A 52,613-nucleotide genomic window follows, 5' to 3' on the forward strand; every position below is an offset into this window, starting at 1 on the left:
TCCATCGCAGTGCTCCCAACCGAATCACAGCACCCAGCGAATCACACCCGAACGTCAATGCAAAATGCCCGAAAATCTCCGTTAACCTGAATTCCCAACCGTGGAGGACCGGCCTTGGCGCATTGGCATAACTGATCCCTCCAATTCCGATTCGGTTCTGAAAGTCCTGCCGCTGACGGACAGCGCCGTCGCCACCTCGAGCCCGGCCGGCTTTCAGTTCGATGAAGACGGCCGGTTCACCCATATTATCGATCCGCGAACCGGATCCACTCCGCAACGCTATGCGAGCCTGAGCGTCGTCGCGCCGACTGCCACGATTGCGGATGCACTGTCGACCGGCTTCAGCTTGATGGACGTGGAGAGAATTGCCGGTGCGGTCCGACGCCTCGATGGCGTAGACGCATATGTCCTGTCGCAAGACGCTCTATGGACGCACGTCAAGTCTTGAATTGGGGAGCGCGGATAGGCGGCAAAGGAACCAGTCTAATTGCCCGTTTTGTCAGGCGGCTCTGCCGTGATCGGTTACCAAGTGAATCTCCTCCCGCAAGATGGCGAGATAATCGAGAATAGGTTCGTCCGTTTTCGTGATCGTGGTGCGGCACATCTCCTATTTTCTCAGGATGGACGAGCAAGGGAACTTTCCTACTCAGATGGAACGTCAGTCATGCTGTCGGTTCGCCGCACGGCTCTTTGCGAAATGCCAACGAGCGGCAATTTCCCGGTCCTCCAGGATTCTCGGAATTGTTTGCGTTTCGACAAATAGGCCGGCTGACCACGGGGTAGATTTTCGCGCCGGGATCGACCATCGCCGCCGTCTCCTGGCTCCAACGTTTCTGGCGGCCGGGAATTCAATCGACATGGCAGACCCAGAACTTGCATCGACACTCTTGATCGACGTGCGGACCATCCCCCCGATAGATCGTCACCCGCGAATCTTCGGGGTAGCGACCGCATTGGCCGAGGGGTCTTCTTTCATCATAGTCAACGACCACGACCCACGACCTCTGCACTATCAGATCGAGGCCAGATATCCCGGCGTATTCGCTTGGGAATACCTTGAGCGAGGGCCCGAGGTCTGGCGCGTCGAAATCAGCAGACCGCAATCGTCTGGCTGCGATTGTTGTTGCGGCAGCTGATGACCAGCCCAACGTCCGGCGGCACTTTGCAGGCCTTCCTTTTCGTCGCCACCGACTGGTCTGGCGGCCGCCTAGGTCAAATCTTCGAAATCAAAGGCGAGGAGGGTTCCTCGCCAGCGGCTGGAGCGCTGTCGGCGCGAGATCATCCGAACATCGCTGGATCTGGTATGATTGGCGCTGCTCCGATCAGTTCGAGACAGTACGGCACGGCAGGAAAGACGGCGTTGAGGCACACGTCGATCGAAGCCGGCTTGCCGGGCAGGTTTATGATCAGCGAACGGCCGCGCACTCCAGCAGTCTGACGTGAAAGAATGGCCGTGCGGACTTGCCGCAAGCTCGCCTGCCGCATGAGTTCGCCAAAACCGGGAAGTTCCTTGGTGATGACCTGCTGCATGGCCTCTGGGGTAAGGTCTCTCGGAGAGGGACCGGTTCCTCCAGTCGTCAGGATAAGATCAACGTCGCATTGGTCGCAAAGCTCGATGAGCACATCCTGGACACTTTCCACGCCGTCAGGGACTATGCGACGGATGAAGACGCACGGCGATGCCACGACACGGCGAAGCCAGCGCTCGATGGCGGGCCCGCCAAGGTCTTCATACTCGCCTCGGCTTGCACGGTCCGATACCGTGACGATCGCAATCTGGGCCATGTTTTCCGTTCGAAACCGGGCTTCAGATCGAAGTGGCTGCTTGCCAGCCGGGTTTGGCAAGGGCGTATCCGTCGACCAGTGTGCCGGGCAGATCAAGGCACGAGAGGATAAAGCGGGCGGCCTCGGGATCCTCTCTCCCGTCGGCAAGCGCTCTATGGGTCTTTGCCACCTCGACCATGTCGCACGTGTGTGGAGACAGGCGTATACGCCGGACGCCTCTGGAGATGAGATCCGCAGGTGCGGGGCAGAAGGCCTGCACCTGGTTGGAGAGCGTCTGCACGCCATTGATCGCGAGGAACTGCTGGTCGTCGAGTGTATCGACCGCCAAGCCATCCGGATCCTTCTCGCACGTAAATTGGCAGGAATCCTTGTGAAGGCCGTGGATGCGCGCGTGGTAGCATCGGCCGGAGAGCGCCAGCGGCAACCGACCGAAGACGAACACCTCGAATTCCGACTCGGGACACGCGCCGGCCATGGCGCCGACAGCCGCGAGCGACAATTCCACTGGCGGGCATATCGTTCGGGCGCCGCGTTGGATCAGGAATCGCGCGGAAGCCTCGTTGTAGACATTCAGGAACGGACCAGTCACGAAGGGCTTGCCAGCGCGTGATGGCAGGGCGGTGGCATCGTTGATCTCGACCAGCCGATCGTCGCCGCAGAGGTCTTCGATGCTTCTGCGTTCCCGAACGGTTGCCGGCGCCGCCAGCGTGGACAGCACCACTTCCTTTCCGGCGCGCTCGAGGCGTTCGATGATCTCAGGCCACACAGGGTCGGAAAACGGCATCCGCTTGCCACAGACAACTTCGCCGACATGGACCCGGTCGATCGGAGCCTCGTCTGCTATCCTGCGATAGAAATCCGAGAGGAGGCCGGGCGACCAATGGAAGAAGACCGGCCCAAGCGTCAACGCAATTCCGGACAAGGTCCTATCTCCACTTCTTGCTGTACGCTCCTGCCGTCTGCCGGGAACCTTCCGACTGGCTAGCAAGAATCCGATCGATCTCGGTCGCGTCGCCACCTTGCTCGACGGCGTCGACGGCCTTCCGGAAGGCGCGGACCACTTCCGTGACGTAACCTTTGCCACGCTGGCGTCCTTCGATCTTCAAGGCGGTTACGCCGGCGGCTTTCAACCCGGCAATCATCCCGCCGGCGTTCAGGCTGACGGGGTCCTCGAACAAATAGGAGGTCTTGCCGCCGGCCTTGAATTTGCCCTTGCACAAAGTGGGGTAGCCTACTGGCTCGCCGGGCTCATAGCGGTCGATCGTGAACCCTGAAAGCCGTGCTGCCGTGCTGTTCGGCTCGTCGTCGTAACTCACCATTTCGGGTGGCGAACAGACGCCATTCAGATTTGGCGATTTTCCCGTCGCGTATGAAGAGAGATAGCATCGGCCTTCGATCATCACGCAAAGGCCGCCGAACACGAATGCTTCCGTTTCCACTTCGATCGCACGATTGAGCGCCGCGATCTCCTGGACCGAAAGCACCCGCGGCAGGACGACGCGACGGACGCCGAAGCTATCCGCATAGAATCCAATCGCTTCCGGCGTTGCCGCCGCAGCCTGCACCGAAAGATGAAGCCGGATTTGCTTGTGGTTCTTCGCGACGTGGTCGAGGACGGCTATATCCGCCGCGATGATGGCGTTTGCGCCGCATTCGGCCGCTGTGTCCGCTGCCTTTTTCCACAGGTCCACATCGTTGACGCGCGCGAAGGTATTGATGGCCACCAGGACCTTGCTGCCATGGTCATGCGCGAAGCGTACAGCCTCGGCCAGTTCTTCGCCGGAGAAGTTGAGACCTGGGAAATTCCGGGCATTCGTTTCGTCGCGAAATCCGCAATAGACTGCGTCCGCGCCCGCCTGGACGGCTGCCCTCAATGTAGCGGGGGTTCCGGCCGGGCAGACAAGTTCCATGCGTCCGCTTGTCATGCCCCCGGTGCCTCGCGTCTGGAATTTCGATTGGCCATTTGGCGTGCGACGCTCAATGCGCCGAGAATGCCCGTATCGGCGAGACGAGCCAGGAAGCCACTCAGGCCGAGTAAGTCCGCGGGGCTAAGCTCGGCGTCCTCGATTGTGTTCCTCAGCGCGAGCACCGCCTCCGTCCGGCCGCTGATCGAGATGATCCGGCTGAAGAAAAGCGCATCGCCATCCAGCGTGCCGTCGAGCAGGCTCAACAGTGTCAGAATAGGTCCCCTGATCTGGACGCTTGATGTCGCGGCCTCGCTTTTCCTGACGACACGAACGATCGAACGCTCTGCGTCCGGTACGACAGTAAATGCGAAGGCGAGGTCGACCGGGTCGATGAAATAGCAAGCTGTTCGATGTTCGCCCAGGCGGTCGAACAATCGGGGCTGTCGCCTGGCCATCGAGCGCAAGGATAGCGTCAGCAATGGCCCGAGGGGAAGTCCGGCAAAAGGCGGGAAAAGATGACGAATGACCGCCGGCAATGTCGGTTCCGTGCTAATCGTCATCATTCAGTACATCCTATCCACATGGGATCGTTCAACAGGCTTTCCCGGCCATCGACTGGCTGCGTCCGTCTGCTAGCAAGTCCGCGAAATTCACACTGTTGGGACAGAAATCCTGATAGCGACTTTCGAAATCGAAGGCGGCCAAGTGACCATGACACTGGCGGCGATGCAGGCAGGTGATGCAGGTGCGTGACATGAAACAATGCGCGGCTTGCAGTGATTGAAAACTGTCCGGATCGATGCCGACTGAACGCATCGCCGAAGAAAGCAGGTCTTCCGAGGCGTATGGTAACCGCATGGCGTCGTCGAATTCACTTCGCGACAGACCGATGTCATTCAGAATGCCCGTGCATTCATCCCGACCCATTGCCCAAAATTCTCTCGTCGCTGCCCTGCTCCGCCGACGGTCCGCAAGAAAGGAAAGTACGGACCGCCAAGCTCCGACAGTTTCGCTGATGAGATTGCCTGCCATGTGAAATCCCCTGCCTCGATCGCCTTCCTCGGAGATGATGTGAGAAGGGAAAATAGCGGGGACGGATCGTTCGCTCTTTGCGCTAGCGCAAAGTTCTTCGTCAGTCCTGATGGCAAAATTGATCGCCGACGAACCGGTCGGGCCGGATTTCGCCATGCATCACCGCTGCCTTCCCTCGTTTTCAGATCTCGGCTCATTCCTTTCGTTCCTCGATCGGAACGGGCAGCTTCGTGAGGTCGGCGTGCCTGTTTCGACAAGCCTCGAACTGACCGAGATACACAGGCGGGTGATTGCCTCGAAAGGCCCGGCGCTCCGCCTTACGGCGCCTGTCGATGATCGCGGCGTCAGGTCAGCCTTTTCCGTCGTCGCAAATCTTTTCGGCACCCGGGAACGTGTAGCCTGGGGCCTTGGCACCGACCTTCATGGTCTGGAAACCCTCGGCGCGCTCCTTGCGTGGATGAGATCGCCTCAGGCCCCGCAGAACCTTCGTCAGGCCCGACGGATGTTGCCTGCGGCGCGCGGTGCACTCGTGGCGCGGCCGAAGATCGTCTCCCCGCCTGGAGAATGGCGAGACGCCGATCCGGATTTTTCGCTTCTTCCCGTCCAGACTTGTTGGCCGGGAGACGCCGGCCCCCTCATAACATGGCCAGTGGTCATTACTCGCCCGCCTGGCGAGGACGACCCGAGCACATACAATCTGGGCATATACCGGATGCAGGTACTAGCCCGTGATCGTGCGATCATAAGATGGCTTCCCATGCGAGGCGGAGCAACCCACCATCGTATATGGCAGGCGAGGGGTCTTGAGATGCCGGTGGCGGTCGTCATCGGGGCAGACCCCGCGACGTTGATCGCCTCGGTGATGCCGGCGCCTGAAGGCGTGTCGGAACTGGCCCTGTCCGGGATGATCAACAACCGCCGAGTCGGATTGGCGACCTGCAAGAGCATCATGCTTCACGTGCCAACCAGTGCGGAAATCGTGCTTGAAGGTGCCGTCTCTTCAACAGAAACTGCGCTGGAGGGCCCTTTCGGCGATCACACCGGATATTACAACGCGCCGGAACGATACCCCGTATTCAACCTCAAGCGCGTTCGCGTCCGTGACGGGGCAAATTACCTGACCACGTTCACCGGGCGCGCGCCCGACGAGCCCTCGGTCCTCGGCGAGGCCCTGCTCGACGTCTACAAGCCGCTCCTGCGCCAACAAATACCGGAAATCGTCGACGTGTGGCTTCCGCCCGAAGCCTGCTCCTACAGGATTGCCGTTATCTCGATCGCCAAGAAATATGCCGGACAGGCCAGGCGCGTGATGATGGGGTTCTGGTCCCTGCTGCCGCAGTTCTCAATGACCAAGATGGTCGTCGTGGTGGATGACGACATCGACATTCGATCATGGCCGGACGTGATGTGGGCGGTCGCCACCCGCATGGATCCCTCGCGCGATCTGATGCAGGTGGATCGGACCCCCATCGACCAGCTCGATTTCGCCTCACCGCTCGAGGGACTTGGAGGAAAGATCGGGCTCGATGCGACGCGCAAGATTGGATCCGAGACATCTCGCGAGTGGGGAAAGGAGCTGAGGATGTCAGCTCCTATCGAGGAGCAGGTGTCCCAAAGATGGAACGAGTTTTTTTCGCAGACAACCGCTCAGGGGCAACAATGACCAAACGGCTGATAATCGGTGTCACAGGTGCATCCGGCTCCGTGCTCGCGCTGGAGACCATACGTCAGTTGGTCAGGGCAGGGGTGGAGACGCATCTCGTCGTCTCCAAGGGCGCGCGATTGGCCATCCCTCATGAACTCGGCACCGACGGCCTTGCCCAACTGACCTCCCTCGCCAACCATGCGTATTCCTATCAGGACTTGGCCGCACCCATCGCCAGCGGCTCGTTCAGAACGGATGGCATGATCGTCGTTCCCTGTTCGATGCGGACCTTGGCGGCTATGGCACACGGTTTAGGCGACAACCTTCTCACCAGGGCCGCCGATGTCAGCTTGAAGGAAAAGCGCCGGCTGGTCATCGTGCCGCGCGAGGCGCCGCTCCATGAAGGACACCTCGACGCGATGCTGAGACTGGCACGGATGGGCGCAGTCATCGCACCGCCAGTACCGCCGTTCTATGTCAAGCTCGCCTCGATTGAGGAAATGGTGGTCGAGATGGCTGCCCGGCTGGTCGCCTGGGCGGGCGTCGACCCGGGCGACAAGCTCACGCGTTGGGGCGAAAAGAAAGTCGCCGCCGCGTGATCGTCCTGATGGATTGGCTCAACGGGCAAGGATTGCGATGAATTTCCCGCAGCCGAAAGGCGCGACATATGACGTACGGAAACTTCCACCTGAAAGGAAGCAGTCCGCCGTATTGTCAATGTTCGACGGACTCGAACCCGGTCAGACATTCGTGGTCGTTCTCGATTTTGATCCTGATGGACTCAGGCGTCAGTTCGAAGCGTTCTTTGCTGGCGAACACATCTGGGTTTGCCTTAGACCGGGGCCGCCAGAATGGCTGGTCGAGATAGGAAGACCTCGACCTGCGCAGTGATGTCGAGCTCTGCGAAAAGAGGTCGCACACGCCGATCGACCTGATCTGGTCACCCCAGGATTCAGTTGGCAGTGACCGTGAGGGCCCCCTTCATTCCAAGCTCAAAATGACCCGGTATCAGGCAGGCGAACTCGAACTTGCCGACGCTGGTGAAGGCCCAGACGATCTCGCCTTTTCCTTTGGGACTGATGCGGATCGCATTGAGGTCGGCGTGTTCCATGTGAGGAAGCCTCTCCATCCCGGCCTTGTGCTCCATCACCTGCTCATGCGTATCCATGACGAATTCGTGGTCGTATTCGCCTTCATTGGTGAAGGCCAGGCGCACCGTCTCGCCCTTTTTCACAGTGACTGAAACCGGATCGAACGCCATCGATCCGTCTTCGTTCTCGACCATGCTGATCGCGATGGTGCGGTCTACTTTGGCCGCCATGCCCGGCTGACCGATAGTCATCATTTCATGGCCGTCATGAGTGCCGGAATGCATTCCCGTCGCAAGCGCCGGGGCGGCGAAGAGGACCATGGCGACTGTTGGCATCATGCATTTCTTCATGCGATTTCTCCTTTGCGAAATGTGTTTGGTTTCACTCATGCCGCAGGTGGCAGCGGGCTCTGTTCGGACCGCGATGACGATCGCCGGAACAGGTTCGGTAGGGACGCCTGCGGCCCCTCGCCAGCTCTTGCGGCTGATCAGCTATGGCCCCGTCCGCACCGGAGATAAACTGAGTTGCCGCATCGAAAATGCACCTTCCTTTGCAGTGCTCGCGATATCGTCAAACAGGAGTGCGAGATCCATGTAGACGCTGCGATCCCGCTCGGCAGCTCCCATTTCATCAAGGTCCTGCAGGAAGAAGAGAATGGCTTCGATGCGTTCGCGTTGACTGCGGGCGTTGGCAAGATGTTCGCGTGCCACGCGCCGGACTTCCAGAGCCGTAAATCGCGCCAGCGTCTCGTCGAGCCTGGAACGGCACTCACAGTCGAGCCGGGCATCCTTGATCAAATTTGCCAGCCTGCCGACAACGGCCATGTCAGCAAAGCGCCGGGAGCCGTCAATACTACTCGATGGAATGTTTTGTTTCATATCTTCTTGGCTCCTAGGGCAGACGTTTCGCGGCCGGTCGCAACGCGAACAGACGCCGCGAGCCTTGCCAATCGGCAGACCCGGTCTCGAGAATTGTTTTGATTATAATCGACCATTTTGCAGCCTGTTTGCGCTGGAACAAACACGGAGATCGATCACCGACAGTATTGCCTTCGGATTGAGTTTTTTCCGACCGCCGGTCTTGCGAGTTGAGAAGCGGCACGAGGCGTCGTGTCGGTCACCCCCCGTAGAGGAATTGTTGCATGGTTGCCGACGGGAGTGTGCTTGCTTTCGACGCGAAGCAGAGGCAGATGTCGGCGCCGTTTCGGCCATTTTTTCTAATCGCGGGATTGGACGCGATTGTAGGCGCGGCGGTCTGGCTGCCGTCAGCGTTCGGAATACAGGCCATCGGCCCGACCGGGATATCTCCCGGCGATTGGCATCGCGACGTGCTTCTGTTCGGGATGGTTCCAGCCATTTTGACCGGGTTCCTGTTGACGGCGCTGCCTCGATGGACGGACCGACGTGCGGTGTCGCCACTCACCACGCGTTTGCTCGTTGCTCTATGGCTGTGCAGCCGGGGGATTTTCCTGTTCCTGTCGCATTCGACCGGGCTTGCCCTCTCGGCGCTTTTGGTTTCGACGGTCCTCTTGATGGCGGCGGGAAGGGTGATCGCCAGCCGCGACCGCCGCAACCTGAAGATATTGTTTCTGCTGCTCGCCTTTTGTGGTGGCAACATACTTGCCGCGGCGTCCTACCAAGTAGAATTTGCACTGCGGCTAGCCCTGGCTTCGGTCGTCGGACTTGTCATGATCATCGGAGGACGCGTCGTCCCGGCGTTGACGGTGGCCTATGTCGAGAGCGCGGGCGGTCGAATCTCCGTCAACCGTTCTGCCGTTTTGGAATACGTGGCAGCGGCTATCGCGGCATGCGCCCTTGGTTTGTGGGTTGTTGCGCCGCAGGCACAACTCACCGGCCTTGCCTGCGCGCTTGCCGCGTGCGGCCAGGCGATGCGAGCAACCCAATGGAATGGCTGGCGAAGCGCGGCCTCGTCGACGGTTCTTGCCCTTCACATAGGATATGGCTGGATCATCGTGGGTTTCGGACTTCTGGCGATCCACATTCTAGCACCGGAATGGCTGGGACAGGCGGCCGCGGTTCATGCATGGACGATCGGTGCCATCGGCACGATGGCCCTCGCCATCATGGCGAGCATGATCCGCAAGCACAGCCGCCGCGCCTTCGCGTCTTCGGTTCCGGCGACCGGCGCGTTCGTGGCGATGACGATTTGCTGCCTGTCGCGCTTTCTGGTCGACTTGCTGCCCAGCTACGGCGCCGCTTTAACAAGCCTTTCAAGCACCTTGTGGGTTATCGCCTTCGGTCTGTTTCTGGTGGCCTTTCGTAGAATGCTCATACCGCACATGTGAGATGATGCCGGCTCACCAAACCCAGAAAAGCAGAAGCCAGCCGACGTCGGTGACGATCATGGCCAACCCGACGAAGAATATCGCGAGCACTCGTCGGCCAGGGTCCCGGTTGTAGAGACCCGTCACCTGCCAACAAAGCACTCCGGACCAGATAGTCGCCAGCGCTAGCATCGTGGCGCGCAGGGGGCCGACGAATGAAAGTTCGATGCCGTCCGAACGAAGCTGGCTGACCGTTAGCGCGGACAGGCCGAGAAAGACCCCAGCGCCGGCCAAGGGTATCAGTGCTTGGGCAAGGTGATGAAATCGGGCCGGCTGCCAGGGACCAAGGCTACGCGTGGCAAACGCCAGCATCGATGCCGTCAACGTGCCGCAGGCGATAGCCGTCGCAAGCACGTAGCCGACGAGCAGCGCCCCGTCGAGGAGCGTCATCACATCGCTCCTCTGAGGATAGTCGGTGAGCATCCACCAAGGCGCCGTGGCTTCGAGCGGCCAGATCACCCCGCTATCGACCAGCCGCTCCGCTAGCCACTGCTTTGCGGCAACGAACCAAGGACTGACAGACCATTGGAATGCGCCAACGGCCAGACCCATGAGGCCGAAGACGATCAGTACCGTCTCCCAGGGTTTGGCCGCGTTCCCGGCAACATGAACAATCTCATGGTTCGGCGAACGGCGAGCCAGACGGATTGCCCCACGAAAACCGCTGCACCGTCCGCACATGTGACAGTCGGCGGCACCGCGCATGGTCCGGAACGGCACCAGCGGCGCGCATTTGACGGCCCCAGGCTTGATCCCGGAGAGCTGGGACTGTTGCCAGAGCGGCGGATCTACCCGGAAATGCAGCGGAGCCAGCTTGGCCAGTAGGCCAAAGACACCGCTGACCGGACAGAGATAGCGGCACCACACGCGCTTGTTGCGCCCGTAGAGATAGCCGATCACGGCGGCCACCAACGTCGAGCCGCCGAGAATCAGGAGCGTTGGACCGGGGTACTGGTAGACGCTCGTCATCTGGCCGTACAACGTTGTGCAGGCGAAGGCGATCGTGGGCCAGCCGGGCCACATCATCCAGCGCGGGATCGCTCTCCCAAGCCCACGTCCGCTGACGAATTCGGTTATCGCTCCTTCCGGACAGAGAATGCCGCACCACATCCGCCCGACCAGCGCGGTGCCCAAGAGCACGAGCGGCCACCAGACACCCCAGAAGGCAAACTGCGCAAAGCGGGTGAAATTGCTCCACAAATAGGCCATGTCGTCCGGAAGAGGCAGGAAGACGGGAACGACGAGCAGGATGGCGTAGATCAGCACGACGGACCATTGCGCGATCCGGATCGACCGTTGATTGCGCTGCAGATAATCCCCGAGCCTCTGCCAGACGTCGCTCGGCGGAACGGGCTGAACGTGTCGTTGCGGTGCGACCCGTATCGTCATGGCGCGCATTTTGCGGGATGCGGCCGCGCTGATCGCAGCAGTGCGACGGTGGTGATCCAGTAAAGCGCGTAAACCAGGACCGTCATCAGTTCGGGCCGGGCGCGATAGCCTGTCATGGTGGCGACAATGCCGCCAAGCTTGCCCGAATCGTCCAGAAGCCAGGACGTATCCCACAGAGATCCGGATAGCGGCGGGATGAGTTCCAGCCCCATGGCGCGGTCAAGAGCAGCTATCAATAGTGATGCGGCCAGCGCCAACAGAAGGATTTCCGTGGCGCGGAAGAATATAGACCAGGGGAAGCGTCTGGCTGCCACTTGAATCAGCCCGTAGAACGCGGCAGCAAAAGCAAACCCCGCCACGACGGCCGCAAGTGTTCCGGGCAGTGTCGTTTCGCTCGCCGATGCCAAAAGGCCGTAGAGGAAAACAACCGTTTCACTGCCTTCCCGCATCACGGCGATAGCAGCCAGGAAGAAAAGGCCCAACCAGTTGCGGCCAGTCAGAGCGCGCTCTGCGTTGCGTTCAAGGTCCTGCTTCAACCCCCTGCCTTGCCTGTGCATCCAGACGACCATCTGCAAAATGAGCAAGGCGGCCAGTCCGGCCATGGTGATCTGAAAATAATCTTCTCGGTCTCCATCGAGCAGGCTCGCCAAGGACAGGATGACTAAAGCCAGGAATGCGGCCCCGGTGATACCTGCGGCGACGCCGGCTCAAAGGAAATATCGTCCGGTTGTAGCTCTCGCGCAGGCGTGATGCGTCAGCCATCCCTGCAGAATGCCGACGACGAGAAGTGCCTCCATGCTCTCGCGCCAAACCACGAAGGCAACCTGTCCGAAGAGAGCGGTCATTGGATCGCGGGCTCCTTGGCGATGAGCATGGCGGGCGGCATGCCGGGATGAAAATCGTCGAAGAATTGATACTCGCCGGGACTGAGACGCCGGATGACGACGAAGGATGTCACGCCGGGTCCAAGCACCTTCTCCTTGCGCAACTCAACGCTTTCGAACTCGACGGGACTGGAGCCGGTATTGCGAAGCTCCAGTTTGAAGCGCGCGTTGGCCGGCACCTCGATTGATCGCGGCGTGATCGCGCCATCGCTGAGTTCGACGACGAAGCTCGGATATTCGTCGGCGGCTGCAGGCTGCGCGGTTGCCAGAAGGCAGATGGCAATGGCGACCAGCGTCGAATGGAGCAAGGCGGTCATTTTCGGGCGTCTGTCCTGTTTTGTCGCTCTGCGTTGCGCTCAAGGAGCCGGAAAGGTGGCAATGCAGAATGAGCTACAAATTCGAAGCGGGCAGCTGACCCAGGTCTAGTACCCGCCCTTCTTGCCGACGCCGGCGTAGGTGAACTCGTATTCGACGTGAAAGGTCTCGGGCCACACTCCGACACCCGTTTCCTTGTCTACATGTCTTCCGAAATGCGAGGACGCGTCGGACCCTTCAGAGGTAACGCTAAGCTGAAGGCTGTATTTGCCTGGCCCCATCAGCTTCACGTTGTCGCCATAGTGCGGACCGTCGCTGGCCACCATGGGCATGAAAACGCCGCCCACCTTCTGATTGCCGTCGAGCTTGATCAGCACATATTCGATTCTAAGGTTGGGGATCCAATCGCCCTCGGCAAAGCCATTGGCATTGTCACGCGTGGCATGGATATCGGCCTCCAGATGCATATCGGAATCGGCCGCGGGTCTCATGATGTGAGCTGGCTCCATCTCGATCGGCTGCAGATAGACGGCGGCAACCTCCATGCCGCTCATCAGTTTGGGTTCGCCAATGGGATATTCCAGCGCGCATGCTCTTGAAGCGGCGACCAGCAGAGCTGCGATGGATGAAAATAGGATCAACTGGCGAGACATTGGCTGTTCCTTGCTACCGACGGCGACGCTCTTTGCCTTCGGGTGATATTTTCCGCATCGGCAACGAAACGGGTTCCGACATATCCCGGAACCCAGTCAGGCGAGCCAACAAACATGATCACGATTGTCTACTTATCTAGGAGATCAGCCGCTTCTTTGCGCCAGCGCAAAGAACACGACGTTTGTAGAAACTAGGGGCCGCGTCTGATGTCCGCGGATCGCCGGTTGCGGAGTGGTCGCATGTTCATCCACAACTCGATTGGTATCCCGCTGACCGCTGCTTCAAGAAGGTGCTGCGCAACCCAGCTGTCGCCGAACCAGAACAAGCGCCGGATCATCGGGATATGCCGTCACAGTGAAGCCCATATCGCGCTCGAGTTCGATCGCGGCGCGGTTTTCGCGGCTCTCGATCGACTCGATGGTGTCGAGGCCTAGCCCCTCAGCATATTTCGCGATGTATGAGAGCAACTCCCAGCTGACGCCCAGGTGCTTGTGATCTTCGCGAGTGCAGATCGCGACTTCTCCATGCCGACGAGGCTGATCGCATGCCAACATCGCAACGGCGATCAGCAACCCGTTCGTCGAAAAGGCAAGGAAGTTGTGTATAGCTGCATCGTCCGAACGCGTCATCGCGACGAGCCGCTCATGCGAGACCACCTTCAACCCGCCGAGAAAGCGAAACCGCAAATCATCCGGCGTCACATGGGTAAAGAACTCTGCCAAAGTAGGCTCGTCTTCGGGCCGCGCGCGGCGCATCTCGAAGCGAAATCCAGTGCGTGTGGAAAGAGTGCCGTTGCTGTCGGGGGTCATGTATCGCCTGCAATCTCGAGTTTTCGATAGGATGGAGCTCCGCTTCATCGCCGACACAATGGCAGCCGATGGCAGTCGCGTCCTTGATGCGCATCAAAGACGCCAGTGAAGTTAGGCCGCTCGGGCGAGAAAGTCGGCCCATTTGATCGAGATCAATGCGGATGGCCGAGATCAAAGTGTCTTCGAAGATTCAGCAGTTTATCGAGAGGTCGCCACCCAATGGCCGATGTCGTTTCAAAGCTTGTCAGGGAGTGCAACTCTACGCGCAGCAAAGGTGCGGACTTTCCCACCATCTGGCAGACCACGCTGAAGATGCATCCGTACGTTGCTGGGCCGCCGGTGCAGGACTGGGATGAGCAAGGACCTATCCTCAAGGTTCCCCTGATAACAGGTCGCCATCTCATGTTTGGCGCTTCAGGCTTTCGGCTTGATTGAATTCTGGCGAGGTTTCTCGAATTCGTTTTAATCAGCGTACGGCGCTGTTTGCGTGACTTATGACGCGATTCGAAAGAGGCGCGCTTAGGACTGGCGTGTTGCAGCTACCTTTTGTGCGCTCGCGTGATTTTTGTTGGGAAGAGTTTTCCCGCCCTCAGCTCGTTTTTCCTGATGGCCAGCATGGCTGGCAGTGGCCGGAATTGAGCCGAGAGGTTTCAGCGCCCAGCAAGACCTCGATCTCGTCGAGGTAAACACTCGGCGAGGAGCTTCTCGCCGGAATGGACGCGTAGGGGACTCCTGCTAGCGGATTCGTCTCGCGACGGCAGGGCCTTTTTAAAGTGGGCTTGGCGTTCGTTGCAACTGAGATGGCGCATTTGTCAGGCGATCCGTTGCTTCGCGCCTCTCGGTTTTCTCAGGAGCGGCCCTTTGGCCGCTCCAAGCACACAACATTGGCTTTCAGGTACCCAACTTTGGGTGTGGTGGCACCAGGCGGCATCGGCCCTCAGCTGCACCCGCTCGTCGAGCCGCACGTATCGCACTTCTCGCAGGTGCCGTTTCGCACCATGGTGAAGTTGTGGCATTCCGAGCATTCGTTGCCGGTGTAGCCCTGCATCAGCGATTGCTGACGACGGGTGGCGGCAAGCGCCTTCGCTTCGGCGGCTTCGTTTGCCGCCGCGTCGGTGAACAGCGCCGAAGCGCCCGAAGCCTGGTCGGCGGCTTCCTCGTAGACGATGTCCTCGACCAGTTCTTTTGCCCGCTCCTCATAGTCGCGCTTGTAGGCGATGGCCTCGTCGCTGGCAGGCTTCAGCGCCAGCACGTTGGAACCGGAGAACGCCGTCGTAACGGCCCGGGCAGGGGGGGGCGCGGGAGCGGGATTTGAACCCCCGCCAAACCCCTTGGGCTCCGGGCTGGCGCCCGACACCAGCTTGACCGGCGAAACGCCGCGGGTCAGGCCCTTCGAGAACGGCGTCGCCTTGCCTTCGGTGATGCCGCGGCCAAGTGCGGTCTTGTCGAAATCCGACTGGTCGACATGGGCGAGGTCGTGGCGGCTGAGATAGGACACGGCAAGCTCGCGGAACACATAGTCGAGGATCGACGTGGCGTTCTTGATCGCGTCGTTGCCCTGCACCATGCCGGCCGGCTCGAACTTGGTGAAGGTGAAGGCTTCGACAAATTCCTCGAGCGGCACGCCATATTGCAGGCCGAGCGAGATGGCGATGGCAAAATTGTTCATCATCGCGCGGAAGGCGGCGCCTTCCTTGTGCATATCGATGAAGATCTCACCGAGGCGCCCGTCGTCGAACTCACCCGTGCGCAGATAGACCTTGTGGCCACCGACGACCGCCTTCTGCGTATACCCCTTGCGGCGGTTCGGCAGTTTTTCGCGGTCGCGGTAGAGACGCTCCACGACGCGCTCGACGATCTTTTCGGTGATCTGTACCGCACGTTGCGCGGCAGGGGCGGCGATCAGCTGCTCGATGGCTTCATCCTCATCGTCCTCGCCATCGGCAAGCAGCGAGGAGTTCAGCGGCTGCGACAGCTTCGAGCCGTCGCGATAGAGGGCGTTGGCCTTCAGCGCCAGCTTCCACGACAGCATGTAGGCGCCCTTGGCGTCCTCCACCGTCGCATCGTTCGGCATGTTGATGGTCTTGGAGATGGCGCCGGAGATGAAGGGCTGTGCCGCCGCCATCATCTGGATGTGGCTGTTGATCGACAGCGAGCGCTTGCCGATCTTGCCGCACGGGCTGGCGCAATCGAACACGGCGAGGTGTTCGGCCTTGAGGAAAGGCGCGCCTTCCAGCGTCATCGCACCGCAGACATGGATGTTGGCGGCCTCGATGTCCTTCCGGGAGAAGCCGAGCGCCGGCAGCATCTCGAACGAGAAGTCGTTGAGCTGCTCGTCGGTGAAGCCGAACGTCTCCTTCACCCAGTCGGCGCCGAGCGTCCACTGGTTGAACACGAACTTGATGTCGAAGGCCGACTTCAGCGCCGCATTGAGGGCGGCGATCTTGTCGTCGGTGAAGCCTTTTGCCTTGAGCGTGCCGGGGTTGATTGCCGGGGCCTGGTTGAGATTGCCGTGGCCGACCGCATAGGCCTCCATCTCGGCGATCTGGCTCTCGGAATAGCCGAGCGTGCGCAACGCTTCCGGCACGGCACGGTTGATGATCTTGAAATAGCCGCCGCCGGCGAGCTTCTTGAACTTTACCAGCGCGAAGTCGGGCTCGATGCCGGTGGTGTCGCAATCCATGACCAGACCGATCGTGCCGGTCGGCGCGATCACGGTTGCCTGCGCATTGCGGTAGCCATGCTCCTCGCCAAGCTCGATGGCGCGGTCCCAGGCCGCCTTGGCGTGCTCGGCAAGCTCGGGCTGCTTGAGGTCGGAAGCGACCAGCGGCACCGGGTTGACGGCGAGCTTCTCGTAGCCGTCCTTGTCGCCATAGGCGGCACGGCGATGGTTGCGCATGACGCGCAGCATGTTTTGCGCGTTGCGGTCGTAGTCTGGGAAGGCGCCCAGCTCGGAGGCCATTTCGGCCGAGGTGGCATAGGCGGTACCGGTCATAACAGCGGTGAGCGCGGCGCAGATGGCGCGGCCCTCGTCGGAATCATAGGGAATGCCCGACGTCATCAGCAAGCCGCCGATATTGGCGTAGCCGAGGCCGAGCGTCCGGTAGTCGTAGGAGAGCTTGGCGATTTCCTTCGACGGGAACTGCGCCATCATGACCGAGATTTCCAGCACGATGGTCCACAGCCGCACGGTATGCTCGTAGGCAGCGATGTCGATCGTGCCGTCGGCATTGCGGTAGGGCAAAAAGTTGATCGAGGCGAGATTGCAGGCCGTGTCGTCGAGGAACATGTATTCCGAGCACGGATTGGAGGCCCGGATCGCACCGGCTGAGGCGCAGGTGTGCCAGTCGTTCATCGTCGTGTTGAAATGCAGGCCCGGATCGGCCGACGCCCAGGCGGCGTAGCCGATCTTCTCCCAGAGATCCCTGGCCTTCAGCGTCTTCATTACCTTGCCGTCCTTGCGGGCGGTGAGGTGCCAGTCGGCGTCATCCTCGACGGCGCGCAGGAAATCGTCGTTCAGCGACACCGAATTGTTGGAGTTCTGGCCCGAAACCGTCAGGTAGGCGTCTGAATCCCAGTCGGTGTCGTAGGTCTTGAACGACATCGAGGTGTAGCCCTGCTTGGCGAACTGGATGACGCGGTAGATGTAGTTTTCCGGCACGGCGGACTTCTTGGCCGCCTTGATCTCGCGCTTCAGCGCGGTGTTGACGGCGGGATCGAAACAGTCGTCGTCATGGCCTTCGCAGTTGACGCAGGCCTTCATGATCGCTTCGAGGTGCTTCTTGACGATCTTGGAGCCGGTGACCAGCGAGGCGACCTTCTGCTCTTCATTGACCTTCCAGTCGATGAATTCCTCGATATCGGGATGGTCGGCATCGACAATGACCATTTTCGCGGCGCGGCGCGTCGTGCCGCCCGACTTGATGGCGCCCGCCGCGCGATCGCCGATCTTGAGAAAGCTCATCAGGCCGGACGAGCGGCCGCCGCCGGACAGCTTTTCGCCCTCGCCACGCAGCAGCGAGAAGTTGGAGCCCGTGCCGGAGCCATATTTGAACAGGCGCGCCTCACGCACCCAGAGATCCATGATGCCGCCCTCGTTGACGAGGTCGTCCTGCACGCCCTGGATGAAGCAGGCATGCGGCTGCGGGTGCTCATAGGAGGATTTCGACTTGGTCAGCTTTCCGGTGAACGGGTCGACATAGAAATGGCCCTGGCTTGGGCCGTCGATGCCATAGGCCCAGTGCAGGCCGGTGTTGAACCATTGCGGCGAGTTCGGCGCCACGCGCTGCGTGGCCAGCATGTAGGCAAGCTCGTCGCGGAAGGCGCGCGCGTCGTCTTCCGACTTCTTGAAGTAGCCGCCCTTCCAGCCCCAGTAGGTCCACGTGCCGGCCAGCCGGTCGAAAACCTGGCGGGCGTCGATCTCGGAACCGTAGCGCTCGGCTTCCGGCAGCTTGGCAAGCTCGGCCTCATCGGCGACGGAGCGCCACAGGAAGGAGGGGACGTCGTTCTCCTCGACCTTCTTCAGGCGCGCGGGAACACCGGCCTTGCGGAAATATTTCTGCGCCAGGATGTCGGCCGCGACCTGGGAGAACTGCGCCGGCACATCGATATTGTCGAGACGGAACACCACCGAGCCGTCCGGATTCTTGATCTCCGAAAGCGCCTTGCGGAATTCGATCTCCGCATAGGCAGATTGGCCTGGCTTGGTGAAGCGACGCTCGATGCGCATTGGTCCGGTCCCTTTTGTCTATATATAGCGCTTTCGTCAGGGGATTTCTGCCCCCAATGCGAAACGCGCATGTCCGCCGTTCGCCGGGCGTCCGAAAACGGCCGGCTCTCCATTTCGCGGTCTCCGTCCGCCCTGCTGGTCAAAACTCCTTGCGAAGCGCCTGTCCAACTCGCCGACGAACCCCACGGGTCCCTCAAAACTGATTTTTTTCGATTCCCTCACTTGAGGGACCTTCACACTATCTAGCGCAGAACCTGCCTGCAAACACTAAATATAGTGTTAACAGACAATTTATTCCAGCCCGACAATTCTCCCTTTCGCCGCCCAGCGCCCACAATCCCAACGCTCTCGCCGGCCTCGTAAACAGGCGGAAATGCGGGCAAAAACACACATAATCCGGGAAAAAGACCGGGCTCGAAACTTTCCGGTCGCGCTCTCAACAGGAGCGCATGGCCTATAAAAGGCGACTCGTTTTGCGCCGTCAAGGATTCGTTTGCGTAGCTTTTATGACCCCAACATCTTGTGTGTCACATATGTGGATAACGGGGACAGAATTGAGCCATGACGATTGCCACTTGCCGGAGCCAAGGCATTGCGTCGACCAGCTGCCGGGAATGTCCATCAGGAGTGAACTTGGGTGCAGGCTCGTCAGGCCGCAGCCGGCCGGGATCAGCCGTAGTGCAGCTTCGGCTTCGGCTCGGTGCCGGTGAACTGCACCCCGAGCCGGTCGTTGCGACGCCAGCGGACCTCGCATCGATAGCCGATGCCGTCGACCGGTACATAGAGAAGGAAACGATCGGGTACCCTGGCCTCGAGCGGAATCTTCAACTCGGCGCCGCCCTCATGCTGGTTGCGAAGCGTGCAGCCGACTTCCGAATTCGAAATGCCCGTAATGATCGTGCCGCCCTTGAGCACACGCTGGCGATGCTCGCGCCGGGGCTCGTCGGATTGCTCGGGAATTGGATTTGCAGGGTTCGCCATCGCCAGACCGATCGAATCGTAGTCCTCAATCATTAGCAAAGCATTCACGTTTGTGCGCGGGCAACCGTGCCCCTCCCGACGTTTTGCTGCGAAAGCTCGGGTCCGCTCAGGAGAACCTGTGCGGATCGGCGCAGAAATAGGCGACGATCTGGCAAAGATCGGGTTCGTTGATCATGCGCACCGCTTCGCTGGAACTGACCCATTTGCGGGTGCGCGAGCGTTTTTCCTTCCAACGGTCGGCGATCTTGTCGACGTGCAGCGGAAATACCAGGACCTCGCACGGCACCTCCTCGCCGGAAGCCAGCACCTTGCCATAGAAATAACGGCCGGCTTCGAGAGGCGAAATCGTTCCGCTAAGTCCGCCCTCTTCCACAGCCTCGCGCGCGGCGGCCTCGCAGAGCGGCTCCTTGGCTTCGGGCCAGCCCTTGGGGAGTACCCAACGGCCCGTGTCACGGCTGGTGATAAGCATGATCTCGACACCGTTCCCAGCCTCGCGCCAGGGCAGGGCGGCAACCTGCAGGCGACACGGCGCGGTGCCGAAGAGTCGCCGGACCCTTTCGGCCAGATGGTTGTGTGTCGTTGGCCTCGTCAACATCGCAGAAGCTAGCCCCAGCCTCCAGAATCGTTTGCCGTCACATGAATTTTACGCCAATTATCAGCAATAAAAGTAAAAAATTTGGCCAGGCCGGCTGGTTTCCACCATCAAAGGCCGATTTCACAGGATACCCCATCCCGCGGATCGGTCCGTGGAAGCAAATATTGCCGTCAGGGGCGGATTACCTGGAAATGGCGGGCCGTCGCGAATTAGCCCGCGTGATCGTCGGCGATCGGCTTCTGATAGGTGAAGCCCATGTCCCAGGGGAAATAGATCCAGGTGTCCTGGCTGACCTCGGTGACGAAAGTATCGACCAGCGGCCGGCCCTTTGGCTTGGCGTAGACGGTGGCGAAGTGAGCCTTGGGCATCATTGCCCGCACGATGCCCGCCGTCTTGCCGGTGTCGGTCAGGTCGTCGATGATCAGCACGCCGGCTCCGTCGTCTGCAAGCAGCGCCGGCGTGACCTCCTTCAGCACCTGCAACTGCCCCTGGCTCGTGTAGTCATGATAGGAGGCGACACAGACCGTCTCGATGACGCGGATGCCGAGTTCGCGCGAGATGATGGCAGCCGGGACCAGCCCGCCGCGCGTGATGCACACGATCGCCTTCCATTGCCCCTTGTTGGCGCCGGCCAGACGCCAGGCTAGCGCGCGGGCGTCGCGATGGAACTGGTCCCAGGAGACCGGAAAAGCTTTTTCGGGAAGGGACATTTCTCGCGCACTCCGCAGCACGCGGGGATCGCGTGCAAGAAAACAGGGGAATGCGCGCGGAATTAGCCGGAAAGCCTTGGCCTTGGCAAGAGCGGCCGATAGCGATCGCTGTGGACTTACCGCGACAGGAAGGCCGCCACCGGCGCCGTGCGCAGCACCGTGCGCGTCACGCCGCCGAACAGAAGCTGGCGCAGCCAGGAGTGGCTGTAGGCGCCGAGCACCAGAAGGTCGGCGCCGGTTTCGGCGATCCGCGTCTGGATCAGGTCGTCGATCGAACGGCCGCCCGACCTTTGCACCGAGACGCTGACGGTGGCGCCGTGACGTGACAGGGCCGAAGCAATTTCCGCCCCCGCGGCCTCCGGGCTTTCGTCGAGTGTTTCGGGAGGGTCGATGACCAGTATGTCGGTCTTCTCGGCCTCGATGATGAAGGGCAGCGCGTCGAAAGCGGCGCGGGCGGCTTCCTTGCTGCCGTTCCAGGCGAGCAGCACGTGTTTGAAAGTGGTGACCAGCGGACCCGCGTGCGGCACCACCAGCACCGGCCGGCCGGCATCGTAGACCAGCGTGTCGACATCGGCGCCCGAGTCGCCGCCGGTCTCGCGCTGGGCGGCGACGATCAGATCGGCGGCACGCACGCTCGAAATGCCGGTCAACGCGCTGTCGCCCGAAAAGCTTTCCAGGCTGTGCCACTCGAAGGACAAGCCGGAATTCTCGGCATGCTTGAGAAAAACGGCCTGGAGTTTCTCGGCCCTTTCCCGGTTCATGTCGGCCGAAACCTGCAGGAATTCCGTGTCCGGAAAGCCGGTAGCCGATGTGTACGGCACCGGAAGCGCCTCGGCATGGATGCCGATCAGATGGCTTTCGAAACGGTTGGCAAGCGGAATGGTCCAGTCGAGTACGCGCTCAGCATCTTGCTCGTTCTGCAAAATGGCAACGATGGTTTTGAATCGCATGGTAAATCCCTCGGTTTACGAGCGACGAACTCGCGCGATGGAAACGTCGCGATGCCATGCTTGGTTCCGGCCTGCCAGATCAACCAGCCTTGCTGCCGAAACCGGCCACCATTGCCTCGACGTCGGCGCGCGCGGCGTCCAGCGCACCCTGGCTGCGGGCACGAACGACCAGTTCGGTCCAGAATTTGCCGTCGCCATATTTCGGGTACGAGCCGATGATCGTATCCGGATGCGCCGTCTGGATTTCACCCAATGGCCCGCCGACAAGCCCTTCACCAAACGGACAGTGCACCGTGGCGGACAGCATTTTCGTGCCTGCCTTCAGCGTCGGCACGACATTGTCGAGCATGGCTTGGAAAATCGAGGGCACGCCGGCCATGACATGGACGTTGCCGATCCGGAAGCCGGGCGCCACGGACACCGGATTGTCGATGTGGTCGGCGCCGCGTGGCATCCGCGCCATGCGCTTGCGCGCCTCGGTGTATTCTATGCCGCGCGCGGCATAGCTTGCCTCCAGCAAGGCATATGCCTTGGCGTCATGTTCGCAAGGCACGCCGAACGCCTTGGAAATCGAATCGGCGGTGATGTCGTCATGGGTCGGCCCGATGCCGCCGGTCGTGAACACATAGGTGTAGCGGGCGCGTACCGCATTCACCGCCGCGACGATCTCGTCTTCCTCGTCGGGAACGATGCGCACTTCCTTCAGATCGATGCCGATCGCCGTCATGATATCGGCGAGGTGGCCGATATTCTTGTCCTTGGTGCGGCCGGACAGGATTTCATCGCCAATGACGAGCATTGCGGCGGTAACGATTTCGGGCATGGCAGGCTCCGGCAAGACAGGTCGCTTGGGATAGCGCGGCGCGCGGCCAGCGGCAATGCCACCCGCTCACTGCCAAGTTGCACGGCTGACTTTTCTCGCCGTCGCGTCAAACAGGCCGGCGCATCGGAAATCTCCATTCTCCAACCGCCGTTTCGATGCGAACTTGCAGCCGGATCGAAGACAGTTAAGCTCACCTGGTTTCGATCAAGGTGAACAATGCTCCTGTCGATTTTGTCCTGGCTGCTGGCCGCACTGTTCCTGCTGGCCGTCGTTGCAATTGCCTGTCTGGTGCTGGCGACGCTGTGGATCGCCGCCAAGGCTGAAAGACTGGTGCCGCGGGTCGGAAAATTCATCGAGATCGACGGCAACCGCATCCATTATGTCGATACGGGCGAGGGGCATCCAATCGTCTTCCTGCATGGACTCGGTGCTCAACTCCACCATTTCCGCCACACTCTGTTCGGGCGGCTCGGTCCGGGTTACCGGCTGATCGCGCTCGATCGGCCAGGATCGGGTTATTCGGTGCGGGCGCATGGCGCTACCGGCCGGTTGCCCGAACAGGCCGAGCTTGTGCGACGCTTCATCGAAAGGCTGGGGCTGGAAAGGCCGCTGGTGGTGGGCCACTCGCTGGGCGGTGCCATCACGTTGACCTTGGCTGTGGAGCATCCCGAAGCGATTTCGGGCATCGCTCTGCTGGCGCCGTTGACGCATATGGAAGCCGGTGCGCGCGAAAAGTCCGGCCTGCTCTATATTCCATCACGCCTGCGGCGCTGGATCATGGCTTACACCATGGCGATCCCGGCAAGCCGCCGATATGCGCGGCCGACGATGGAATTCATCTTTGCGCCCCAGCCTTGTCCGGCCGACTACATGATCGAAGGAGGTGGATGGCTCGGGCTGAGGCCAGGTCATTTCCATGCGACGTCGACCGATGTCGTGGCAGTCGAACAGGACCTCGGCCGCGTCGAGCAGCGTTACGGCGAGATCTCCATGCCGGCAGGCATCCTTTTCGGAACCGCCGACCGGGTCATCGACATCCGCACTCATGGCTTGCCGATGCGGGACAAGGTCGAAGAACTCGATTTCGAACCCGTCGACGACCTCGGCCATATGCCGCAATTCGCCATGCCGGAACGGACCGCCGCCTTCATCGAGCGCATCGCCAGCCGGGCTTTTTTCAGCCCGACATCACCGCGGCCTCACGACAATTTCACGGAACCATTCGGTTGATTGCCGGGTTTTATCCGTGCCGCACAGAAGACGGCCAAGATTACGGAGTAAACCAATGTACAGAAGGCTTCTAGCAGCATCCTTCCTGACGATCGGTCTCGCCACATCGGCGGTGGCGCAGTCGTCGGACAGAACATATTCCAACCGTAACTGGTGGATATTCGGCAATCAGGACGAAACAACCGTCGATCCCAACGCCACCGGCAGCATCAATCCCAGCGGCTCCGGGTTGAGTCCCCAAGGCTATACCGGTGCGATAGGTCCATGTGCCCACAACACTCCAGGTCCGGACGCCAATGCTCAAGGCAACGTCAACGACCAGTACTGCGGCAAATAATCAGCCGTAAGCGCTGCTGACCGTAGGACGTTTTCTCTCCGACGCCCGCGGTCGGCGCTCCGGGCGGCCGGCCTTTGGGGCGATCGGGCTTTGGGGCTGCAAGATCAGTCCGAGACCTCGGTCTGCGGCCGGTCCCGTCCATCGGCCAGTTCCTCGTGCCATTTCCCTTCAGCGTCCTCGTATTGGATGCCGTCCGTCGACCCCGCGATCTGCTGCTCGGCAGACGCGATCTCGGCGGCACGCAACGCGTCCTGATGCGTTGGGAACGTTTCCGAGAAGGTCGCGCCGACCTTGTAGGCCCAGCCGCCGTCATGCTCGACGATCTTGTAAGTCAGCTTCGCCATGAAAACCTCCGGTTTAAAGGTCCGCCCGCTCAGTGCAGGCGGTCGTCGGACAGTTTGTCGTCTGGCACCAGCACTTCCGATTCCCTGGCGGCTTCGATAAGTGCCCGGCGCGCATCCGCTGTCGAACGATAACCTTCCAGCACTTTGAGGCAAGTGTCGAGAGCATCACGATGCCGGGGACCGCGATTGAGCGGCCATACCGTCATCAGGCACTCCGCCGCCTCCTGGGTGCTGCGGATGTGGCGATATTTGCCGACATGGCCGAGTTCGACCACGACCGGCGTTTCAAAAGGTTTGTTATCCATCATGGCCGCAACGCAAAGCAGCCAATTTGGTTGCAACCATGTCCTTCGGCCTGCGCCCAAACGTCTCAGAGCTGTCTGGAACCTCATCTGCGGCGCTGGTGCGACTTTCGAAACGGCCTCTCAGTAGCCGCAGTCGTTGCGCAACCAGCGGGCGTTCGCCCAGCCGGTCGTGCCGCCGATTTCGACCTGGTACCAGTTGCCGCGCCGGTCGAAGATCTCGGTGTGGTCGCCGTTGAACAGCTGTCCGATCATGCGCGACGACGAATTCGGCCGCGTCCGCACCGCCAGGAAACCGCTGCCGGTGCCCAGATTGTAGCGCCCCGACAGGCCGTGCACCGTGCCCTCGCAATATTGAGCGCCGGCCGGTGTCGGCGCGCCAATCCAAAGTCCGGCCACAGCGGTCAGCACTGCGGCCGGCAAGAATGCCCTGAACGACATGATTATCTCCCAAGCCCGGCCGCGCCCGCCGCAGCCTTGACCCAGCGTAACAGTTTGCGACCGGAATTGAAGCCGGGCAAACCGTCCGGAGCCGCGGAAGGTACGAAGGTGCCGGTCTGGGACGAATGGACCGTTCAGCCCGCCGCCTTCATCCAGTGCTGCATCGTCGTCACCGAACGGGCAAGCTGTGGCGCCGGGTGGATTGTCTCGCTGAACGTGGCGGCGGCACGCCACCCCCAGCGCGGGTCGGCGAGGAAGGCGCGCGCCAGCGCCACGATGTCGGCGCGGCCCTCGGCGATGATCGCCTCGGCCTGTTTCGGGTCGTCGATCAGGCCGACCGCGCGGGTCGCGATGCCGGCGCCCTTGCGCACCGCTTCCGCCAGATGCACCTGGTAGCCGGGACCGGTCGGCAGTTTCTGCAACGGCGAATTGCCGCCGCTGGAGCAGCAGAGATAGGCGACACCCTCGGCCTTCAGCGCTTTCGCCACCTCGATTGCGTCCTCGACGTCGAAGCCGCCCTCGACCCAGTCCTTCACCGACAGCCGCGTGCCAAGCATCATGTTTGGAACCGCTTTTTTCACCGCCTTGGCGATTTCGACGACAAGACGCATGCGGTTTTCCAGCGAGCCGCCCCAGCGGTCGGTGCGCTGGTTGGAAAGCGGCGAGAGGAACTGGAAGATCAGGTAGCCATGCGCGGCATGCAGTTCAATGAAGTCGAAGCCGGCGCGTTCGGCCCGCCTGGCCGCTTCGGCGAACCTTTCGATCAACTGCTGAATCTCCTCGTCCTCCAGCGCGCGCGGCACGTTCCAGCCCGTGTCGTAGGCAATGGCCGAAGCCGATACGGTCTGCCAGGGATCCTCGTTTGGCTGCAACGGCCCGCCGCCCTCCCAGGGCTTGCGGTTCGAGGCCTTGCGACCGGCATGGGCAAGCTGCGTGCCGAACCTGGTGCCGGGTGCGGCCACGCGCCTGGCCGCATCCAGCGCGCGCCGGGCGGCCGCTTCGTTGTCTTCGGAATACAGGCCGAGGCAGCCATGGCTAATGCGGCCGCGCCGCTCGACATCGGTCATCTCGACCGTGACCATGCCTGCGCCGGACATGGCCAGGTTCATCCAGTGGTGGAGATGCCAATCGCTGGCACAGCCGTCCTCGGCTGAATACTGGCACATCGGCGCGACGGCGATGCGGTTGGGAAAGCTGAGCCCATCGAGCGTGATCGGCTGGAAAAGCGATGTCGTCATGAAGCAAACTCCGGGGAGGGGAACGCGCTATTTAGGCAACGGATCTCTTCCATACCACACACGAGCGAGTGAACGTCCCTGCTGGACCAAACCGTTGCCCCCGATTGCGCGGGAATCGGTTCGCGGCTAGGCCTGCGTGCGACAACAGGCATCGAGGCACTCCATGGAAGATCGCGTTCGCATCCGCTCGGAAGAGGTTCTCTCCGACGACTGGGCGGTTCTGAAAAAGACCGTCCTCGACTATCGCAGGCGCGACGGCCAGTGGGAGACGCAGGTCCGCCAGACCTATGATCGCGGCGACGGTGCGGTGATCCTGCCATACGACCCGCAACGCTCGACCGTGCTTCTGGTGCGCCAGTTTCGCTATCCCGCCTACGTTACCGGCCATCGCGAGCCTCTGATCGAGGCCTGTGCCGGCCTGTTGGACGAAAACGATCCGGAAACCTGCATCCGCAAGGAGGCGGAGGAAGAGCTCGGCTATCGGCTGAAGGACGTTCAGCGCCTGTTTTCGCCCTATATGAGCCCCGGCAGCGTCACCGAGCGGCTCTGGTTCTTCATCGCCCGCTATTCACCCGCCGACCGTATCTCGGCCGGGGGCGGCGCGCCGGGGGAGGGCGAGGACATCGAGGTTCTCGAAATGCCCCTCGACGAGGCACTGGCCGGCATAGCCGACGGCCGCATCATCGATGCCAAGACGATCATCCTCATTCAGCACCTGAAGCTGAACCCGATACCGGCGTGAGCCGCGCCGGGTAGCAGACGGTCCGGGAATTGGCGCTGCTGTAGAACGCTTGCGGATCAGAAATCCAGCGTTCGCAGTTATGCGGAGACAAGGACCAGTTGCGCTAGACCAATTCTTTGAGTGCGCCTATATTAGGCTTCACTAATGGAAAAGTCGACGGTCACCTATGTCGTCAGCGTCTTCGAGAAGCCGCATTGGCGCACGGTGCTGACGACGAAAGACAAAGCCGCGGCGCTGGCGAAGGCAAAGGAGATCGGCGACAAGGTCCGGGTCCAGACGATCATCGCGAAAAAGCCCGGCAGCTAGCGCCAGACCTCGCAAAGGCACTCGGCCTCACCAGTTCAGAGAGGATAGAAGTGGGCTTGTGGGGTCAACCACCGGCCGTGCGTCCGACGCTTCCGATGGTCGCCTGAACACCAGGTGAATGACCACGCCGACATAGCCGACCTGCAGAATGATCAACGTCAGGACTGACCAGACAATGGACGCCCAGATTGATCCGCCCTCCAAGTAGGTCCAGATCGCAACGCCGATTGTCGTTGCAGACATTCCAATCAGAAATTGCGGAAAGTACATCTTTCTTGCCCAACCTGTCCCCAAACCCCTGGGTTCGGTGCCAATTCCCCACTTGCCCTATTAATTAAGTTGTCACTAAATTAATAATTATGCAATTGGCATGGCCAGGGCAACGAATCCCGGGTTAACAGGTTCCTTCGAGCGTTCGCCGGCGCTCCTCCGGCGCGTGGTTGAGAAGCATCACACGAAAAACCCGCCTGTGCGGCGGGTCCTTAGCGCAAATCTGCACCATAGATAAATATCTACCATAGCTGCACTCACCCTGTCAAGAAAAAATTCCTATCATGAAAAGCTGCCGGCACAAAAAGCTGCCGGCACCGCCGGATTTAGGCTGTCGTCAGGCCTCTGCCACCTGCGTTCGGAGCCCTGTTGGCATTGGGTGCTCTGTGGTGCGGACGACGGGAATCGAACCCGTACGATCAGAGATCGAGGGATTTTAAGTCCCTTGCGTCTACCAATTCCGCCACGTCCGCAGGCCAGCCCTTTTCAGACGCCAGACACAGGCCGTCAAGTCATGTTGTTCTCCATCTCTGGATGCGAAAAAAGATGAAGTGGCGTAGCGATACTGGTGCGATCGCGGAATTATCCGCCCCGGCAGGCACTGCTATGATGTTTGCGCGGCGGACCTGATCCGCCAAGGCCGGCGCCTCTCAGGCCCAACCCAATCCCCCCGCCCACTGGGGGCGTCGGCCGCCCCCTCAAGCGAGATTGGTCCAGGAACTGGGCCCTGGAGCGTCATGCCATCGGCAACGCTCAGAACTTGTAACTCAGATTGATGCCGACCGTGTTCAGTTTCACGCTCTGATCGCGATCGTTAAAGGGTTCCGGCGCCGCATAGTGCTCGGAGCCGAAATCATAGTAGCGGTACTGCGCGCCGACGATGAACTTATCGGTCAGCGCATAGTCGACGCCGGCGCCTACGGTCCAGCCGACATTCGTTTTCGTTTCCGTGAACGCGGCCCCCGAGATTTGCGACGTTTCGATGCCGGCAAAGGCAACGCCGCCGACGCCGTAGACCAGCAGGCGATCCATTGCGAAGCCCGCCTTGGCGTTGACCGACCCGAACCACTTGATGTCGGTCCGGAATGTGCTTCCCAGGCCCGATTCCGTCGTGCCTTCCATCGAGGAATAGTTGAGGTCGGCTTCGCCGCCGATCACCGCCTGGTCGAACTGCCACAGGCCGGCGACATGGCCGCCGACGAACCCGCCGTCGACGTCGGGCGTGATGGAAAACGGCGCGCCTTCCGTGGTCGTGATCTCGGACTGACCCCAGCCATAGCCTGCTTGCAGGCCGGCATAGTAGCCGGTCCAGTCGAAGCCGGGCGCGGTCATCGGCAAGTCGGCTGTCGCGTCGGCCGCAAAAGCCGGCCCGCACATGAGGGCGAGAGAGCTGGCACTGGCAAGCATCAAAGGACGCATCGAGTTCTCCGAAATGGCGGTCCAGAAGATCCCTTGTCAGGAGGATAACCGTATTTGCCGCAAACCGGAATTCCATTGTTCAACAATTGAAATCCGCCTGCGCCCGCACAGGATGCTCTATTTGGCGTCGATAAAGTCCAGCACCGCCTGGCTATATTCATCCGGCGCTTGCAGCATGGCGAAATGACTGGCGTTGGGCAGGATGATGAGCTTTGCGCCCGGGATAGCGGAGGCGATGTATTCGGTGTGTTCGCGCTTGATCGCCTCATCATGGTCGCCGGCAACGATCGCCGTCGGCGTGGTGATCTTGGCGAGCTGTTCCTTGGTCCAAGCCGGCTCGCTCTCCCACATATGGCTGATTTGCGTCACGAAGGCCTCATACTGGTCCGGCGTCTTTGACATCTTCTTGTAGTCGCGGCCGGAGCGGTCGATGTAGGCGGCAAAGGTCTTGTTGGTCATCACGCCCGGATCGACGCCATCGGTGGTTACGTTAGCGGCTTGCGCAAACAGCCTTGTCAGTCGCTCGGGATGATGCAGCGCGATGTCGATGCCGATAATGCCGCCATCGCTCCAGCCGACAAGTGCGATCTTGTCGATCTTCAAATAGTCGAGCAGCGCCAGATAGTCCGACGCCATCAAGTCGTAGCCATAAGGCTGTTCTGTGCGGGTGGAGCGACCGTGGCCGCGGCTGTCGGCGATTATCACCTTGTGGGTTTTGGAAAGCGTCGCCACCTGGCTGGCCCAGATATCGGCGTGGCCGAGGCCGCCATGGATGAGCAGCACCGGGTCGCCCGCGCCGAAAACCGCGTAGTACATCTGGATGCCGTTGACCGGCGCATATCCGCTCTGATCAGGTTTTGGCATGGCCGCTGGTTCCGGCAAGGTCTGCCACCGTTCCTCGGCGGAGGCAAAAGCGGTTGACGCTACGAACAAGATGACGACGGCGAACGCTTTCCAAAAACGGGTCATGTCTCCCCCCTTGCGGTTCGATCCGCTCAGCATCGCCTGTTAGCTGGATTAGTCAACAAGCGCGGCCTGTCTCGCCGGATGTCGGACCGACGGCTCTGGCGGCGCCCGCCAACATTTGCGAGACTGGCCGCAACCGAGGAATCGCCGATGACGAAAGCCAAGCCCACGAGACCCGCAAGACCCAAACCGTGGACCGAGATCGCAACGCATCTGGTCGACGTCGCCATGGGACGCAGGCCCGCCGATCTCGTCATCCGCAATGGGCGCTGGGTGAACGTGCATTCGGGCGAGATCATCGCCGGCACCGACATCGCCGTCGCAGGCGGGCGCTTCGCATATTGCGGGCCGAACGCCAGCCATGCCATCGGGCAGGGCACCAAGGTGGTCGACGCCGGGGGTCGCTACCTGGTGCCTGGCTTGTGCGACGCGCATATGCATGTCGAGAGCGGCATGGTGACGGTGACCGAGTTCTGCCGCGCCGTCATTCCGCACGGTACCACCTCGATGTTCATCGATCCCCACGAGATTGCCAATGTACTGGGTCTGCCAGGTGTGCGGCTGATGCATGACGAGGCGGTGGCCATGCCCGTCAACGTATACGTGCAGATGCCGTCCTGCGTGCCCTCGGCACCGGGGCTGGAACATGCCGGCGCCGAGCTTACGGTCGCCGACGTTGCCGAGGCGATGACGTGGGAAAACATAATCGGCCTCGGCGAAGTGATGAATTTCCCAGGCGTTGCCGCCAACGATCCGGTCATGTCGGGCGGGATCGCCGCCACGGTCAGGGCGGGCAAGACGGTCGGCGGCCATTATGCTTCGCGCGATCTCGGCCTGCCGTTCCATGGCTATGTCGCCGGCGGGCCGGAGGACGATCACGAAGGCACGCGCGCCGAGGACGCCATCGCCCGTGTGCGCCAGGGCATGAAGGCGATGCTGCGGCTGGGCTCGGCCTGGTATGACGTTGCCGCGCAGATCAAGGCGGTGACCGAAAGCGGCATAGATCCGCGCAACTTCATCCTGTGCACCGACGACAGTCATTCCGGCACGCTGGTCCATGAAGGTCATATGGACCGGGTGGTGCGCCACGCCATCCAACAGGGGCTAAAGCCCGTAACGGCGATCCAGATGGCGACGCTCAACACCGCCCAGCATTTCAGGCTGGAGCGCGAGATCGGTTCGATCGCACCGGGGCGGTTGGCCGATCTGCTGATCGTTTCCGATCTCGCCGCAATGGTCATCGACGAGGTCTATGCGCGGGGCGTCAGATTGGCCAAGGGCGGCAGGCTCGACATCGACATTCCGGCCTACGACTACCCCAAGACGGCAAAAGACACGGTCAGATTGGGGAGGAAGCTCAAGGCGGCGGATTTCGACATCGCGGCCCCCAAGGGCGCAAACGAAGTGCGGGTGCGGGTCATCGGCGTCATCGAGAACCAGGCGCCGACACGGGCGCTGGAGGCGGACCTCGCCGTCGAAAACGGGCTGGTCGCGATGGATCGCCGCAACGACGTCTGCCAGATCGCACTGGTCGAGCGTCACAGAGGCACGGGCGGCGTCACCAATGCCTTCGTCTCCGGTTTCGGCTACATCGGCGATTGCGCCATGGCCTCCAGCGTGGCGCACGACGCCCATCACATCATCTGCGTCGGCACCAACAAGCAGGACATGGCGCTGGCGGTGAACAGGCTGGGCGAGGTCGGCGGCGGTGTCGTGCTGTTCGCGGGAGGCAAGGAACTGGCGCTGGTCGAAATGCCGATCGCCGGGCTGATGTCGGACGAGCGGGCCGAGATCGTCGCCGCCAAGGCCGACAAACTGACCGGGGCGATGCGTAAATTGGGCTGTTCGCTGAACAACGCCTACATGCAGCACTCGCTGCTGGCGCTGGTCGTCATTCCGGAGCTGAGGATTTCCGACGTCGGGCTGATCGACGTGACGACATTCCAGAAGGTCGATCTGTTCGTTTGAGATCAACTGCCAGCACTTCGTTCTCATCCACCGGTGGCGATGGTCAGTACCTTGAACGGCGTGGTGATGACGATCTCTGCGACCGAGCCGACGGCCTTGCCGAGCCCTTGACCGAGAGCGTTGAGCTGTGTCGGATCGGGTTCTTCCGAGGCGAGGCCGGCCGGTGCGCGCAGCCGGTCGCCGAGCAATTGCACCATGATCGGGTTATCGGCGAACTTGGCGTGGTTCAAGCGGTCGCCGCCCTTTGCCTGAGTCAGGTCGACCACCGATACGCCATAGCTGGCAAGGTCGGCGGCGTCGCCGTAATCGCCGACGCGTGGCTTGTCGCCGGAAATGATCGATGAAAGCTTCAACGCGCGGTCGTCGCCCGAAAGCAGGATGGCGAATGGCTTGTCGGGTTTCCCATAGCGGATCATCTGCTTCTTGAACACGTCGACGTCGATGTCTGGCGAAGCCAGGATAACGTAGCCCAGCTTGCCGTCGAGATCGCGGTCGCCGGTGATGGCGAGCTGACGGAGCGCCTCCATCGTCACCCAGGTGCCCATCGAATGGGCGATGATGTCGATGCTCTTGGCCCGCGTCTTGGCGAGCATCCTGAGGGTCGCCTCGAGATCGTCGCGCGCGGCGTTGGCGCTTTCCTTGTCGTAGATATAACCGGTCGTCTTGCCGCTCGAAGCCCACGAAAAAAGCACCGGCGTGCCGGGATATTTCGTATCATGAGCGATCTGCGTCAGCCGGTAGATGCCGTCGTCGAAGCCGTTGTTGAAGCCGTGCACGAAAACCAGCGCCCGGTCGCCGCGCATGGCGATATCGGCGCCGACCGCCTTGGCGAACTGCTGCGCACCATCGTAGAAGGTGACATCCCTGGCGGTGAAGTCCTTGGCCGGATTGCTGTTGGCGGATCCCCGGGCTCGCTCGATGGCGCCGACCTGGTGGCTTTTCGGAACAGTCATGTCGACACGGGCATAGCTCGTGGTCAGCGAGCGGTCGCCGTCGAAGACCTGTCGCGGATCCTTCGTCGCCTTTTGGCGGGTGGTGGCGACGAAGATCTCATGCGTCGCCGCGATTTCCGCATTAGGGGCGGCGACACTCGTCTGGCTGAGAAGATCGTGCGTATTCCGGCCAGCGCAGCCGGCAACGGCGAGCGCCAACGCGACGACGACGAAACTCTTCGAGCGCAAGGTCACACGCCGGCTCCCGCGAGGGGACGTCAAACGGATGACGTCGCTGCATGTTTCGATAAAGCCAGACGCCGGCGCGGTCCAGTTTAAATTCGGCGATGTATCGGCCACGGTGAACGGGCAATAGCGAAACCCGCGGCACCGCATCTATTGGGCGAGCAGGCCGATGCGGTCGGTCACGTCGCGGTCGCTGGCGAAGCCGTCATCCTCGCGCAGCCGCTGGCCGATCATCTTCACCAGAGCCGGATTGTCGGCGAATTTCGTATGGTTGAAGCGGTCCGTTCCCTTGATCTTCGAGAGGTCGACGACCGTCACGCCGTAGGAAGCGAGATCGGCGGCGTCCTTGTAGTCGCCGACGCGCGGCTGCGACCCGGCGATCAGGCCGGAGAGCCGCAGCGCCCGGTCGTCGTCCGACAACAGCAGGATAAACGGCTTGTCGGGCTTGCCGTAGCGGCGCATCTGGCTCTTGAACACGTCGACATCAATGTCGGGCGAGGCCAGCACCACGTCGCCGAGCTTGCCGCCGAGATCGCGGTCGCCGGTGATGGCGAGCTGGCGCAGCGTCTCCATGGTTACCCAGGTGCCCATCGAATGGGCGACGATGTCGATTCGCCGCGCGCCCGTTTGCGCGAGCATCCGCAGCGTCACTTCGAGCTGGTCGCGCGCGGCACTGGCGCTTTCCTTGTCGTAGACATAGTCGGTGGTCTTGGCGCCCGAAGCCCAGGAGAACAGCACCGGCGTTCCAGGATAGCCGGAATCATGGACGATCTGGGTCAAGCGGTAGACGGCGTCGTCGAAGCCGGTGTTGTAACCATGGACGAAGACCATGACACGGCCGCCGCGCGCCGCGATGTCGGCGCTGAGCGCGCTCGAGAATTTTGGCGCGGTATCGTAGCCGACGACCTCCGAAGCCATGAAATATTTGGCCGGATCGTCCGATTTGCCGCGCGAGCGCCGTTCGATCTGGCCGGTCTCGTGGATTCCAGGCACGGTGACGTTGACGCGGGCGTAGTTGAGCGTTGCCGAGCGCTCGCCATCGAAGACCTTGTTGGGATCGTCGGATTTCTTGCGCGTGGTGGCGATGAAGATAGAGTGGTTGCCGGCAATCTCCGTCACCGGCGTGGGGACGATGGTGCTGCCGAGCAATTCCTGAGTTTGTGTGCCGGCACAGCCGGCAAGAAACAAGGCAAGGACAGCCGTAAATATCTTGTTCAAAGGCACGCTTGCAATTCCACTCCGGCCAAAAGGCCCGCCTACTCCGCGACACCTCCCCGACAGTTTAAGTACGGCGGAAGTAAGTCATGTCGGGTCGAAATCCGGTCGGCGCCTTGCGGCTGCGATCGCACTGTGGCCCGAAAGCCAGAAGAAAGGCGCAAAACGCCGGGACGTGAAGAGAGGCGGCAGTTTCGGCCTGAGCCGGAATGCCACATGCGGTCGCTTCTTCGCTGACGGTGCACGCCAAAGCAGCATCGCCTTTTCGCCGAATTCCGGCAGCGTCGCGGATTTATTCCAGCTGATATATGAACGAAAGTTCTCAAGTGCTTGCAAAGACTGCATGAATGCCAATCGAGCAGAAGCGCGAGCCGACGGACAATGGCGTCGCGACGCCGGATATGCAATAGGCGGGATCCGGCAGTGCGCGACAAACAAACTGTACGCGGCCCTTTCAATGCTAGAGTCGGCAAATATGCGGCGCAAGGTGGGTTTCCGATGAACAGCTTCTCTTCCCGCGTCGCGACGGCCGCCACCGCGATCCGCCAGATCTTTCCAGAAACGCCGCTGCAGGAAAACGACTACCTGTCGAAAAAGACCGGCGCGCGAGTGCTGCTCAAGCGCGAGGACCTGTCGCCGGTGCGCTCCTACAAGATCCGTGGCGCCTTCAACTTCTTCCGCAAGGCGCTTGCGGCGGGTAACGACGCGGAACTGTTCGTCTGCGCGTCCGCCGGCAACCATGCGCAAGGCTTCGCGTTCGTCTGTCGCCATTTCGGCAGGCGAGGCGTGGTATTCATGCCGGTGACGACGCCGCAGCAGAAGATCGACAAGACCAGGCTGTTCGGTGGCGATTTCGTCGAGATCAGGCTGGTCGGCGACTTTTTCGACGATTGCTACCGTGCCGCTTTCGAATTCACCGAAAGCTCCGGCGCCCACATGGTGCCGCCTTTCGACCACAGGGACATCATCGAGGGCCAGGCGACGGTCGCGTATGAGATTGCCGGTCAGATGCCGGGTGCGCGCATGCCGGATGTGGTCATGCTGCCGGTCGGCGGTGGCGGGTTAGCCGCCGGCGTGACCCATTTTTTTGCCGATCAGGGCCGGGAAATGCGCTTCGTCTTCTGCGAGCCGGCCGGCGCGCCCAGCCTGCGCGAGAGTCTCGCGGCGGGAAAACGGCTCAAACTCGCCAAGGTCGATAACTTCGTCGACGGCGCGGCGGTGGCCGAGATCGGCCGCGAGCCTTTGCGGCATCTCAAGGAGTTCGCCGCCGACACGGTGCGGCTGATCCCGGAGAACCGGCTCTGCGCGACGATGATCGAGATGCTCAATATCGAAGGCGTGGTGCTGGAGCCGGCCGGCGCATTGGCGATCGACGCATTGAAGGACTTTTCGAAAAAGGAGATCAGGGGCAAGACCATCGTTGTGGTCGTTTCGGGCGGCAATTTCGATTTCGAGCGGCTGCCGGACGTCAAGGAACGGGCGTTGCGTTTCGAGGGCCTGAAAAAATACTTCATCATCCGGTTCCCGCAGCGGCCGGGAGCGCTGCGCGATTTCCTGGAACTGCTGGGTCCGGACGACGATATCGCCCGCTTCGAATATCTGAAGAAATCGGCGCGCAATTTCGGCTCGGTGCTGATCGGCATCGAAACCAAGGACCGCCGAAATTTCGACCTGCTCAAGGCGAATTTCGAGGCCGAGGGCGTCCAGTATCAGGACATCACCGACAACGAGACATTGGCGGGCTTCATCATATGAGCGGCACGGTCTTCGTCGCCCTGTTCTCCGGCATCAATGTCGGCGGCAACCGCATCGTCAAGATGGCGGAGTTGCGCTCCTTTTTCGAGGATCTCGGCTTTTCCGATGTCGCTACCTATGTCCAGAGCGGCAATGCCGTGTTCCGCGCAAAGAAAGGCGACGCCGCGGCGCTGGCCAAGCAGATCGAAGCGGCCTTCGAGAAGAAATGGGGATTCCATTCGCGCATCATGGTGCGCGATCTCGGCTGGTTGGAGAGGCTGGTGGCCGAAAACCCGTATCCGGAAGTCGCGGCGGACCACACGAAACTCCACGCTTATGCGCTGGAGCGCGAGCCGGCCTCCGATGAGATCGCGCGGCTGACCGAAAAATGCTCCGGGCCTGAAAGTTTCGAGATCAAGCGCGACGTGCTCTACCTGCACGCGCCGGACGGGCTCGGCAAATCGGTTTTTGCCGGGCTGCTCCCGCGGACGCTGAAAGTTCCTGGCACCGCGCGCAACTGGCGCACGGTGCTGGCGCTCCTGGAAATGGCCGGTCAAGCCGGCGGCAAATAGGCTGGTTATGCCGAAGCAGGCTTCCAGTCGAAGGTCAGTTCTTCGCGGAAGGCAAAGCGCTTGATGTGATCGGCGACGACGCTTTCCAGGCGATCGATCGATCCGGCTTCGTCGGTCGACACCGTGATATGCAGCGCGGCCGCATCGGCATCCATGACGGTGCGGCCGAGCGAGAGATCGATCGTGCCATGGTGCGGATCGAACTCGACGGGAAATTTGTGCGCCCAGTGCTTGCACAGTTGCTGCAGATAGCGGCTGGCATGTTCGGTGGCGACATCGGCACGGCTGGTCGGCATGACTGGATTCTCCGCGGGGCAGGCGCCCTGTTTTCATGGCAAGGCGACGGCGCCGAAACGCCGGCGTAACAGTCCGACAGATAGGCGTCGTCTTGCCAAACGCCAACGGCTGCCGGGCGATTTGCGGCCGGCGTCAGATCAAAAGCCTACCAGCTTCCGGTGTTCGCCATCGAAGCCCACGGTTCGGCCTTGGCCTTGGCCGGGCCTTTCTGCAAAAGCTCGATCGAGATGCCATCCGGCGACTTGATGAAGGCCATGTTGCCGTCGCGTGGCGGGCGATTGATGGTGACGCCTCCGTCCATCAGCCGCTGGCATGTTTCGTAGATATCGTCGACCTCATAGGCGAGGTGCCCGAAATTGCGCCCGCCCTTATAGTCTTCCGGATCCCAATTGTAGGTGAGTTCGACCAGCGGCGCCCTGTCGGCGATGCCGCTCTGCTCGTCTTCGGGGGCAGCCAGGAAGATCAGCGTGAAGCGGCCCTGCTCGTTTTCATAGCGGCGCACTTCCTTGAGGCCGAGCTTGTTGCAGTAGAAATCGAGCGAGGCATCGACATCGGCGACGCGGACCATGGTGTGCAGATAGCGCATGTGTTTTCCTCGATTTGTGGGTTGCGCGCAACATAGGGTCGGCCCCGTCAAAGGGCAATCGCCAGGCGGCAGGCAATGCCGGGAAAGAACAAATCCGGTATATCCGCGATGAACCGTGAAAAAAGGCGCCGCAGGTCTTGCACTCACCGGAAGCCGCAGTGTTAATCTGGTGTCAAGAATCAATTGCGGTGTTCTTGAAAAAAGGGGGCATTCTTATGGGGGAAAAGGCCTCTCTGAAGGTGCGGGCCGAAACCCTTGGCGACGCCTTGGCACGCGACGAAGGCGGCGACGCTGCCGACCTGGTCGAGATTGCCGGTGCTATCAAATGGTTCGATGTGGCCAAGGGCTATGGTTTCATCCTCCCCGACGACGGCGTTTCGGGCGATATCCTCCTCCATGTGACGTGCCTTAGACGGGACGGTTTCCAGACTGCCCTGGAAGGCGCGCGCGTGGTCTGCCTCGTCAAGCAGGGCGAGCGCGGGTTGCAGGCGTTCCGTGTCCTCTCCATGGATGTCACCACCGCGGTCCATCCCGCCGAGATGCAGGAGCAGCGCACCCACGTCTCGGTGGCGCCCGAGAGTGGCCTCGAACGCGCCTTGGTCAAGTGGTTCAACCGCACCAAGGGGTTCGGTTTCTTGACGCGCGGCGAGGGCACCGAGGACATTTTCGTTCACATGGAGACCTTGCGCCGCTACGGCATCACCGAGCTTCGGCCTGGCCAGGTGGTGCTCGTCCGTTTCGGGCGCGGCGACAAAGGCCTCATGGCCGCCGAAATTCATCCCGATGTGGGCACCTTGCCGGTCTCGCACTAAGGTTCGTCGATATTTCAGCCGACCGCAAACGCCGGCTCTTGGCGCTTCCGGTGCTGGCGGAGCCGAATGTCCGCTCCGGTTCTCGATCCGCATCCGGTTTGGCCGTTTCGCGCTCGTCTTCGCCTCCGGCTCGATCGGATCTGAATCTCGACACTCCCAGAAGCCTCATCCATCCCGTTGGGATCGGGTCTTTGTGCCTGTTCGTTTGACCATGATCTTGCCCGAAATCGGGTTCCACTTTCCGGGATCATGGTCTAGGACGATTCCGGCCGAGGATTTTGCATGACTCACAGGAACTGGCTGACGGCGGGCGTGATGTGCGCCATGATCGTCGTCGCCGCAGGCGCTTACTTCTATTCCGAGCGGCCGACCTCGGCCGACAGCCGGGCGATGGTTCTTCCAGTCGATCCCACGCCGCTGGTCGTGGCGACGAAGAACGGCGATCGGTCTTTTTCCATCGAGATCGCCGATACCGATCCAGAGCGTGAGGCCGGCTTGATGTTCCGCCAGGATATGGCGGACGATCACGGCATGCTGTTCGTCTTCGAGATGCAGCAGCAGGTGAATTTCTGGATGCAGAACACGCCGATGCCGCTCGACCTGATTTTCATTGGCCAGGACGGCAAGGTCCGTGCGGTCAAGCACGGCGAGCCGCAATCCCAGGCCATCATTTCGCCCGGCGTGCCCGTGCGTTTCGTGCTCGAGCTCAAGTCTGGCACCGCAGCCAGGAACGGCATCGAATATGGCGATCTGGTGCGCCACCCGGCCGTCGGCACCATGTCCGGCCCAGGCGTGCGGCCGGCTGACAATGGCGATGCGCCCAATAGCGGCGGCGGTTGAACGCAAGGGCAGGATAGCCGATGCAGTTTTTTTCCCATGACGGGTTCGATCTTGCCTTCCTCGATCGCCAGCCGGCTGCGGGCAAGGGCGACCCGGTGCTCATGATCCACGGCTTCGCTTCCAGTCATCATGTGAATTGGGTGTCGCCCGGCTGGTTCAAGACGCTGAACGATGCCGGTTATCGCGCCATTGCCTTCGACAATCGCGGCCACGGCGCTTCGTCCAAGAGCTATGACGAGGCTGACTACACGCCGGCCAAAATGGCCTCGGATGCGGCCGCCTTGCTCGACCATCTCGGCATCGGGCGCGCCCATGTCATGGGCTATTCGATGGGCGCGCGCATAGCGGCGTTCCTGGCGCTGTCCGATCCCGACAAAGTGGCGACGCTGGTCTTCGGCGGTCTCGGCATCGGCATGATCGACGGCGTCGGCGATTGGGATCCGATCGCCGCGGCGCTTCTTGCCGACGATCCAGCCGCAACCGCGCATCCGCGAGGCCGCTCGTTTCGCGCTTTCGCCGACCAGACCCGCAGCGATCGCCGGGCGCTTGCCGCCTGCATCGCCACTTCACGCGAATTGCTGAGCGAGGAAGATCTCGCCCGCATCGCCCAGCCGACGCTGGTCGCCGTCGGCACGACCGACGACATCGGCGGCTCGCCCGACGAACTTGCGGCACTGATGCCCAACGCCAGGGCTTTTCATATCGAGGGCCGCGACCACATGCTGGCGGTCGGCGACAAAACCTTCAAGCAGCGCGTGCTGGAATTCTACGCCGAAAATCCGCTTTGACCCGGCATCGTTCAGCGTTGGAGTTCGAACCGAGCGGCGTTTCCTATCCGGATTCGAGCGCCGCCAGCGATCTCGCCAGATTTCGCTTGGCCTGCGGCTCGAAGCGCCGACGAAATTCCTCCGTGTGGAAGATGTGGGGGCGGGCGAGGAAGGTCTTCAGCACCGCGCTGCGACCAGCACGCCACAGCGGCTCCTCCACCCAGTCATATTCGCGCCGAACCGCGCTCTCATAGGCATCGAAGGCATCTGGCGCGGCACCCAGGATCGACAGGTCCATGTCGAGAAAAAGACTGGCGTCGCGGGCCGCCGCCGCGTCGTCGATCCGCGGCAGTTGGTGCGTGGCGGTGGCGAGGATCATCGCGGTGATGCGGCTGAGGCGCTCGGGATCGGCGCGGCCTGCGAGCCTTTCCTCGGCAAGGGCGGCACTTTGCGCCTCGTTGTCCTTGGCCTTGCTGTCATAGATGGCGTCGTGAAACCAGATCGCCGCTTCGACGGCTTCGGGATCGGCAAGCAGCCCCCGATAGTCGTGAGCCAGCGCCAGCATCGCCTCGATATGGGCCAGGTCGTGATAGTGGCGGCCATCGGCCCGGTAGAGAGCCGAAAGCTCGCTCTTCAGCGCGTTGTCGATCAAGATTTCGTTTTCCATCGCAGCTTGAATTCCCGAGAACCAAATCCATTTGACAGATCACTAAGGAAAATTGAGTTCAATCGTGCTATGATCTGGCTTATACGTGCGGCCGGACAACAGGCAAGCCGGCAGGACGCAGGACGAGACGTCGATGAACAGCATCAGTATTTCCCGCCACAACGCGTTGCAGCCGGTCGATCCGATCTGGCGTTCGATCCGTGACGAAGCGATGGAAGCGGTCAATCGCGACCCGCTGCTGGCCGCATTCCTCTATTCGACGATCCTCAACCAGGACAGTCTGGAAGAGGCGGTCATCCACCGGCTGGCCGAGCGGCTTGCCCATCAGGACATCGGCTCCGATCTCATCCGCCAGACCTTCAAATCGATGCTGGCCGACGACAAGGAATGGCCGACGACGGTGCGCGTCGACATCCAGGCTTATTACGATCGCGACCCGGCCTGCGATCGTTTCATCATGCCGGTGCTCTATTTCAAGGGTTTCCATGCCATCCAGACCCATCGGCTGGCGCATTGGCTGTGGAACCAGGGCCGCAAGGATTTCGCGCTCTATCTGCAGAGCCGGTCGTCTTCTGTCTTCCAGACCGACATCAATCCGGCCGCGCGCATCGGCAAGGGCATCTTCATCGACCATGCCACCGGCCTCGTCGTCGGCGAGACGGCGGTGATCGAGGACGACGTGTCGATCTTGCACGGCGTGACGCTGGGCGGCACCGGCAAGGCCGGCGGCGACCGCCATCCCAAGATCCGCTATGGCGTGCTGATTGGCGCCGGCGCCAAGATTCTCGGCAATATCGAAATCGGTCACTGCTCCAAGATCGCCGCCGGATCGGTGGTGCTGTCGCCTGTGCCGCACAACAAGACGGTTGCGGGCGTGCCGGCCCGTGTCGTTGGCGAGACCGGCTGCGATCAGCCCTCGCGTCAGATGGACCAGCTCCTGCCATCCCAGAGGATGGACCAGGTGGTCAGCTTCGATATCTGACACCGCCCGGCGCATTGCCTGGCATCATTGCGATTTGCCCGGCGGCGGTGCCGCTTCCGGTGCAATAAGGCCGGCTTGCCTTTACATCGCCATTGTCGACGTGCCAGAAGCGCCGTTCAAACGAGCAAGCCCGATGATCGGAGAAGACTTTGAAGCCGGACGAAATCAGAAAGCTGGACGCCTATTTCAAGCGCGTCTTCCAGAATCCCCAACTTGTGGTCAAGGCGCGGCCGCGTAAGGAAGATTCGGCCGAAGTCTATGTTGGCGACGAATTCCTCGGCATCGTCTTCAAGGACGAGGACGACGGCGACTACAATTTCTCGATGGCGATCCTCGACATCGATCTGGCCTGAGCCAGAGTGCCTCGGCTGGCCGGGTCCGCGTCGAACGCGGCCGGCCCTTTCTCTCAGTGTCCTGTCCTCAGGATGCGCTTGGCCTCGGTGGCGATCGCGGCGTCGAGCGCCTGCCAGTTGCCAAGAAACTCTTTCGGGAAACGATAGGTGAGGCTGAGATCCTCGCCAACGTGGATGTCTCGCTCGCAAGGCGCCAGCGAGTCCCCGGCACTCGGGCCGCTCAGGCAGCGGGCCACGAAGGGATCCTCGCCAGGGCGCTTGCCGACGACCAGCACCTCGTTCACGTAACCTGATTTCTCATTGAAATCGTAGACCGTCGTGCCGCCAGGCCCCGGAATGCCGGGCTGGACGATCAGCGCGCTGTAGATCGGCGCGAAACGGCCGCTCATGTCGCGCGACATCATCTGCTGTTCGAAGGACAGAAAGATGATGTTCCTGTTCGTCCCCATGTGATTGAAATCATCGCGGGCAGCTTCGCTGTAGCCGTCCATCTGGGGATAACGCAGGTAAAGGTCGAGTCGCGAGGCGATGCCGTCGCGCCGCGCCTGGTCGAAACGGATGACGTTTGCCGGCACGGCGATGACGTTGTTGCCGATCACCACTTCCCGTATCGTGGCGTCGTCGGTGTAGCCGGCCATTGCGATCGAATGGCCGAACCATTTGCCGCCAAGGCTGATCGCGACCGACAGCAAGGCCAGCGCCGCGAAGGCGTAGAACACCCGCTTCATCAGCATCGAATCGACCACGGTGAGTTCGGGGCCGTCGGCGATCGCTGCCTGCTTCATCTCGGTCCTCGGATACCGGCCGCCCGCCTTCGGATGTCCCGTGACGGCACGCATCGCACGGCACGGCTCTTGCAGCCTTTGTGAAACGACTGTGCGATTTCATGGTAAATGGAGGGTTAAGATGGGCTCGCTCGAAATCACTCTGTTTGCTTTTGTCGTCGGGCTTACGGTTTGCGGGCTGGCTGGCTCGACGATGGAACTGGTGGCGGGCCGAAGGGTCGCCTTCGCCGAGCCCTATGTGTCGCCGTCGCATGTCCTGCGCTCGCTGCTCGCCACGGCTTGCGCCGGGCCTTTCATGTTGATCAACGATGCCCTCGACGCCCGCCGCGCCGGCCGCATTTCGGCTGTGATGCTGATGTCATGCGGCTGCACGGCGATCGTCTGGGCCTTGGCGCTGGGCACCGTCATGCTTGCCATTGCTTCATGGACGGTCGCTCTCCTAGGCTCCGGCATTCCAGCCTGAGACGAATCGGAGACCGACAATGCCGCTCTATGCGATCGATGGAACAGAGCCGAGCTTCACGGATGCGGACTCGAACTGGATCGCGCCCGACGCGACGCTGATCGGCAACGTCAGGGTCGGCCGCAATGCCGGTTTCTGGTTCGGCGTCGTCATCCGCGGCGACAACGAGCCCGTTGTCATCGGCGCCGATACCAATGTCCAGGAACATACGGTGATGCACACCGACCCCGGTTTTCCGCTGACCATCGGGCAGGGCTGCACCATCGGCCACCGGGCCCTGCTGCATGGCTGCACGATCGGCGACAACAGCCTGGTCGGCATGGGCGCCATCGTGCTGAACGGCGCGAAAATCGGCAGGAACTCGCTGGTCGGCGCCGGCGCCCTGGTCACCGAAGGCAAGGAATTTCCAGACAATTCACTGATCGTCGGCTCGCCGGCCAAGGTGATAAGAACACTGGACGAAGCGGCGGTCAAAAAACTGCGCGGTTCGGCGGCCCATTATGTCGCGAACGCCAAGCGCTTCAAGGCGGGGTTGAGGAAATTTTAGCGTATCCTATGTCGATTTCATGCTGGGCCGCCCCTTATTAGGATCAAATCATGATCACCATCACCGCTATTGACAGCTTATCGGCAGCGCTTGGTTACTGGATATGAATAAGCAGAGAACGAGATGACCGAACGTGATCCTGAAGCAGTCTTCGCGGGGCATCGCGACCGGTATTTCAAAGTGCTCGAGCCTCTGTTTCTCCCGGCTGACCCTGTGAGCAACGACATCGTTCGCTATTTCGCCTGTCTACTGCGGGTACTCGGCATGGAAGATAAAGGGTGGGATCCCTATGCCGAAAGCCGAAACATATTGAACGATCTCAACAGATTAATGAAGATCAATCTCCCTAAGAAGGGATTTCCGGATGGCGAAAGGACGATGTGGCGGCTCGGCCTGCTTCTTTATAGTCACATCGTGGAGATGGATGCACCCTACGAGGTAGTTCTAAATCTGCTTCGATTTCAGTTAGGTAAGGGATATAGCCCTAGTCCGCACTTCGACTTTTTGACTGACAAGGAGAAGAAAAGCTTCCGAAAGAATGGCGTCCGCACTGGCAGAAAGATCGAAATCATCAAGTCATTGTCTGCCCAGGCAGGGATTGGTGTTGGCGATCTATATGATGAGTTCTACAATAGCCAGCTGCGTAACGCCGTACAACATTCAGATTTTATATTAAATGATGATGACTTTCGGAGCCGCAGCGGCCTCAGCGGAGGTAAGGCATTCAAGATTGCCTATGATGATCTTGACGTTCTGATTACTAAAGCGAAAGCATTCATTGCTGCATATTTGCAGGTTGAGTACACGGCGCGACAGGTGTGGGGATTACGGAAAGGTCAGGCAATCCCCTACGATCGCCATTACAAAGGAATGATGGAAGCGTTAGTTGATAACCAAGGCCTACTTTGCGGCTTCGCGGTCCATTGGCCAAACAATTCCCAATCCCTGTACCGTCGTACAGAACAGGGTGTTGAAATGACAAACTGCATGGTTGACTTGAATAACTCGACCATTGCTCTTTGGGTCGACCGCTATGCGCAAAATCCGGGTAGCTTCAGTCCGCTAGTGGAGAAGGACGCGCAACCCATCTATACGCCGCTTGATAATTCCGACGTGAGACCATCCTGGCCATGTTCTCTATAGCGGTATTGGCCTCCACCAGAAATGGTGGAGCCGGCCCGGGGACGGGGCCGGCTCCTTTGACCCGGTCGTTGGGGACGGGGAGGGTGGGGACTCGACCGGGTTTCTCCTTAAGCGCCGCCTTCCTGGCGCGCTTGACCTGTCTCAAATTAGCGGACGCTGGCGACCGCGTCGGAGCGGCCGTCATTGATCGTCACCCAGACACCGGAATTCTGGTCCGACTGGCGCTTGAGATAGGTGTATTCGGTGTCCGTCCAGGCCAACACCCTGGTTTCCAGATTGTCGAGGATGAACTCGCCGAGGCTGGTGCGAACGGTCAGCACCGCATGACCGTCGCCGTTCGGCTGGCGCGCAACGGTCATCAGCAAATTGCCGGCCGGCACGCCGGCATCCATCAGTTCGCGGCGCTTTTCCAGCGCGTAGTCCTCGCAATCGCCGAATCCATTGTCGGGATAAGCCCAGTACTCCTCGACGCCGAAGCTTTCCATGTCGGTGCGCGGCTGGATGCGGGTGTTGACCGAATTGTTGATGCTGACGATCGTCGCCCAAAGCTTGCGGGTCAGTTCGACCGGCGCCCCCTTTGGGGTCTTCTCGCTGCATTCGCCAGCTGTGCGCTGGCAGAATTCATAATGGCCGACAGGCTGGGTGGTCCGTCCGCCGGTGTGCATATAGACCGGTCCCGCGGCATATGCTGATCCCCACGCGGAAAGCTGCATCGCCATTGCAATCAGCAACAGCTTGCCTTTCGTTCTTTTCATTGTTCAGTCTCCCCGTTCGAAGGAGACATTGCCATAGGTGGATTTATTCGACGCAAAAGCGCGAAGTAGATTTTAAGTAAAACGCAGATAGAATAAACATAAAATTTGAATGATTTAAGTGTAGAATTGTTTGGATCGCCCGACGCGCCAGCCTAAAGGCTCGGCCCCGTGCTACCCCGCGTAAGGCGGTCCTGATCCGGCCGAACGGCCCCGAAAAAAAACCGGCCGCGAAGGCCGGCTTGATGGGGCGTATTTTCCGAGCCGGTCAGGCGCGCGGCGTGTTGAATTCGGAATCGAGCGATTCGGGCCGCTGGATGACGGCGAATTCGATGGCGACGCCATCCTCGAAATGGCGGACGATCTGCCCGCGCATGGTGCCGAGCGTGACCTGGACACCAATCGCCGGCTTGACGTCGATCTCGACAGCGGCGCCGGAAAGCGACAGGTCGATGATCCGGCACTGATACTGGCGGCCGTCGGTGAGCTGCAAGACGCTGGTCGGGTTGCGTGGCGCGACACGTTCGTGGCGGCGGTCTTCCGGCAGATCGAGCTCGTGCTTGTTGGCGAGCCATGTCAATTGCGCGGCAAGCTTGTCCTTCTTGCGGTCGGACGCGATCACGGTCATGGCGAAACCGTCCTGGAGCGTGCGTGTCACGACCCCTTCGATGCGGCCGATATGATCGATGTAGGCGATGACCTTTTCGCCAGGCATACCGATGCGGTCGGTGCGAAACGCCACGTTGCCGGGCGACATGTCGACGACCTGGCAAGGATGTTCGGTGCGGTCTTCCAGCATGAAGCGCCCGTATATCTTGACCCGGACGCGCTGAAAGTTACGCCTTTCAGCTTGGGACGGCGCGTAGTCGACCGCCGCTGACCTCATGACTGCCTGCACCCCGTTTGGCATTCCCTCGCGTCGATGCGAAGGAACTTCATCGCAGAACTACAACGAAGCGGGTTAACAAAGGGAAAAAACGAGGTGCCGATCGCGCGAGATCGCTAACTATTCCTCACGTCCGCCGTCGAAGACGACGAGATGGCGGATGCGGCGCGCGCGGCCGAGCGCCGAGATCGTTTCGGGCGCCTCGATCTCGTCGGGAACGAGGGAGGGAACCTCGATCGCGGGACGATTGTTCAGGAGTTCCTTTTCCGGATCGATGACGCGGATGGAATCGATCAATGCATCGGTGATGGGGTCGGCACCCAGCCAGAATGGTTTCTCCGCGGCGCTGATCACGCCCAGGCACCGCGGATTTTCAACACCGCCGTCGAGCGGCAAGGCAAGCAGTTCGAACCTGTTGGAACGGCCGTTGCGACTGAAGCCCTCGAAGATCATGAGCACCACGGATTTCTGGTCGAAAACGCCTTGAATCAGCCGCGAAACCAGCCGCTGATCCTTCTCGCGCCACAGCGAGGGGAATGAGAATCCCTTCAGTTCGCGGCCGTAACAGGCGCAGAGCCTGGTGCCGGCGAGGCGGAACACGGGCTGTCCGCGCGTGTCCTTCTCCAGGATGAACGTATCCGCCAGCAGCGACTTGATGTCGGCCGGCTCGACTTCCGATCGCTTCGGAGCAGGGCGTCCGTCACGCAGGCGGTTCCAATAGTGGAACAGCGTGATCGATCCGTTTTGGTTCATGCTATGCAACTCCGCGCATTCTGCCGTCTGATGTCCCATCGGTGAACAGAAGGGCGCCCTCCGATGACTTACATGCGTTGCGGAGCAGGAAGCGTGCCAGCGTCGTTAACACTTGTTCACGGGTCGGGGCCGTTAAGGTTAACAACTGGTTTACGTTGCGCCAAAACGAGCCTTGTGGCACATAAAAGCCACTCCAGAAGCGGTCGTTTCGCGACGATCGGCAGCACTTCAGTCAAGAGTTTGGGGAGCAGGGGGCTCGACCAGCCGTTCAAGGGAAACCTTGGACGGCTTCTTTTTTGATTCGCACCAGGGCGATTCGCCGTTTGCGGTTCCGGTGGCGGTGATCTACATGCTCGCGGGCCGAACCAGCACCGAGTGCGATTGCAGATGAGCGAACCGGTAAACCCTTCCGAGAGCGAACAGTCCGAAGCAGAGCAGGCTGAGAACTCGCCGCCGGCGCGGGAGCCGGTGTTCAACCTGCCGCCGATCGTGCTGGCGGTGATGGGCATCTGCGTCGTCGTCTATCTGCTGCAGCAATATGTGCTGAATGAAACGCAGCAGATGACGCTGCTGTATGACGGGGCTTTCATCCCCGTCCTTTACACCGGAGAATACGGCTTCGATTGGTTCCTGCTTTCCCGGCCTTTCACCTATGCCTTCCTGCATGGCGGCTTCGCTCACATCGCCATCAACATGGTCTGGCTTGCGGCTTTTGGTTCGCCGTTAGCAAATCGTTTGGGCACGCTCTGGTTCGCGCTGTTTTTCGCCCTGACCGGGCTGGCTTCCGTCGCGCTCTTCTGGGCGTTGCATCCGCTCGGAGAGGCGCCGCTGGTCGGTGCCTCCGGTGCGATCTCAGGCATGATGGGTGCCGCGGCGCGTTTTGGTTTCCGCACCGACCGCTCGGCCGGCAAAGCTGCCTTCGCCGGACCGGTGCTGCCGATCGCAATCGTGCTGCGCTCGCGTGGCGTCATGACGTTCCTTGCCATGTGGATGATCATCAACCTCGCCACAGGCCTGCTCGGCTTTGCGCCGGGAATAGAGGGCCAGATCGCCTGGGAGGCCCATATTGGCGGCTTTGTCGCCGGCTTCTTCGGCCTGCGATGGTTCGACCGGCGATGGCAGGCGTCCGAATGGGAGACCTTCGACCACCGCACTTGAAATGCAACCGAACGCGGCGCACGATGTTCATTCTTAGGTGAAAGCCGGTCAGGCAGGAACCGGCAGGCGAAGCAGAGGAGGACGCCATGACGGTTAAGGCCATTCTTGAGCAAAAAGGCCATGACGTGTTGACGCTCGGGCCGAACGAAAAGCTTAGCGAAGCCATTCGCATCCTGTCCGAGCACAGGATCGGGGCGCTTGTCATCACCAATGGCGATCGCAAGATCGTCGGCATCCTGTCCGAGCGCGACATCGTGCGGGTTGTCGCGCGGGAAGGTGCCGCCGCGCTCGATATCGCCGTGCGCTCGGCAATGACGCCGAAGGTGAAGATCTGCAACGAGAACCACACCGTCAACGAAGTGATGGAGATCATGACCCGAGGCCGCTTCCGCCATCTGCCGGTGGAAAAGGACGGCCTCCTCGACGGCATCGTCTCGATCGGCGACGTGGTTAAGCGTCGCATCGAGGACGTCGAGCGCGAGGCCGCTGAGATCAGGGCCTATATCGCCACCGCTTGAGCGGTGAAAGGAACCGCCGGCCGGAGAACCGACCGGCGGAACCCACATTCTATCTGTTGTCCAGTTCGGAACGGACGAGTTCGAGCCCGCGCCGGGTGATGCGGTAGGGACCGCCACGCGACGAGGAGACCGCCTTCTTCCGTTTCAGCTTTCGAAACAGGTCGAGATCGACGCCCGGGTAGTGCCAGCCATCGCGGGTCAGGCATTTGACGGAGGCGATCCGCTTTTTGTCGTTCTTTTCGATTTCTATGCGCCCGCCCTGCGCAAGCAGGTGCAGAATGCGCTGTTCTATGCGCGAAATATCCATGTGAGAGTTTCCGGGAAAACAAAAAAGCCGCCGCCGCGACGTTTCGCGGCACGGGGTTTTCAGGTTTTTCTGCCCTGCCTCGCTACGAGGTCAGGGCCTTACCGGGACTGAGCGTAAGTGGACATCCACTCTCCATTGGGATGGATGTCCTGTAAGCGAAAGCGGTTGAAAAGGCCAGCGCGCGGCTTTGCGCTTGTCTCGCCGTGCGGTTTGCACTAGCGAAGGCCAACATCCAAATTCGCGAAAATCCCAATTCTCGCGAGCTAGAACCGCAGGCCGCCATGAGCATCATCGACACCCGCACGCCCGACGCAAAACGCCTGATCCCCGGCGCCACCGGCGACTGGGAGATCATCATCGGGCTTGAGGTTCACGCGCAGGTGACGTCGGAGGCAAAGCTGTTTTCCGGCGCCTCCACCGCTTTCGGTGCCGCTCCCAACGCCAATGTCAGCCTGGTGGACGCGGCGATGCCCGGCATGCTGCCGGTCATCAACGAGGAATGCGTCAAGCAGGCGATCCGCACCGGCCTTGGCCTGAAGGCGCAGATCAATCACAAATCGGTTTTCGATCGAAAGAACTACTTTTATCCGGATCTACCGCAGGGCTACCAGATATCGCAGTTCAAGCAGCCGATCGTCGGCGAAGGCACGGTGATCGTCTCGGTCGGCCCAGACCGCCAGGGCGAATTCGAGGACATCGAGGTCGGCATCGAGCGGCTTCATCTGGAGCAGGATGCCGGCAAGTCGATGCACGACCAGCATCCCACCATGTCCTATGTCGACCTCAACCGCTCGGGCGTGGCACTGATGGAGATCGTCTCCAAGCCCGACATGCGCTCGGCCGACGAAGCCAAGGCCTACGTCACCAAGTTGCGCACCATCGTGCGCTATCTCGGCACCTGCGACGGCAATATGGACGAAGGTTCGATGCGCGCCGACGTCAACGTCTCGGTGCGCAAGCCGGGCGGCGAATTCGGCACGCGTTGCGAGATCAAGAACGTCAATTCGATCCGCTTCATCGGCCAGGCCATCGATTATGAGGCGCGCCGGCAGATCGCCATTCTCGAGGACGGCGGCAAGATCGACCAGGAAACGCGGCTGTTCGATGCCGTCAAGGGCGAGACGCGTTCGATGCGCACCAAGGAAGAGGCGCACGATTACCGCTATTTCCCCGATCCAGATCTGTTGCCGCTGGAATTCGATGAGGCCTATGTCGATGCGCTGGCAAGGGAGTTGCCGGAACTGCCCGACGCCAAGAAGACCCGGCTGATCTCGTCGCTCGGCCTGTCCACCTACGATGCCTCGATCCTGGTTTCGGAGAAGCCGATCGCCGACTATTTCGAGAAGGTGGCCGCCGGCCGCGATGGCAAGCTCGCCGCCAACTGGGTCATCAACGATCTGCTCGGCCAGTTGAACAGGGCTGGCAAGGGTATTGAAAATGCTCCGGTTTCACCGGATCAGCTCGGTGCCGTCATCGACCTGATCAAGGACGGCACCATCTCCGGCAAGATCGCCAAGGACCTGTTCGAGATCGTCTGGAACGAGGGTGGCGACCCGCGTCAGCTGGTCGAGAGCCGTGGCATGAAGCAGGTCACCGACACCGGCGCCATCGAGAAGGCTGTCGACGAGGTCATCGCCGCCAACCCGGACAAGGTCGAGCAGGCGCGCGCCAAGCCGAGCATGGCAGGCTGGTTCGTCGGCCAGGTGATGAAGGCGACCGGCGGCAAGGCCAACCCGCAATCGGTCAACGACCTCGTCAAGGCCAAGCTGGGCATCGAGTAGCGGTGTTCGTCCGCACCGCCGGAGAACGCGACCTCGCTGCCATTCGTGCGCTGCTGGTCGAAACTTGGCACGCGACCTATGACGCCATCTACGGTGCCGAACGGGTCACCGCGATCACCGACGAATGGCACTCGATCGCCTCGCTGAAGATCCGGCTGACCAGACCGAACAGCGAATTCCTCGTTGCCGATGACGGCAAGCGCATTGGCGGTCTGGCCTTCGCCGAAAGCATCGATGGCGGCAAATTGGTCGTCCTGAAGCAGCTTTATGTGCTGCCGGACCTGCAAGGGCGGGGCATCGGCGGCATGCTCCTCGATGAGATCATCGAAAGCTTCCCCGAGGCCCGCGCCATGCGTCTGGAGGTGGAGGAGCAGAACACGCGCGCCGTCGCCTTCTACGAGGCGAACGGCTTCCTGCGATCCGGCGATGGCGGCGAGCACATCGGCGCCTTGGGAGAACCGACGCTCGTCTACCTCAAGCCCCTTGTCGGCTGACGGCCGGATCCCGGCCCATGTCTGGATTACCTTCGCGCTAACGGCGATTCGTATGCGTCATCGCTGCATTTGCTGTGCCGGCTTGCGAAGGGTATGCAGGGGACATGATCAAACTGTCCCGCATTACTGCCTCGGCGCTGCTAGCCATCATCATTTTCGCGACTTTGTCGCCAATCCAGCTGCGGCCACACATCGCCGAGGCGAATGTCGAGCGCGCTCTGGCTTATGTGCTGTTGGGCTTCGCCCTGGCGATCGGCTTCCCCAACCGGCTCTATCAAGCCGTGATCTTCGTGGTTGCGACCGCCGGCATATTGGAACTGCTTCAGATTATCGACCCCGGTCGCCACGCGCAGTTTGTCGATGGACTCGTGAAAGCGTTGGCCGGGATTATTGGAATCGCCCTTGGGCAATTATTCGTCAGGACCAGCGTGCGAAAAGAAGAGAGCTAGGCACGGCAGCGAACCGCCGCGCCGGTGGGATGTCCACGTCTAGGCGGAGGGAATTTCCACATTATCGATTAGCCTGGTGTTGCCGAGCCACGCCGCAGCGAGCAGGCGCCCCGGCCTGTCCTGGCGCCACGGCGCGAGCGTCTGGGTTTCGCGGGCCTCGACATAGTCGACTTTCTGAAACCCCGCCGTGATCAGGGAGCGGTTGGCCTCGTTGATCGCGTCGATCCGGTCGCTGCCGGCCGCCAGCGCCAGCGCCGCCTTGCGCAGGATCACGTTGAGCTGGCGGGCGACTCCGAGCTCGGCCGCGCCGAGATAGGCGTTTCGCGACGACATGGCGAGGCCATATGCGTCGCGAATCGTCGGTGCGC

General features: G+C 61.1%; 62 protein-coding genes, 1 tRNA gene and 1 pseudogene (1 of these 64 running past the window's edge). 27 read left to right on the forward strand and 37 right to left on the reverse strand.

Annotated features, from left to right (window positions below; translation table 11 throughout):
• The first annotated feature begins 100 nt into the window (after positions 1–100).
• Positions 101–448 (forward strand): FAD:protein FMN transferase, encoded by a 348-nt coding sequence (locus NKI49_RS19660; RefSeq protein WP_352695731.1) that lies wholly within the window; start codon positions 101–103, stop codon positions 446–448.
• Positions 449–857: 409 nt separating this feature from the next.
• Positions 858–1,136, forward strand: coding sequence for a DUF2249 domain-containing protein (locus NKI49_RS19665; protein WP_352602021.1), 279 nt, complete (start codon positions 858–860; stop codon positions 1,134–1,136).
• A gap of 142 nt (positions 1,137–1,278) precedes the next feature.
• Here the strand turns inward: NKI49_RS19665 and mog are convergent, their stop codons facing one another.
• Genes mog through NKI49_RS19690 form a run of 5 tightly spaced genes read right to left on the reverse strand, consistent with a single transcriptional unit; the run spans position 1,279 to position 4,724 of the window.
• Positions 1,279–1,785 carry a molybdopterin adenylyltransferase gene (mog, locus tag NKI49_RS19670; protein WP_352602019.1) on the reverse strand — a complete coding sequence of 169 codons (507 nt, stop codon included), beginning with the start codon at positions 1,783–1,785 and terminating at the stop codon, positions 1,279–1,281.
• Between the two features lie 22 nt (positions 1,786–1,807).
• Positions 1,808–2,707: a ubiquinone anaerobic biosynthesis protein UbiV gene (gene ubiV, locus NKI49_RS19675; protein WP_352602017.1), complete on the reverse strand. Its 900-nt coding sequence runs from the start codon at positions 2,705–2,707 to the stop codon at positions 1,808–1,810.
• 4 nt (positions 2,708–2,711) lie between these two features.
• A complete protein-coding gene (gene ubiU / locus NKI49_RS19680) occupies positions 2,712–3,710 on the reverse strand; it encodes a ubiquinone anaerobic biosynthesis protein UbiU (protein ID WP_352602015.1) in 999 nt (332 codons plus the stop codon).
• Complete coding sequence (gene ubiT / locus NKI49_RS19685; protein WP_352602012.1) at positions 3,707–4,255, reverse strand: ubiquinone anaerobic biosynthesis accessory factor UbiT; 549 nt, start codon at positions 4,253–4,255, stop codon at positions 3,707–3,709. Before ubiT ends, ubiU begins: the two co-directional genes overlap by 4 nt.
• A gap of 28 nt (positions 4,256–4,283) precedes the next feature.
• Positions 4,284–4,724 (reverse strand): hypothetical protein, encoded by a 441-nt coding sequence (locus NKI49_RS19690; protein ID WP_352602010.1) that lies wholly within the window; start codon positions 4,722–4,724, stop codon positions 4,284–4,286.
• 109 nt (positions 4,725–4,833) lie between these two features.
• On the opposite strand from NKI49_RS19690, the gene NKI49_RS19695 reads away from it, so the two are divergent.
• The 3 genes from NKI49_RS19695 to NKI49_RS19705 are packed head-to-tail and all read left to right on the forward strand — an operon-like array spanning position 4,834 to position 7,260.
• A complete protein-coding gene (locus NKI49_RS19695; protein ID WP_502899516.1) occupies positions 4,834–6,387 on the forward strand; it encodes a UbiD family decarboxylase in 1,554 nt (517 codons plus the stop codon).
• The gene (locus tag NKI49_RS19700; protein ID WP_352602008.1) at positions 6,384–6,968 is read left to right on the forward strand and encodes a UbiX family flavin prenyltransferase; all 585 of its coding nucleotides are present in this window, start codon (positions 6,384–6,386) and stop codon (positions 6,966–6,968) included. Before NKI49_RS19695 ends, NKI49_RS19700 begins: the two co-directional genes overlap by 4 nt.
• 37 nt (positions 6,969–7,005) lie before the next feature.
• Positions 7,006–7,260 carry a DUF2249 domain-containing protein gene (locus tag NKI49_RS19705; RefSeq protein WP_352602005.1) on the forward strand — a complete coding sequence of 85 codons (255 nt, stop codon included), beginning with the start codon at positions 7,006–7,008 and terminating at the stop codon, positions 7,258–7,260.
• A gap of 61 nt (positions 7,261–7,321) precedes the next feature.
• Here NKI49_RS19705 and NKI49_RS19710 read toward each other — a convergent pair whose 3' ends face one another.
• Positions 7,322–7,810, reverse strand: coding sequence for a cupredoxin domain-containing protein (locus NKI49_RS19710; RefSeq protein ID WP_352602003.1), 489 nt, complete (start codon positions 7,808–7,810; stop codon positions 7,322–7,324).
• Positions 7,811–7,951: 141 nt separating this feature from the next.
• Complete coding sequence (locus NKI49_RS19715) at positions 7,952–8,338, reverse strand: hypothetical protein (RefSeq protein WP_352602001.1); 387 nt, start codon at positions 8,336–8,338, stop codon at positions 7,952–7,954.
• A 263-nt stretch (positions 8,339–8,601) separates the two neighbouring features.
• Here NKI49_RS19715 and NKI49_RS19720 point away from each other — a divergent pair, with 263 nt between their 5' ends.
• Positions 8,602–9,765, forward strand: coding sequence for an NnrS family protein (locus tag NKI49_RS19720; protein ID WP_352601999.1), 1,164 nt, complete (start codon positions 8,602–8,604; stop codon positions 9,763–9,765).
• A gap of 12 nt (positions 9,766–9,777) precedes the next feature.
• On the opposite strand, the gene NKI49_RS19725 is transcribed toward NKI49_RS19720, so the two are convergent.
• The 5 genes and pseudogenes from NKI49_RS19725 to NKI49_RS19745 form a co-directional block, all read right to left on the reverse strand.
• The gene (locus NKI49_RS19725; protein ID WP_502899518.1) at positions 9,778–11,193 is read right to left on the reverse strand and encodes a 4Fe-4S binding protein; all 1,416 of its coding nucleotides are present in this window, start codon (positions 11,191–11,193) and stop codon (positions 9,778–9,780) included.
• Positions 11,190–11,888: pseudogene (locus NKI49_RS19730) on the reverse strand (FTR1 family iron permease); the annotation flags it as partial. The gene NKI49_RS19725 and the pseudogene NKI49_RS19730, both read right to left, overlap by 4 nt.
• 146 nt (positions 11,889–12,034) lie before the next feature.
• Positions 12,035–12,394, reverse strand: a complete 360-nt coding sequence (locus NKI49_RS19735) for a cupredoxin domain-containing protein (protein ID WP_352601995.1) — start codon at positions 12,392–12,394, stop codon at positions 12,035–12,037.
• A 105-nt stretch (positions 12,395–12,499) separates the two neighbouring features.
• Positions 12,500–13,045: an iron transporter gene (locus tag NKI49_RS19740; protein WP_352601993.1), complete on the reverse strand. Its 546-nt coding sequence runs from the start codon at positions 13,043–13,045 to the stop codon at positions 12,500–12,502.
• A gap of 282 nt (positions 13,046–13,327) precedes the next feature.
• Entirely contained in the window at positions 13,328–13,855 is a 528-nt protein-coding gene (locus NKI49_RS19745; protein ID WP_352601991.1) for a GNAT family N-acetyltransferase, read from the reverse strand.
• Between the two features lie 219 nt (positions 13,856–14,074).
• Here NKI49_RS19745 and NKI49_RS19750 point away from each other — a divergent pair, with 219 nt between their 5' ends.
• Complete coding sequence (locus NKI49_RS19750) at positions 14,075–14,290, forward strand: hypothetical protein (protein WP_352601989.1); 216 nt, start codon at positions 14,075–14,077, stop codon at positions 14,288–14,290.
• A 502-nt stretch (positions 14,291–14,792) separates the two neighbouring features.
• On the opposite strand, the gene NKI49_RS19755 is transcribed toward NKI49_RS19750, so the two are convergent.
• From NKI49_RS19755 to NKI49_RS19780, 6 genes are all read right to left on the reverse strand, one after another.
• A complete protein-coding gene (locus NKI49_RS19755; RefSeq protein WP_352601987.1) occupies positions 14,793–18,584 on the reverse strand; it encodes a vitamin B12-dependent ribonucleotide reductase in 3,792 nt (1,263 codons plus the stop codon).
• Between the two features lie 669 nt (positions 18,585–19,253).
• A complete protein-coding gene (locus tag NKI49_RS19760) occupies positions 19,254–19,565 on the reverse strand; it encodes a PilZ domain-containing protein (RefSeq protein ID WP_352602035.1) in 312 nt (103 codons plus the stop codon).
• A gap of 106 nt (positions 19,566–19,671) precedes the next feature.
• Complete coding sequence (locus NKI49_RS19765) at positions 19,672–20,160, reverse strand: NUDIX hydrolase (protein WP_352601985.1); 489 nt, start codon at positions 20,158–20,160, stop codon at positions 19,672–19,674.
• Between the two features lie 209 nt (positions 20,161–20,369).
• Entirely contained in the window at positions 20,370–20,870 is a 501-nt protein-coding gene (gene gpt / locus NKI49_RS19770; RefSeq protein ID WP_008875536.1) for a xanthine phosphoribosyltransferase, read from the reverse strand.
• Positions 20,871–20,986: 116 nt separating this feature from the next.
• Positions 20,987–21,820 (reverse strand): universal stress protein, encoded by an 834-nt coding sequence (locus tag NKI49_RS19775; RefSeq protein ID WP_352601983.1) that lies wholly within the window; start codon positions 21,818–21,820, stop codon positions 20,987–20,989.
• Between the two features lie 79 nt (positions 21,821–21,899).
• The gene (locus NKI49_RS19780) at positions 21,900–22,643 is read right to left on the reverse strand and encodes a competence/damage-inducible protein A (protein ID WP_352601981.1); all 744 of its coding nucleotides are present in this window, start codon (positions 22,641–22,643) and stop codon (positions 21,900–21,902) included.
• Positions 22,644–22,859: 216 nt separating this feature from the next.
• Here NKI49_RS19780 and NKI49_RS19785 point away from each other — a divergent pair, with 216 nt between their 5' ends.
• Positions 22,860–23,873: an alpha/beta fold hydrolase gene (locus NKI49_RS19785; RefSeq protein ID WP_352601979.1), complete on the forward strand. Its 1,014-nt coding sequence runs from the start codon at positions 22,860–22,862 to the stop codon at positions 23,871–23,873.
• A gap of 55 nt (positions 23,874–23,928) precedes the next feature.
• Positions 23,929–24,210: a hypothetical protein gene (locus tag NKI49_RS19790; RefSeq protein ID WP_352601977.1), complete on the forward strand. Its 282-nt coding sequence runs from the start codon at positions 23,929–23,931 to the stop codon at positions 24,208–24,210.
• 104 nt (positions 24,211–24,314) lie between these two features.
• Here the strand turns inward: NKI49_RS19790 and NKI49_RS19795 are convergent, their stop codons facing one another.
• The 4 genes from NKI49_RS19795 to NKI49_RS19810 form a co-directional block, all read right to left on the reverse strand.
• The gene (locus NKI49_RS19795) at positions 24,315–24,554 is read right to left on the reverse strand and encodes a DUF2188 domain-containing protein (protein WP_027028176.1); all 240 of its coding nucleotides are present in this window, start codon (positions 24,552–24,554) and stop codon (positions 24,315–24,317) included.
• A 29-nt stretch (positions 24,555–24,583) separates the two neighbouring features.
• Positions 24,584–24,862, reverse strand: coding sequence for a DUF982 domain-containing protein (locus NKI49_RS19800; protein ID WP_032920128.1), 279 nt, complete (start codon positions 24,860–24,862; stop codon positions 24,584–24,586).
• A 117-nt stretch (positions 24,863–24,979) separates the two neighbouring features.
• Positions 24,980–25,297, reverse strand: coding sequence for an SH3 domain-containing protein (locus NKI49_RS19805; RefSeq protein ID WP_352601974.1), 318 nt, complete (start codon positions 25,295–25,297; stop codon positions 24,980–24,982).
• A gap of 134 nt (positions 25,298–25,431) precedes the next feature.
• The gene (locus NKI49_RS19810) at positions 25,432–26,535 is read right to left on the reverse strand and encodes an NADH:flavin oxidoreductase/NADH oxidase (RefSeq protein ID WP_352601972.1); all 1,104 of its coding nucleotides are present in this window, start codon (positions 26,533–26,535) and stop codon (positions 25,432–25,434) included.
• A gap of 163 nt (positions 26,536–26,698) precedes the next feature.
• Here NKI49_RS19810 and NKI49_RS19815 point away from each other — a divergent pair, with 163 nt between their 5' ends.
• Together NKI49_RS19815 and NKI49_RS19820 are read left to right on the forward strand one after the other, a co-directional pair.
• The gene (locus NKI49_RS19815; RefSeq protein ID WP_352601970.1) at positions 26,699–27,277 is read left to right on the forward strand and encodes an NUDIX domain-containing protein; all 579 of its coding nucleotides are present in this window, start codon (positions 26,699–26,701) and stop codon (positions 27,275–27,277) included.
• A gap of 144 nt (positions 27,278–27,421) precedes the next feature.
• Positions 27,422–27,583, forward strand: a complete 162-nt coding sequence (locus NKI49_RS19820) for a hypothetical protein (RefSeq protein WP_352601968.1) — start codon at positions 27,422–27,424, stop codon at positions 27,581–27,583.
• Between the two features lie 27 nt (positions 27,584–27,610).
• Here NKI49_RS19820 and NKI49_RS33425 read toward each other — a convergent pair whose 3' ends face one another.
• The 4 genes from NKI49_RS33425 to NKI49_RS19835 all read right to left on the reverse strand — a co-directional run bounded on the left by NKI49_RS33425 (position 27,611) and on the right by NKI49_RS19835 (position 30,241).
• Positions 27,611–27,853: an exopolysaccharide production repressor protein gene (locus NKI49_RS33425; RefSeq protein ID WP_502908787.1), complete on the reverse strand. Its 243-nt coding sequence runs from the start codon at positions 27,851–27,853 to the stop codon at positions 27,611–27,613.
• A gap of 387 nt (positions 27,854–28,240) precedes the next feature.
• Positions 28,241–28,326 (reverse strand) — tRNA-Leu (locus NKI49_RS19825).
• Positions 28,327–28,606: 280 nt separating this feature from the next.
• Entirely contained in the window at positions 28,607–29,272 is a 666-nt protein-coding gene (locus NKI49_RS19830) for an outer membrane protein (protein WP_352601966.1), read from the reverse strand.
• Between the two features lie 117 nt (positions 29,273–29,389).
• Complete coding sequence (locus NKI49_RS19835) at positions 29,390–30,241, reverse strand: alpha/beta fold hydrolase (RefSeq protein ID WP_352601964.1); 852 nt, start codon at positions 30,239–30,241, stop codon at positions 29,390–29,392.
• Between the two features lie 147 nt (positions 30,242–30,388).
• Between NKI49_RS19835 and ade the strand changes: the two genes are divergently transcribed.
• On the forward strand, positions 30,389–32,206 hold the full coding sequence (gene ade, locus NKI49_RS19840; RefSeq protein ID WP_352601962.1) for an adenine deaminase: 1,818 nt from the start codon (positions 30,389–30,391) through the stop codon (positions 32,204–32,206).
• A 23-nt stretch (positions 32,207–32,229) separates the two neighbouring features.
• On the opposite strand, the gene NKI49_RS19845 is transcribed toward ade, so the two are convergent.
• Positions 32,230–33,393, reverse strand: coding sequence for an alpha/beta hydrolase (locus tag NKI49_RS19845; protein ID WP_352601960.1), 1,164 nt, complete (start codon positions 33,391–33,393; stop codon positions 32,230–32,232).
• A gap of 141 nt (positions 33,394–33,534) precedes the next feature.
• Positions 33,535–34,608 carry an alpha/beta hydrolase gene (locus NKI49_RS19850; RefSeq protein WP_352601958.1) on the reverse strand — a complete coding sequence of 358 codons (1,074 nt, stop codon included), beginning with the start codon at positions 34,606–34,608 and terminating at the stop codon, positions 33,535–33,537.
• Positions 34,609–35,097: 489 nt separating this feature from the next.
• Here NKI49_RS19850 and ilvA point away from each other — a divergent pair, with 489 nt between their 5' ends.
• Both ilvA and NKI49_RS19860 read left to right on the forward strand, forming a co-directional pair.
• Positions 35,098–36,354 carry a threonine ammonia-lyase IlvA gene (gene ilvA, locus NKI49_RS19855; RefSeq protein ID WP_352601956.1) on the forward strand — a complete coding sequence of 419 codons (1,257 nt, stop codon included), beginning with the start codon at positions 35,098–35,100 and terminating at the stop codon, positions 36,352–36,354.
• Entirely contained in the window at positions 36,351–36,905 is a 555-nt protein-coding gene (locus NKI49_RS19860; RefSeq protein WP_352601954.1) for a DUF1697 domain-containing protein, read from the forward strand. Before ilvA ends, NKI49_RS19860 begins: the two co-directional genes overlap by 4 nt.
• Positions 36,906–36,910: 5 nt before the next feature.
• On the opposite strand, the gene NKI49_RS19865 is transcribed toward NKI49_RS19860, so the two are convergent.
• Positions 36,911–37,201, reverse strand: a complete 291-nt coding sequence (locus NKI49_RS19865) for a DUF2218 domain-containing protein (protein ID WP_352601952.1) — start codon at positions 37,199–37,201, stop codon at positions 36,911–36,913.
• 146 nt (positions 37,202–37,347) lie between these two features.
• Entirely contained in the window at positions 37,348–37,788 is a 441-nt protein-coding gene (locus tag NKI49_RS19870) for a VOC family protein (protein ID WP_352601950.1), read from the reverse strand.
• Positions 37,789–38,003: 215 nt separating this feature from the next.
• Here NKI49_RS19870 and NKI49_RS19875 point away from each other — a divergent pair, with 215 nt between their 5' ends.
• The 3 genes from NKI49_RS19875 (at position 38,004) to NKI49_RS19885 (ending at position 40,228) form a co-directional block, all read left to right on the forward strand.
• The gene (locus NKI49_RS19875; RefSeq protein ID WP_352601948.1) at positions 38,004–38,600 is read left to right on the forward strand and encodes a cold-shock protein; all 597 of its coding nucleotides are present in this window, start codon (positions 38,004–38,006) and stop codon (positions 38,598–38,600) included.
• A 282-nt stretch (positions 38,601–38,882) separates the two neighbouring features.
• Positions 38,883–39,440 (forward strand): DUF192 domain-containing protein, encoded by a 558-nt coding sequence (locus NKI49_RS19880; protein ID WP_352601946.1) that lies wholly within the window; start codon positions 38,883–38,885, stop codon positions 39,438–39,440.
• 20 nt (positions 39,441–39,460) lie between these two features.
• Positions 39,461–40,228: an alpha/beta fold hydrolase gene (locus tag NKI49_RS19885; protein ID WP_352601944.1), complete on the forward strand. Its 768-nt coding sequence runs from the start codon at positions 39,461–39,463 to the stop codon at positions 40,226–40,228.
• Positions 40,229–40,271: 43 nt separating this feature from the next.
• Here the strand turns inward: NKI49_RS19885 and NKI49_RS19890 are convergent, their stop codons facing one another.
• The gene (locus tag NKI49_RS19890; RefSeq protein WP_352601942.1) at positions 40,272–40,874 is read right to left on the reverse strand and encodes an HD domain-containing protein; all 603 of its coding nucleotides are present in this window, start codon (positions 40,872–40,874) and stop codon (positions 40,272–40,274) included.
• 133 nt (positions 40,875–41,007) lie between these two features.
• On the opposite strand from NKI49_RS19890, the gene cysE reads away from it, so the two are divergent.
• Both cysE and NKI49_RS19900 read left to right on the forward strand, forming a co-directional pair.
• Positions 41,008–41,856: a serine O-acetyltransferase gene (gene cysE, locus NKI49_RS19895; RefSeq protein WP_352601940.1), complete on the forward strand. Its 849-nt coding sequence runs from the start codon at positions 41,008–41,010 to the stop codon at positions 41,854–41,856.
• 149 nt (positions 41,857–42,005) lie between these two features.
• Positions 42,006–42,209 (forward strand): DUF3126 family protein, encoded by a 204-nt coding sequence (locus NKI49_RS19900; protein WP_027028195.1) that lies wholly within the window; start codon positions 42,006–42,008, stop codon positions 42,207–42,209.
• A 53-nt stretch (positions 42,210–42,262) separates the two neighbouring features.
• Here NKI49_RS19900 and NKI49_RS19905 read toward each other — a convergent pair whose 3' ends face one another.
• Positions 42,263–42,994 carry a hypothetical protein gene (locus NKI49_RS19905; protein ID WP_352601938.1) on the reverse strand — a complete coding sequence of 244 codons (732 nt, stop codon included), beginning with the start codon at positions 42,992–42,994 and terminating at the stop codon, positions 42,263–42,265.
• 121 nt (positions 42,995–43,115) lie between these two features.
• Between NKI49_RS19905 and NKI49_RS19910 the strand changes: the two genes are divergently transcribed.
• The 3 genes from NKI49_RS19910 (at position 43,116) to NKI49_RS19920 (ending at position 45,147) form a co-directional block, all read left to right on the forward strand.
• The gene (locus NKI49_RS19910; RefSeq protein ID WP_352601936.1) at positions 43,116–43,457 is read left to right on the forward strand and encodes a DUF6949 family protein; all 342 of its coding nucleotides are present in this window, start codon (positions 43,116–43,118) and stop codon (positions 43,455–43,457) included.
• 19 nt (positions 43,458–43,476) lie between these two features.
• Positions 43,477–44,004, forward strand: a complete 528-nt coding sequence (locus NKI49_RS19915) for a gamma carbonic anhydrase family protein (protein ID WP_352601934.1) — start codon at positions 43,477–43,479, stop codon at positions 44,002–44,004.
• A 123-nt stretch (positions 44,005–44,127) separates the two neighbouring features.
• Positions 44,128–45,147, forward strand: a complete 1,020-nt coding sequence (locus NKI49_RS19920) for a hypothetical protein (protein ID WP_352601932.1) — start codon at positions 44,128–44,130, stop codon at positions 45,145–45,147.
• 146 nt (positions 45,148–45,293) lie between these two features.
• Here NKI49_RS19920 and NKI49_RS19925 read toward each other — a convergent pair whose 3' ends face one another.
• From NKI49_RS19925 to NKI49_RS19935, 3 genes are all read right to left on the reverse strand, one after another.
• Positions 45,294–45,902, reverse strand: coding sequence for a transglutaminase-like cysteine peptidase (locus NKI49_RS19925; RefSeq protein ID WP_352601930.1), 609 nt, complete (start codon positions 45,900–45,902; stop codon positions 45,294–45,296).
• Between the two features lie 265 nt (positions 45,903–46,167).
• Complete coding sequence (locus NKI49_RS19930; protein WP_352601928.1) at positions 46,168–46,785, reverse strand: PilZ domain-containing protein; 618 nt, start codon at positions 46,783–46,785, stop codon at positions 46,168–46,170.
• 120 nt (positions 46,786–46,905) lie between these two features.
• Positions 46,906–47,538, reverse strand: a complete 633-nt coding sequence (locus tag NKI49_RS19935; RefSeq protein ID WP_352601926.1) for a PAS domain-containing protein — start codon at positions 47,536–47,538, stop codon at positions 46,906–46,908.
• 387 nt (positions 47,539–47,925) lie between these two features.
• Between NKI49_RS19935 and NKI49_RS19940 the strand changes: the two genes are divergently transcribed.
• Complete coding sequence (locus NKI49_RS19940) at positions 47,926–48,696, forward strand: rhomboid family intramembrane serine protease (RefSeq protein ID WP_352601924.1); 771 nt, start codon at positions 47,926–47,928, stop codon at positions 48,694–48,696.
• Positions 48,697–48,782: 86 nt separating this feature from the next.
• A complete protein-coding gene (locus NKI49_RS19945) occupies positions 48,783–49,214 on the forward strand; it encodes a CBS domain-containing protein (protein ID WP_027028210.1) in 432 nt (143 codons plus the stop codon).
• Positions 49,215–49,263: 49 nt separating this feature from the next.
• Here NKI49_RS19945 and NKI49_RS19950 read toward each other — a convergent pair whose 3' ends face one another.
• Positions 49,264–49,521 carry a YjhX family toxin gene (locus NKI49_RS19950; RefSeq protein ID WP_027028211.1) on the reverse strand — a complete coding sequence of 86 codons (258 nt, stop codon included), beginning with the start codon at positions 49,519–49,521 and terminating at the stop codon, positions 49,264–49,266.
• Positions 49,522–49,802: 281 nt separating this feature from the next.
• Here NKI49_RS19950 and gatB point away from each other — a divergent pair, with 281 nt between their 5' ends.
• The 3 genes from gatB to NKI49_RS19965 all read left to right on the forward strand — a co-directional run bounded on the left by gatB (position 49,803) and on the right by NKI49_RS19965 (position 52,245).
• Entirely contained in the window at positions 49,803–51,302 is a 1,500-nt protein-coding gene (gatB, locus tag NKI49_RS19955) for an Asp-tRNA(Asn)/Glu-tRNA(Gln) amidotransferase subunit GatB (protein ID WP_352601921.1), read from the forward strand.
• A 2-nt stretch (positions 51,303–51,304) separates the two neighbouring features.
• Positions 51,305–51,796, forward strand: a complete 492-nt coding sequence (locus NKI49_RS19960; RefSeq protein WP_352601919.1) for a GNAT family N-acetyltransferase — start codon at positions 51,305–51,307, stop codon at positions 51,794–51,796.
• Positions 51,797–51,900: 104 nt separating this feature from the next.
• A complete protein-coding gene (locus NKI49_RS19965) occupies positions 51,901–52,245 on the forward strand; it encodes a VanZ family protein (protein WP_352601917.1) in 345 nt (114 codons plus the stop codon).
• Between the two features lie 39 nt (positions 52,246–52,284).
• Here the strand turns inward: NKI49_RS19965 and panC are convergent, their stop codons facing one another.
• Positions 52,285–52,613 carry the final stretch of a pantoate--beta-alanine ligase gene (gene panC / locus NKI49_RS19970; RefSeq protein ID WP_352601915.1) on the reverse strand. It continues 523 nt past the right edge of the window, so the window shows 329 of its 852 coding nt (coding positions 524–852); its start codon lies off the right edge, out of view — the gene reads right to left on this strand; it ends in the stop codon at positions 52,285–52,287.

Source organism: Mesorhizobium sp. M0587 (assembly GCF_040320945.1).
Classification (GTDB): domain Bacteria; phylum Pseudomonadota; class Alphaproteobacteria; order Rhizobiales; family Rhizobiaceae; genus Mesorhizobium.

Excerpts from the sequence above, each read along its gene's own strand:
- NKI49_RS19665 (WP_352602021.1), top strand. The coding sequence starts at position 858 with ATGGCAGACCCAGAACTTGCATCGACACTCTTGATCGACGTGCGGACC.
- mog (WP_352602019.1), bottom strand. The coding sequence starts at position 1,785 with ATGGCCCAGATTGCGATCGTCACGGTATCGGACCGTGCAAGCCGAGGC.
- ubiU (WP_352602015.1), bottom strand. The coding sequence starts at position 3,710 with ATGACAAGCGGACGCATGGAACTTGTCTGCCCGGCCGGAACCCCCGCT.
- ubiT (WP_352602012.1), bottom strand. The coding sequence starts at position 4,255 with ATGATGACGATTAGCACGGAACCGACATTGCCGGCGGTCATTCGTCAT.
- NKI49_RS19690 (WP_352602010.1), bottom strand. The coding sequence starts at position 4,724 with ATGGCAGGCAATCTCATCAGCGAAACTGTCGGAGCTTGGCGGTCCGTA.
- NKI49_RS19695 (WP_502899516.1), top strand. The coding sequence starts at position 4,834 with ATGGCAAAATTGATCGCCGACGAACCGGTCGGGCCGGATTTCGCCATG.
- NKI49_RS19700 (WP_352602008.1), top strand. The coding sequence starts at position 6,384 with ATGACCAAACGGCTGATAATCGGTGTCACAGGTGCATCCGGCTCCGTG.
- NKI49_RS19705 (WP_352602005.1), top strand. The coding sequence starts at position 7,006 with ATGAATTTCCCGCAGCCGAAAGGCGCGACATATGACGTACGGAAACTT.
- NKI49_RS19710 (WP_352602003.1), bottom strand. The coding sequence starts at position 7,810 with ATGAAGAAATGCATGATGCCAACAGTCGCCATGGTCCTCTTCGCCGCC.
- NKI49_RS19715 (WP_352602001.1), bottom strand. The coding sequence starts at position 8,338 with ATGAAACAAAACATTCCATCGAGTAGTATTGACGGCTCCCGGCGCTTT.
- NKI49_RS19720 (WP_352601999.1), top strand. The coding sequence starts at position 8,602 with ATGGTTGCCGACGGGAGTGTGCTTGCTTTCGACGCGAAGCAGAGGCAG.
- NKI49_RS19725 (WP_502899518.1), bottom strand. The coding sequence starts at position 11,193 with ATGACGATACGGGTCGCACCGCAACGACACGTTCAGCCCGTTCCGCCG.
- NKI49_RS19735 (WP_352601995.1), bottom strand. The coding sequence starts at position 12,394 with ATGACCGCCTTGCTCCATTCGACGCTGGTCGCCATTGCCATCTGCCTT.
- NKI49_RS19740 (WP_352601993.1), bottom strand. The coding sequence starts at position 13,045 with ATGTCTCGCCAGTTGATCCTATTTTCATCCATCGCAGCTCTGCTGGTC.
- NKI49_RS19745 (WP_352601991.1), bottom strand. The coding sequence starts at position 13,855 with ATGACCCCCGACAGCAACGGCACTCTTTCCACACGCACTGGATTTCGC.
- NKI49_RS19750 (WP_352601989.1), top strand. The coding sequence starts at position 14,075 with ATGGCCGATGTCGTTTCAAAGCTTGTCAGGGAGTGCAACTCTACGCGC.
- NKI49_RS19755 (WP_352601987.1), bottom strand. The coding sequence starts at position 18,584 with ATGCGCATCGAGCGTCGCTTCACCAAGCCAGGCCAATCTGCCTATGCG.
- NKI49_RS19760 (WP_352602035.1), bottom strand. The coding sequence starts at position 19,565 with ATGGCGAACCCTGCAAATCCAATTCCCGAGCAATCCGACGAGCCCCGG.
- NKI49_RS19765 (WP_352601985.1), bottom strand. The coding sequence starts at position 20,160 with ATGTTGACGAGGCCAACGACACACAACCATCTGGCCGAAAGGGTCCGG.
- gpt (WP_008875536.1), bottom strand. The coding sequence starts at position 20,870 with ATGTCCCTTCCCGAAAAAGCTTTTCCGGTCTCCTGGGACCAGTTCCAT.
- NKI49_RS19775 (WP_352601983.1), bottom strand. The coding sequence starts at position 21,820 with ATGCGATTCAAAACCATCGTTGCCATTTTGCAGAACGAGCAAGATGCT.
- NKI49_RS19780 (WP_352601981.1), bottom strand. The coding sequence starts at position 22,643 with ATGCCCGAAATCGTTACCGCCGCAATGCTCGTCATTGGCGATGAAATC.
- NKI49_RS19785 (WP_352601979.1), top strand. The coding sequence starts at position 22,860 with ATGCTCCTGTCGATTTTGTCCTGGCTGCTGGCCGCACTGTTCCTGCTG.
- NKI49_RS19790 (WP_352601977.1), top strand. The coding sequence starts at position 23,929 with ATGTACAGAAGGCTTCTAGCAGCATCCTTCCTGACGATCGGTCTCGCC.
- NKI49_RS19795 (WP_027028176.1), bottom strand. The coding sequence starts at position 24,554 with ATGGCGAAGCTGACTTACAAGATCGTCGAGCATGACGGCGGCTGGGCC.
- NKI49_RS19800 (WP_032920128.1), bottom strand. The coding sequence starts at position 24,862 with ATGATGGATAACAAACCTTTTGAAACGCCGGTCGTGGTCGAACTCGGC.
- NKI49_RS19805 (WP_352601974.1), bottom strand. The coding sequence starts at position 25,297 with ATGTCGTTCAGGGCATTCTTGCCGGCCGCAGTGCTGACCGCTGTGGCC.
- NKI49_RS19810 (WP_352601972.1), bottom strand. The coding sequence starts at position 26,535 with ATGACGACATCGCTTTTCCAGCCGATCACGCTCGATGGGCTCAGCTTT.
- NKI49_RS19815 (WP_352601970.1), top strand. The coding sequence starts at position 26,699 with ATGGAAGATCGCGTTCGCATCCGCTCGGAAGAGGTTCTCTCCGACGAC.
- NKI49_RS19820 (WP_352601968.1), top strand. The coding sequence starts at position 27,422 with ATGGAAAAGTCGACGGTCACCTATGTCGTCAGCGTCTTCGAGAAGCCG.
- NKI49_RS33425 (WP_502908787.1), bottom strand. The coding sequence starts at position 27,853 with ATGTACTTTCCGCAATTTCTGATTGGAATGTCTGCAACGACAATCGGC.
- NKI49_RS19830 (WP_352601966.1), bottom strand. The coding sequence starts at position 29,272 with ATGCGTCCTTTGATGCTTGCCAGTGCCAGCTCTCTCGCCCTCATGTGC.
- NKI49_RS19835 (WP_352601964.1), bottom strand. The coding sequence starts at position 30,241 with ATGACCCGTTTTTGGAAAGCGTTCGCCGTCGTCATCTTGTTCGTAGCG.
- ade (WP_352601962.1), top strand. The coding sequence starts at position 30,389 with ATGACGAAAGCCAAGCCCACGAGACCCGCAAGACCCAAACCGTGGACC.
- ilvA (WP_352601956.1), top strand. The coding sequence starts at position 35,098 with ATGAACAGCTTCTCTTCCCGCGTCGCGACGGCCGCCACCGCGATCCGC.
- NKI49_RS19860 (WP_352601954.1), top strand. The coding sequence starts at position 36,351 with ATGAGCGGCACGGTCTTCGTCGCCCTGTTCTCCGGCATCAATGTCGGC.
- NKI49_RS19865 (WP_352601952.1), bottom strand. The coding sequence starts at position 37,201 with ATGCCGACCAGCCGTGCCGATGTCGCCACCGAACATGCCAGCCGCTAT.
- NKI49_RS19870 (WP_352601950.1), bottom strand. The coding sequence starts at position 37,788 with ATGCGCTATCTGCACACCATGGTCCGCGTCGCCGATGTCGATGCCTCG.
- NKI49_RS19875 (WP_352601948.1), top strand. The coding sequence starts at position 38,004 with ATGGGGGAAAAGGCCTCTCTGAAGGTGCGGGCCGAAACCCTTGGCGAC.
- NKI49_RS19880 (WP_352601946.1), top strand. The coding sequence starts at position 38,883 with ATGACTCACAGGAACTGGCTGACGGCGGGCGTGATGTGCGCCATGATC.
- NKI49_RS19885 (WP_352601944.1), top strand. The coding sequence starts at position 39,461 with ATGCAGTTTTTTTCCCATGACGGGTTCGATCTTGCCTTCCTCGATCGC.
- NKI49_RS19890 (WP_352601942.1), bottom strand. The coding sequence starts at position 40,874 with ATGGAAAACGAAATCTTGATCGACAACGCGCTGAAGAGCGAGCTTTCG.
- cysE (WP_352601940.1), top strand. The coding sequence starts at position 41,008 with ATGAACAGCATCAGTATTTCCCGCCACAACGCGTTGCAGCCGGTCGAT.
- NKI49_RS19905 (WP_352601938.1), bottom strand. The coding sequence starts at position 42,994 with ATGAAGCAGGCAGCGATCGCCGACGGCCCCGAACTCACCGTGGTCGAT.
- NKI49_RS19910 (WP_352601936.1), top strand. The coding sequence starts at position 43,116 with ATGGGCTCGCTCGAAATCACTCTGTTTGCTTTTGTCGTCGGGCTTACG.
- NKI49_RS19915 (WP_352601934.1), top strand. The coding sequence starts at position 43,477 with ATGCCGCTCTATGCGATCGATGGAACAGAGCCGAGCTTCACGGATGCG.
- NKI49_RS19920 (WP_352601932.1), top strand. The coding sequence starts at position 44,128 with ATGACCGAACGTGATCCTGAAGCAGTCTTCGCGGGGCATCGCGACCGG.
- NKI49_RS19925 (WP_352601930.1), bottom strand. The coding sequence starts at position 45,902 with ATGAAAAGAACGAAAGGCAAGCTGTTGCTGATTGCAATGGCGATGCAG.
- NKI49_RS19930 (WP_352601928.1), bottom strand. The coding sequence starts at position 46,785 with ATGAGGTCAGCGGCGGTCGACTACGCGCCGTCCCAAGCTGAAAGGCGT.
- NKI49_RS19935 (WP_352601926.1), bottom strand. The coding sequence starts at position 47,538 with ATGAACCAAAACGGATCGATCACGCTGTTCCACTATTGGAACCGCCTG.
- NKI49_RS19940 (WP_352601924.1), top strand. The coding sequence starts at position 47,926 with ATGAGCGAACCGGTAAACCCTTCCGAGAGCGAACAGTCCGAAGCAGAG.
- NKI49_RS19945 (WP_027028210.1), top strand. The coding sequence starts at position 48,783 with ATGACGGTTAAGGCCATTCTTGAGCAAAAAGGCCATGACGTGTTGACG.
- NKI49_RS19950 (WP_027028211.1), bottom strand. The coding sequence starts at position 49,521 with ATGGATATTTCGCGCATAGAACAGCGCATTCTGCACCTGCTTGCGCAG.
- gatB (WP_352601921.1), top strand. The coding sequence starts at position 49,803 with ATGAGCATCATCGACACCCGCACGCCCGACGCAAAACGCCTGATCCCC.
- NKI49_RS19965 (WP_352601917.1), top strand. The coding sequence starts at position 51,901 with ATGATCAAACTGTCCCGCATTACTGCCTCGGCGCTGCTAGCCATCATC.